The organism is Rhizobium sp. CECT 9324 (genome assembly GCF_918741265.1).
GTDB lineage: Bacteria > Pseudomonadota > Alphaproteobacteria > Rhizobiales > Rhizobiaceae > Allorhizobium.
This window is the reverse complement of sequence record NZ_CAKKMZ010000001.1, coordinates 3,257,467-3,314,439: the sequence shown is the minus strand read 5'-3', so window position 1 is coordinate 3,314,439 and position 56,973 is coordinate 3,257,467. Positions and strand designations below refer to the sequence as shown.

Sequence of the window (56,973 nt, the reverse complement as noted above, 5' to 3'; positions counted from 1 at the left end):
CGGTCTTCACCACAGCCCAGCTTGGCGCAGTGTCTGCCGCCTCCATTGTCGGCCTGAGCCTGGACCAGATTGCCGTCCTCGAGTCCTCCACGATCACCGGTCTCGCAACCACCCAGATCGCAGCGCTCAGCACCGCACAGGTCGACGGCCTGACTTCCGACCAGGTTGCTGCGCTCACATCCACGCAGATCGGCGCCTTCAGCTCGGCAGCCATCGCCGTCCTGTCCACGGACGATATCGCGTCGTTCACAACGGCTGAAGTTGCCGCCATCAGCGTCAAGGGCATCGCCGGTCTCTCGACCGACAACGTCGCCATCCTTTCCACCGACCAGGTTGCAGCCCTCAAGTCAACCCAGGTTGCAGCCCTGAAGTCTGCCCAGATCACTGCCCTGACGACCGATCAGGTCGCCATTCTGTCCTCCGGTCAGATCGGTGCGATGAGCACGAGCCAGATCGCAGGCCTTTCCACCACCCAGGTTGCTGCCCTGACCACAGACCAGGTTGCCGCCCTGAGCACCAAGGCCGCAGGCGCCCTGACCTCGGCTCAGGTTACGGCTCTGAGCACCGACCAGACGGCTGCACTGACGTCGGCACAGATCGGCGCGCTCGGCTCCGCTGCCGTCAGCGCTCTCGGCACCGACGATATCGAACTGTTCAGCACCGCTGAAGTGGCTGCCATCAGCGTCAAGGCACTGACCGGCCTGTCGACCGACAATGTTGCGATCCTGTCCACCGATCAGGTCGCAGCCCTGAAGTCCACCCAGGTTGCCGCCCTGAAGTCCACCCAGATCCAGGCTTTGACGACCGACCAGGTCGTGGTCCTGACCTCCGGCCAGATCGCCGCCTTGAGCACCACGCAGGTTGCCGGTCTTTCGACCGACCAGGTTGCAGCCCTCAGCACCGACCAGGTTGTTGCCCTGACGTCGAAGACTGTCGCCGCACTGACCTCGACGCAGGTTGACGCGCTCAGCACCGACCAGGTTGCCGCTCTTACGTCGACCCAGATCGCCGCCTTCGGTTCCGCAGCCATCGGCGCCCTGAGCACCGACGACGTCGCTCTGTTCGAAACCAACGAAATCGCTGCGATCAGCGTCAAGGCCCTGGCCGGACTGTCCACGGACGCCGTTGCCATCCTCGAAACCGATCAGGTCGCTGCTTTGACGACCACCCAGGTCGCTGCCCTGAAGAGCGCCCAGATCGGCGCCCTGACCACCGACCAGACCGTCGTCCTGACCTCGGCACAGGTCGCGGCCCTGAGCTCCACGCAGGTGGCCAGCCTTTCGACCGACAATGTCGCTGTTCTGACCACCGACCAGGTAACCCAGCTGACATCCAAGGCCGTCGGCGCCCTGACATCTGCCCAGTTGCAGGCGATGAGCTCCGAACAGGTCGAGGCGCTGTCTTCGGCCCAGATCGCCGCCTTCGGCTCCGAGGACCTCGCGGCCCTTTCAACCGATGACATCGTCACCTTCTCGACCGCAGAAATCGCAGCCATCAGCGTCAAGGCGCTGACCGGTCTCTCCACCGATGCCGTCGCAATCCTCGAAACCGATCAGGTTGCAGCGCTGACCACTGCGCAGGTCGCCGGATTGAAGTCCACCCAGATCCAGGCCCTGACCACCGATCAGGTCGTCGTTCTGACCTCGGGTCAGATCGCAGCCCTGAGCTCGACACAGGTTGCCGGCCTTTCGACCGACCAGGTTGCAGCTCTCTCGACAGACCAGGTTGTCGCCCTGACCTCCAAGACCGCTGCGGCCCTGACCTCGGGCCAAATCGATGCCCTGACGTCCGACCAGATTACTGCGCTGACATCCACGCAGATCGGTGCTCTCGGCTCGGCAGCAATCGGCGCCCTGAGCTCCGATGACATCGTCCTCTTCGAGGCCGCTGAAGTTGCTGCCATCAGCGTCAAGGCTCTGGCGGGTCTGACCACCGATGCGGTTGCAGTGCTCGAAACCGACCAGGTTGCTGCGCTGACGACGGGTCAGGTTGCCGCCCTGAAGTCGACCCAGATCGGCGCGCTGACGACCGACCAGGTCGTGGTGCTGACCTCGGGCCAGATCGCTGCGCTGAGCGCAACGCAGGTTGCCGGCCTTACGACCGACAATGTTGCAGTTCTGACCACCGACCAGATCAGCCAGCTGACGTCGAAGACCGTGGCTGCCTTGTCCACCGACCAGATCGCAGCCCTCAGCTCCGAACAGGTCGAAGCCCTGTCGTCGGCTCAGATCGCTGCCCTCGGCTCTGAAGATCTGGCCGTACTGTCCACCGACGAGATTGCCACCTTCTCGACCGACGAGATCGCAGCTATCAGCGTCAAGGCGCTGACCGGTCTGACGACCGATGCTGTTGCGATCCTCGAAACGGATCAGGTTGCAGCGCTGACGACCGCCCAGGTCGCCGTGCTCAAGTCCAGCCAGATCCAGGCTCTGACCACCGACCAGGTCGTCGTTCTGACCACCGGCCAGATTGCAGCCCTGAGCTCGACACAGGTTGCCGGTCTCTCGACCGACCAGGTTGCCGCCTTCACAACGGACCAGGTTGTCGCCCTGACCTCCAAGACCGCTGCAGCCCTGACCTCGTCGCAGATCGATGCCCTGACGTCCGACCAGATTACCGCGCTGACATCCACGCAGATCGGTGCTCTCGGCTCGGCAGCAATCGGTGCCCTGAGCTCCGACGACATCGTCCTCTTCGAGGCCGCTGAAGTTGCTGCCATCAGCGTCAAGGCCCTGGCGGGTCTGACCACCGATGCGGTTGCAGTGCTCGAAACCGACCAGGTTGCGGCCATGACCACGGCCCAGGTAGCAGCCTTGAAGTCGACCCAGATCCAGGCCCTGACCACCGACCAGGTTGTCGTTCTGACTTCGGGTCAGATCGCTGCGCTGAGCTCGACCCAGGTTGCTGGTCTCTCGACCGACCAGGTTGCCGCCTTCACAACGGATCAGGTTGTCGCCCTGACCTCGAAGACGGCCGCCGCCCTGACCTCGAGCCAAGTCGATGCCCTGACATCTGACCAGATCCAGGCCCTGACATCGACCCAGATCGGTGCGCTCGGCTCGGCTGCCATCAGTGTCCTGAGCTCCGACGACATCGTCCTCTTCGAGGCCGCTGAAGTTGCTGCCATCAACGTCAAGGCTCTGGCTTCCCTCTCCACGGATGCCGTCGCTGTACTCGAAACCGACCAGGTTGCCGCTCTGACCACGGCCCAGGTCGTTGCCCTGAGCACAGGCCAGATCGGTGCGCTGACCACCGACCAGGTCGTTGTCCTGACCTCGGGCCAGATCGCCGCTCTCAGCTCGACGCAGGTTGCCGGTCTCTCGACCGACAATGTCGCGGCTCTGACCACCGATCAGGTCACGCAGCTGACAGCCAAGGCGGTTGGTGCCCTGACTTCGGACCAGCTTGAAGCGATGAGCTCCGAGCAGGTCGAGGCACTGTCCGCCACGCAGATAGCAGCATTCGGATCGGAAGACCTGGCGGCCCTGGCGACCGACGACATCGTCACCTTCTCGACAGCCGAGATCGCAGCGATCAATGTCAAGGCTCTGTCGGGTCTCTCGACCGACGCGGTGGCAATCCTCGAAACCGACCAGGTCGCAGCCCTGACAACGGCACAGGTCCTCGGACTGAGCTCCACTCAGCTCGGTGCGCTGACCACCGATCAGGTCGTCGCCTTGACCTCGGCCCAGATCGGCGCGCTCAGCACTTCGCAGGTTGCCGGTCTCTCGACCGACCAGGTTGCGGCGCTGACCACTGACCAGGTCGTGTCACTGACCTCCAAGACGGCCGGTGCCCTGACCTCGACCCAGGTGGATGCACTCAGCACCGACCAGGTTGCGGCTCTGACATCGACCCAGATCGCGGCGCTCGGTTCGGTTGCCATCGGCGCACTCAGCACGGATGACATCGCGCTCTTTGCCACGGACGAGATCGCAGCGATCAACGTCAAGGCTCTGGCGGGTCTGTCGACCGATCTGGTTGCCGCCCTCGATACGGACCAGGTTGTCGCCCTGACAACGACCCAGGTCGTTGCCCTGAGCTCCAGCCAGATCAGCGCGCTCTCGACCGATCAGGTTGCCGTCCTGACCTCTGGCCAGATCGGCGCCCTGAGCACGACACAGATCGCCGGCCTGACCACCGATACGGTTGCGGCCCTGACAACGGACCAGATCGGTTCGCTTGGCACCAAGACTGTCGGTGCCCTGTCTTCCGCTCAGGTCGAAGCCCTGGACTCGGATCAGGTCGCCGCTCTGAACTCGACGCAGATCGCAGCGCTCGGCTCGGCCGCCATCTCGGCCCTGTCGACTGACGAGATCGCAACCTTCTCGACAGACGAGATCGCTGCCATCAACGTCAAGGCTCTGGCCGGTCTGTCGACCGACGACATCGACAGCCTCGCCAGCGATCAGCTGCAGGCCTTCACCACCACGCAGATCCAGGCCTTCAACGATGATCAGATTGCCGCGATCATCTCGGCCTACCAGGATCTCTGATCCTAACCGGCGCGGCTAAAACCGCGCCGAATAGAACTGACGAAACGTAAAACGCCGCCGCTTTACCCAAAGCGGCGGCGTTTTACGTTTGAGGGCAGAGCTGTGCGGCGGTCCGTTGAAGCGCCTTGCGGCATAAAGTCTTTGCTGTCCCAGCGGGGCCTTTCCTGCCTGAGATCCTGTATCCCACTTATGCGTGCTGGGGACTGGAGCCGAGGATTGCTGCGTTTGGCAATTGGTAGACGGCCTCCAAGGCGTCGATCGTGGTGTCGCTGACGTTCAGCGGTGAATGGGAGCCGCCTACGAGAGCGAGACCTATAAGCCTGATTCGATCGAGCGGATTCGGCACGACACTATCGATAGTCATGAGCAGAATTATATTCCGCGCGATTGCACGATATCTATTTTGTTTATTTTCAATGCGTTGATTTGTAAAGCTGTGGCGCACCCGACAGGATTCGAACCTGTGACCTTTGGAATCGGAATCCAACACTCTATCCAGCTGAGCTACGGGTGCTTTCAAGGCGGTAAATAACTGACTCGCCTGATGCTGTGAAGCGGTCATAGCGCAGTCGGTGGCCGGCTTCAATCGCAAAAAGCGAGGCTCGGCATCTTCTCGCCGATCATCGTTCCGGTGTCGACTTGCGGGTTTTGTGACCGGGAAGGCTGCCTATGTCACAATGCCTTCGATTTTGCGTGCAGAGATGACTTAAAACAGGTCAAAAGCGGAACCAGCGGCGCGGCTGAGACTTGTGGCTTGGGTCTAAACCGTTAAGATCGCGCGACTTCTGAAAAAGGCCCGATCAACGGGCCTGGCTGAGGGCAGAGGGAATTGCATAGCATGGCGTCAAAATGCCGGACACGATGACTGATGATCTGGTGCCCAACGAGAATGGGCTCGATTTTTCGATGATGGAGGATGCTGTCGGTTATAGCCTGAGACGGGCGCAGCTTGCAGTGTTCCAGCATTTCAACGAAGCTTTTTCATCCAAGGGTCTGCGGCCGACGGATTTTGCCGTCCTGCTGCTTCTGAAGCGGAACCAGGGATCCAAACAGAGCGAAGTCGCCGAAGCGCTGGGCATCCAGCGGGCGAATTTTGTCGCGATTGTCGACGGCCTGGAAAACAAGGGGTTCGTCGAGCGGCGGAAGTCGGAAACCGATCGGCGCGTACAGTCGCTCTACATGACCCCGGCCGGGGAGGCCTATCTCCAGGAGCTGATGCCGATCTGGCAAGGGCACGAGGAATGGGTTCTGGCCCAGCTTGGCGGCGTCGCCGAGCGCGATTCGATGATCAGCCTGTTGAAGCGCCTTTACGACTGAGAAAGCCGACCGTCTGGTCAGTCAGGGGGCGGCATCCAGCCGCCGCATGGCTTCATCGATCAACAGGTTGGCGATCTTCATCCGTGTATTGGCCGGTTCGCGGAAATCGGGATGCACGGTATCGGGATGATTGTTCTTGGCAAAAAGCCGACGTCTTTCCTGCAGCGTTTCGCGGGGATCGCTGTCCTGGAGACCCAGATCTTCGGCGACTTCCTCGACAGCGAGGCGCTCAAGATGCGGCGGCTTGACCGGTGCTTTTGTTTCAACCGGCGCGTCTTGCGACATCAGGAAAAGATAGGCGTCCTGGCGAAAGTCGGCATTGACGGGGGAGACTTCTATCTTTTCCGTGGCGAAGCCCGCCGACAAACCGTTGACGCGGAAGCTTGGCTCCGGCGGGATGACCGCGTCTTGCGCTTCATCGGCCAGCCGATCGACCACCGACTGGAACAGCGATTTACCAAACAGCATGCGCGCTCTAGCCCTGCGGAGCCCCAGTTCCGCCCTTTCCGGCGACATTCAACCATGGCCAAATGGAGCAAGGCTTGCGGCCCCCGGAATTTCCCGGCGGTTCAGTTCTGTGACTGGCTCTGGCTCTGTTCCCTGGCTTCGACAACCACTTTCACGTTGAGATCCTCGCCGGCCAGCCCGATGCGCATGCCCGAGACGGGGGCGGCGTCGGCGTAGCACAGCCCGGTTGCAATCCGCACATAGCGCTCGTCCGGGCAGACATCGTTGGCCGCATCGAAGCCGACCCAGCCCAGTCCTGGGAGATGGGCTTCAGCCCAGGCATGGGTTGCCGTCTGATCGGTGATACCCTCCATCATCAGGTAGCCGGAAACATAGCGTGCCGGCAGGTTCATCAGGCGGGCCGCCGTGATCAATACATGTGCGTGGTCCTGGCATACGCCGTGTCCAGCCTCGAGAGCCTGTTCGGCGGTGGTCTCCGTGCCGGTCGAGCCTGTCTCATAGACAACTGCTTTGCTCAGCTTGCCCATCAGGTCATGCATCTTGGACAGCTCGGTATCGCCGACCAGACTCTTGACCAGTTCGCGAGTGAGCTTTCCGGGTTTGGTGAGCGGCGTCTCGCGCAGATAGAGCCACAGCGGGCAGTACCCTTGATGCGGCCCATAGACGCCGGCGCGGTCTTCGGTCTCGACCTCGCCGCAGGCGATGATATGCACCGTCTTGCTGTCACCCTCGGTGGAGACGAGATGGGTGTGATTGCCGAACTGATCGTTAAACCCGGCTTCGACCGTTGCGCCGTCGACCTTGATGTTCCACGACAGCACGGTCTGGCCGGGGCCATTGATCGGCGACAGCCGCAACCTTTGCAGCGAGTACTGCACCGGATCGTCATAGCGGTAGACTGTGGTGTGGGTGATCCGCAAGCGCATGCTTCTTGTCCTGATCCGTCAGCTGTAAAAGCGGTAGCCCTCGGTAATTTCCTGACCCAACTGGTTGTTGTGGGAAATGAAATTGTCGAGGAATTCGTGCAGGCCCTGATCCATGATCGTCCCGATCGACGTCTTCTGCAATGTCGAGCGCACCCGTTCGGCGGTCTCGTGGGCGGCCAGCCGCTCACCGTAATCCTGGCCTATATAGCCGAGATTGCTGACGATCTTGTCGTAGCAATAGGCAAGCGAACGGGGCATCTGGCCGTTGAGGATGAGGAAGTCGGCGATGTTGCTCGCCTTGTATTCTCCGTCATAGACCCAGCGATAGGAGCGATGCGCCGAGACCGAGCGCAGAATCGATTCCCACTGCATGTTGTCGAGCGAGGACCCGACATGGGTGATGGCCGGCAGGAGCACGTAATATTTCACGTCAAGGATGCGGCTGGTATTGTCAGCGCGCTCGATGAAGGTGCCGATCCGGGCGAAATTGTAGATTTCGTTGCGCAACATCGATCCGTGGAAGGCGCCACGAATCAGGCCGGCGCGGCGCTTCACCGTGTCGATCACTTCCGGCAGGTCGGCCGACTTGAGCTTGCGGGCAAGCATCTGCTTCATCTCGATCCAGCATTCGTTCATCGCTTCCCACGTTTCGCGGGTCAGCGCTGTGCGCACCATGCGGGCGTTGTTGCGGGCGGCATCGATCGACGACATCACGCTCGAAGGGTTCGACAGATCGCGCAGCAGAAAGTCGATTGCGTCCGAGGCCGTGACCTTGTCATGATGCTTGCCGAATATGTCGCGGACATCGGCGCTGAGCAGGACAGCGCCCCAGTCGTCGTCGCTGGCGCCGGAGCGGGTCAGCGACATCCTGAGGCCGGCATCAACGATACGGGCAATGTTTTCGGCCCGCTCAATGTAACGGAACATCCAGAAGAGTCCGTTGGCAGTTCTTCCGAGCATGACCATGTCAGTCCTCCAATACCCATGTATCCTTGGTGCCGCCGCCCTGGCTGGAATTGACCACGAGCGACCCCTGCTTGAGGGCCACGCGGGTCAAGCCGCCGGGAATGATCTGCACCTTGTCGGACACGAGGACATAGGGACGAAGGTCGACATGGCGCGGCGCAATCCCCTTGTTGACGAGGATCGGCACCGTCGACAGCGACAATGTCGGCTGGGCGATATAGTTGTTCGGGCGGGCTTTCAGTTTCTCGGCGAAGGTCGCACGTTCCTTCTTGGACGCGGTCGGGCCGACCAGCATGCCGTAGCCGCCCGAGCCATGGACCTCCTTGACCACCAGCTCTTCCAGATGCTCCAGCACATATTTCAGGCTGTCGGCCTCCGAACAGCGCCAGGTCGGCACGTTTTCCAGCAGCGCCTTGCGGCCGGTGTAGAATTCGACGATTTCCGGCATGTAGGAATAGATCGCCTTGTCGTCGCAAATGCCGGTACCCGGCGCATTGGCAATGGTGATGTTACCGGCACGGTAGACATCCATGATGCCGGGGATGCCCAGCGCCGAATCCTGCCGGAAGGTCAGCGGATCGAGGTAGTCGTCATCGACGCGGCGATAGAGCACGTCGATCGCCTCGTAGCCGCGAGTCGTGCGCATCTTGACCTTGCCGTCGATGACGCGAAGGTCCGAGCCTTCGACCAGTTCCACGCCCATCATGTCGGCGAGGAAGGAGTGTTCGTAATAGGCGGAATTGTAGATGCCGGGGGTGAGCACGGCCACACGCGGTTTGCCCCTGCAGCCGGGAGGGGCAAGCGAGGACAGCGACTGGCGCAGCAGATGCGGATAGTCCTCGACCCGCTGCACCTTGTTGAGCTGGAACAGTTCGGGGAACATCTGCATCATGGTTTCCCGGTTTTCCAGCATGTAGCTGACACCGGAGGGCGTGCGTGCATTATCCTCGAGCACGAAGAACTGGTCTTCCCCGGTGCGCACGATGTCGGTGCCGACAATATGGGTATAGACGCCGCCGGGCGGACGGAAGCCGATCATTTCCGGCAGGAAAGTGACGTTCTTCTCGATCAGTTCGCGCGGGATGCGGCCAGCGCGAATGATTTCCTGCTTGTGGTAGATATCGTCGAGGAATGCATTGAGCGCCAGCACGCGCTGTTCGATGCCCTGAGCCAGCTTGCGCCATTCGCGGCCGGAGATGATGCGCGGAATGATGTCGAAGGGAATGAGTTTTTCCGAAGAGTCCTCATGGCCGTAAACGGCAAAGGTGATGCCCGTCTTGCGGAAGATGTTTTCAGCGTCTCTGGACTTGGCCAGCAACCTTGCCGGGTCCTGGCTGGAATACCATTCATGATAGTTCTGGTAGGGAACCCGCGGATCGCTATCCGCTTTAATCATTTCATCAAATGCCAATGGCGCATCCCCTTTTTTTGCCATTTGAATACAGACCATTTACCAATGCAAGCAGCGTGCGGGATTCTGACGAAAGAATTTCCACTTGTCGGAAAAGCGCAGAAAATCGGCATTAGTCTATTTTTTGAGCGCAATTTGTACGTGCCGCGGATCGGATTGGGCAGGGCGGCGGCAGAAATGTGTATATGCCCTGCTTTGAACTGTGGATGCGGGATGGTTTTTGCCTAAAAAACAGTCGAACGCTGGTGGGAAATATTTCGTTCCTGAAGGCTTCAGCACAATTCATCGCAGCTTACATCAAAACTGTTTTGACGCGTTGACGATCGGCGTCTAAGCAGCCGGGTCGGGTCATCGGCACCCGGTTGCCCCCAGCGTTCAGGATGTCTGCTGCATGACCCTCCACCGCCTTGCGCCTGTGCTTTTTGTGCTCCTCTGGTCGACCGGCTGGGTGGCTGCCAAATATGCGAGCCTGTTTGCCGATCCGCTGACATTTCTGGTTCTGCGCTACGCCGTGGCAGCGATCCTGTTTTACCTGGTCTGCCGGGTGAGCGGTGTCTGCTGGCCGGCCACTCGCTCGGCGCAGGTGCATGCGGTGGTGTCAGGCATGTTCCTGCACGGGCTTTATCTCGGCATGGTGTGGTGGGCGATCGGCCAAGGCGTGCCGGCATCGCTGTCAGGCATCATTGCCGGCCTTCAACCGCTGATGACCGGCATTGCGGCCGCCTACCTGATCGGTGAGGCCTTGTCCGGCAGCCAGCGTCTCGGCCTGCTTCTCGGCTTTGCCGGCATTGCGATTGCCGTTCTGCCGAACGTGCTGACGCTCGATGCCGTGGCCATTCCCGTCGGTGCGGTCGTCGTCAATGTGCTGGCCATGGCCTGCGTCACCGCCGGCACGATCTATCAGAAGCGCTATCTCCATGAAGGCGACCTTCGCGCGGTGGCCACGTTGCAATATGTCGGCGCCCTGATGGTCACAGTGCCGGCAGCGCTTCTGCTCGAGGACCTGCATGTCGAATGGGGCCTTGGGCTGTTTGCCGTGCTCGGTTGGTCGGTGCTCGGCATTTCAATGGGCGCGATCGCGCTGCTGCTTTACCTGATCCGGCGCGGTGACGTGTCGAAGGCGGCATCGCTGATCTATCTCGTGCCGCCACTTGCTGCCGTTGAGGCAGCGCTGATCTTTGGGGAACGGCTGACGCTATCGATGGTCATTGGCACGGTGATCGTGGTGATGGGTGTCTATCTTACCAATCGCAAGGGAGAGACGGCGCCAGCCTGATATAAGACCATAAAAAATGGCGCGACCGAAGCCGCGCCATGTTCATCAACGAGTAAGTCCGCTGGAAGCTCAGGCTTCGCGACGACGTCCGCCCGGAGCCGTGCCCGAACGGGCCGGGGGCTTGCCCTGGCCGTAGCTCTTGCCGCTGCCATTGCGATTGCCGCCATTGCCGCGCTTGGCGCCCGGACGACCGTCGGACTTGGGGCCGCCACGGTTTTCGCCTTCGGACTTGCCGCGCGCCTGGTGATTGCGGTTGTTGCCGCCGGGTGCACCACCACCGCCAGCACGACGCTGCGGACGGGCAGGACGGCTGAGGTTCGACGGGGCTTCGCCGCTGGCAACCGGAATGTCGATGCCCATCAGACGCTCGATGTCGCGCAGAAGGCGACCTTCATCCGGTGCGCAGAATGCGATGGCGATGCCGTCGCGACCCGCGCGGGCGGTACGACCGATGCGGTGGACGTAAGCGTCCGGTACTTCCGGCAGATCATAGTTGAAGACGTGGCTGACGGCCGGGATGTCGATGCCGCGGGCGGCAACGTCGGTGGCGATCAGCGTGCGGATTTCGCCGTCACGGAAGCCCTTGAGGGCGCGCTCGCGCTGGCCCTGGCTCTTGTTGCCATGGATAGAGGCAACCGAGAAGCCGTTGACTTCGAGGTGCTTCATCAGCTTTTCGGCGCCATGCTTGGTGCGCAGGAAGACGATGGAGCGACCGTCCGGATTGTCGACGAGGATCTTCTTGAGCATTTCGGTCTTGGCGTTCTGGCCGGCGACGAAGTGCACATGCTGCTCAACCTTGTCGGCGGCCTTGCCAGGCGCCGTGACGGCAACCTTGACGGGGTTGTTGAGGAAGGTCGCGGCAAGGTCGGCGATCGAGCTCGGCATGGTTGCCGAAAACAGCAGGGTCTGGCGCTTGGCCGGAACCATCTTGGAGATCTTGCGCAGGTCGTGGATGAAGCCGAGGTCCAGCATCTGGTCGGCTTCGTCGAGGACCAGGAACGTGACGGCGCGCAGCGAGATCGCATTGCGGGCGATCAGGTCGAGCAGGCGGCCAGGGGTGGCGACGAGAATGTCGGTGCCCTTTTCCAGCTGCAGCTGCTGCTTGCCGATCGAGGCGCCACCGACGACCTGGTTGATCTTGAGCGGCAGGCGACGCAGGTAGCTGCGCAGGTTGTCGCCGATCTGGTTTACCAGTTCGCGGGTTGGAGCGAGAATGAGGGTGCGGGTGGTGCGGTTTTCAGGACGCTTTTCGTCCTTCAGCAGCATTTCGATGAGCGGCAGGCCAAAAGCGGCCGTCTTGCCGGTGCCGGTCTGGGCGAGGCCGACGAGATCGCGGCCTTCGAGGACCAGCGGGATTGCCTTTTCCTGGATCGGAGTGGGCGTTTCAAAACCGAGATGCGAAAGAGTCGCGACGAGATTCTTGGACAGGCCAAGATCGTTGAAATTGGTCAAAGTCATACCTTTCGGGGCGCCAAAAGCACACTGACCGAGCCGCATCGTGCGAACCGGTTGGCATTGGCGTCAAGAACCCCGCGTGATTTGGGAACTTGCAAGTTGGAAAAAAGCTTTCCAGCGCATCGGCGGTCGTGCCGCCATTCGTTCTGTGCGCTTTTATCCTTCGTCGCGTCTATATTGTCGCTGGGCACGCTCACGCGGCGGCCGGAAGGTGAAAGCTGAGGTGCAAATGACCCTGTTTGCGTGAAAAGTCAAGGAAATGTTTTGCGCTGCAGCGAAAATGCATGGCTCGGTTAACGGTTGTCAGGCCGGAGACAGCAGTATGAAGGACTGCGTCGCCATGCTCGAACCATTGACCAGGATTTCCAGCCGGTGTTCGCCGGGATGGTAGACGCGGGTGGTGATTGGGCGGAATGTGTGGCGACGGTCCAATGTCAGCGACTGGCCGGCAGCCAGCGTCATGCTCTTGCCCTTGAACACTTTCGGGCTCAGCGTGCCGTCCTTCTTCTGGTGATGAATGGCGTAGTCGAGCATCAGCGACTGTGCCCTTCCGGTTTCATTGGCGAGCGAGACGGAGAAATCCAAAACGCCGGGGAAGGGAAGGTTTTGCGTGGCAAGCCGGAGGTTGACCTTGACGCCATCGATCCGGGCGAAACCAAAATTTGCCAGCGCCGTTGCATGGCCGTTCTTGAGCAGCGTACGCGAGGCGTGTTTGAGCAGCCAGAGCCGCTCCGGAGAGGCGCCCGCGTGGTGGTGGCCGACAAAGTCGGCGACGCGATCGGCATGATCCTTGGCGATGTCGTTGAGGCTATTGGCGACCGAGCGGCGGACATAGTCCTCGGGGTCGTCGATCAGCGCCGTCAGGATCGGCAGAATGGGCGCGGGATCCTTGACCAGAGCCGGAAGGCGCATGGCCCAGGGCAGGCGCGGGCGCGTACCTTCGCTGGCAAGGCGGCGGACGTGGTGGTTCGGATCGGTTGCCCATTGGCCGATGATGGCAAGCGCCCTCGTCTGCTCGCGGTGGATGAAGGGCCTGATGCCGAATTCGGCGGTGAAATGCGGTGTCAGGGCTTTCAGCAGGTCCAGGGATGTTTCCAGGTAGTCCAGGCCGTGGGCGGCGACATACTGGTTGAAGGAGAGCAGCGACCAGCCGGTCAGGCCGGGCTTTTCAGGGGCGGGCAAAGCTGCCGCCAGGATGGGCGCGGCAAGGGCAAAGTCGGCTGGCAGGTGGGCGCGCATCGCGTCGGCTATACATTGTCCCCGCTGCATCAGTTCCAGCGCTTCAAGCCTCGGCAACACGTCTGCCAGAAACGCGTCGTGCGGGAAGTCCGGCCAGGCGCGAGACAGGGCGTCGGCGGTCGCCTGCGCATTGTGCGGGCCGATCAGGTGTTTCAAGGCTTCAGCCATGGATGTTCAGGCGCGCTCCGGTTTGCGTGATCCGCTTGACGTAACATAACTCTCCTGACACCCTTCTGGCCACAGCCTCACTTGGAGCGTTCCCATGCGTCCGGCAGACCGTCTTTTTCGAATCATCCAGCTGATGCGGTCCACGGGACGGGCGATGACGGCGGCCGAAATCGCCGGGAAGATGGAGGTCGCCCAGCGCACCATCTATCGCGACATGGACCACCTGATTGCATCGGGTGCGCCGATCGAAGGCGAGCGCGGTGTCGGATACATGCTGCGCGAGGCCTTCGATGCGCCGCCGCTGACCTTCACCTTCGAGCAGCTGGAGGCGCTCGCCTTCGGCCTTCGCGCCGTCGAGATGCTCGGCGATCCGCGGCTGGGACAGGCGGCGCGGGAAGCCAAGGACAAGATGGTGGCGTTATTACCGAAGGAGCATGCCGAGCGGCTGGTCGGTGCGCCGATCCATGCGTTTCGCGCCTCCGCTCAGCCGGAGCCGCCGGATTGCCTTGGCGATGTGCGCTCTGCCCTGTCGGCCAAACGCAAGGTGTGGATGGCCTATCATTCGCTGGCCGGCGAGCGCACCCAGCGCACGGTCTGGCCGCTGGCGCTCAGCGCCTTCGGGGCGATCTGGGTGATGACGACCTGGTGCGAGACGCGCCAGGATTTCCGCGACTTCCGGCTCGACCGGGTCGAGGGCTGGAAAGTCTTGGCGGAACGGTTCGAGCCCGGGCCGAAGCAGACCTACGAGGCCTATCTGGCCGGGCTTGATGCTGGCTGAGAAAGGCGTGGGCTGATCAGAAATCGGTTGCCACGCCGCCTTCTTCCTTGCGCCTGGCGACGAAAGCGTCGAGTTCTTCCTCGACAGCCGGATCGATCGGCGGGCGCTCGTAGCGGGCCAGCGTTTCCTTGAAGATCCGGTTGGCGTGGTCGTAGGTGGTTGGCCGACCGGCATCGGTCCAGGTCTCGAAATTGCGCCAGTCCGACAGAATCGGCGAATAGAAGGCGTTTTCGTAACGGGCGAGCGTGTGGGCGGTGCCGAAATAGTGGCCGCCGGGGCCGACATCGCGCACGGCATCGAGTGCCAGCGCATCCTGGCTGACATCGAGCGGCGTCAGGAATTCGGCGACCATCTGCAGCATGTCGACATCGAGGATGAACTTCTCGAAGGATGCCGTCAGGCCGCCCTCGCTCCAGCCGGCCGAATGCATGATGAAATTGCCGCCGCCCTGCGTCAGCGCCCAGAGCGAAAGCGCCGATTCGTAAGCCGCCTGGGCGTCGAGCGTGTTCGAGGCATTGGTGTTGGATGTGCGGTAGGGAACACCGTAGCGCCTGGCCAACTGGCCGCCGGCGATGACAGCCTTCATGTATTCCGGGGTGCCGAAGGCGGGTGCGCCGCTCTTCATGTCGACATTCGAGGTGAAGCCGCCATACATCACCGGCGCGCCGCGGCGCACCATCTGGGTGAAAGCGATACCACACAGTGCTTCGGCATTCTGCTGGACCAAGGCGCCGGCAATGGTCACGGGCGCCATGGCACCGGCCAGCGTAAACGGCGTCACGACGACAACCTGATTGCGCGACGACATTTCGATGATGCCCTGGAGCATCGGGCCGTCGAGGCGCAGCGGCGAGGACGAGTTGATGATGGTGAAGATCGACGGCTCGGTTTCGAGCTGCTCCATCGAGACGCCGCGGCCGATGCGGGCGATCTCGATGCCGTCGATGTTGCGCTGCTGGCCGAGCGAGTAGCAGTGGAAGACCTTGTCGGTCAGCTTGACCATGTCGGACAGGCAGTCGAGATGACGGACGGAGGCATGGATATCGACCGGCTCGACCGGGTAGCCGCCTGTGGTGTGGATGATGTCGTAGGACTGGGCGAGCTTGACCAGCTTGCGGAAGTCCTCCTGATTGCCGGCGCGGCGGCCGCCTTCGCGGTCGGCGACAAAGGGGGCAGAGGCGATCTGGGCGAAAACCAGATTGTTGCCGCCGATTGCGACGTTTCTGGCCGGGTTGCGGGCGTGCATGGTGAACTGCGATGGGGCCGAAGCGACCAGGTCCATGATCAGGCCGCGGTCGAAGCGGACGCGCTCGGTGCCCTCGGTGACGGTGGCGCCGGCGGCTTTCATCATGGCGCGCGCTTCCGGCAGCATGATGTCCATCCCGATTTCCTCGAGAATGGTCAGCGATGCCTCATGGATGTCGTCCAGCGTCTGCGGGTCGAGCAGTTCGGTCTTGGCGAGCGGGTTGACGAGGTTGCGGTATTTGGATGTGCCTGACGAACGCGCGCGATCGCCACCGCGGCCGCCGCTGCGCCGGCGCCGTTCGGAACCGCCGGAAGGGGTTTCAGTCTCGGGCAAGACAGAGGGTGTAATGTCGCTCATGGCCAATCCATTGTGTTGATTTCGACATCATTTTTGACAGTTTCCGACCGCGATGCGCATTGCCATTTGCGACCAATCGCTGGCTCTTCTGGAACATCGCTCCGTGAGCCGTGGATGGTTTGGCCGCATGTGCGTATTTTCGAAGCATTTCATGTATGTCGGTTACTTCGCGTTTACCATTCCGCGTCATTGATCAAGGAGTATAGAAGTTGAATCGGGGAGCGGCTTTGCTCAACCTAGTCCGCGAGAAAATTGTCGCGATTGAGCAGCCTTCCTATGTCAAGGATAGCGAGCTTCGCTACGTTGCAGTCAACGCTGCCTATGCTCGCCTGTACGATCTTGCCGAAAGCCGGCTCGTCGGTCGTACCGACCGGGATTTGTTTGGCGTGCTTGCCGACGATATGCGCGACGACCGCGAACGCCGTGTGCTGGTGTTTGGCGAGGACGAAAGCGTCTCACTTCATCCGCAACCGGGCGGCACTCCGCGTGTTCTCCGGATGGAGAGGTTTCTCGACGATGACGATTCCCTCTATGTCTTCGGCTTTGTCGAGCCCGCCGAACAGGTGTCAATGCCGCTATCGGAGACTCTGAAACCGTCCGCTTCCTCCGGGTATCCGGATCCGGGTTTGCCAGTGGAGCGGGGCACCGAATCAGGCGGACGCGGCGTGCCCGGCAGCGCTGAGGCGCTGCACCGTCATCTGGAGAGCCTGATGATGGCCATGCCGGTGGGCATCCTCATCCTCGATGAGACGATGCGGATCGAATATGTCAATGCGGCTGTTTACCGGATGGTCGCGCTGGACGACCTGCTCGATGTCGTCGGCATGTCCTATCGCGACTACATGATGGTCGTTCATACCCGCCACAAGCGGGCAGATGGTCCAGAAGAAATCGCCCGGCTTGTCGATCAGCGTGTTGCTGCCTTGAGCAGCCCGGACGATGCGCCGCTGACCTATGCCAGAACTCCGGAGGGACTGACCGTCGTCGTCAGCAACCGCAAGCTTGCCGATGGCAAGATATTGGTGACCTATACGGACATTACCGAACTTGCCGAACGTGAAGAGGAAAGCGCGCTTTACCGGGCAACGCTGGAGCAGATGCCTGTGCCGGTGTTTATCCGCGATTCGGACCGCAAGCTCATCTATGTGAATTCCGCCTATGAGGCGCTGCATGATCAGCGTCGGGAAGATGTCTACGGCCTCCGGGAGGACGAGATGTTCCCGGAGACGGGCCACATCCTGCGGGAGGAGAATCTGCGCATTCTCCAGCATGACGATGTGATCGAGCGGCCGCGCGATGTGGTGGTTGCCGGTGGTCGTGAAATATCGGTGATCACACGCCTCAACCGGATCACGACGACAGCGAACAAGCATTATCTTGTCGGTTCGGTGACAGACGTTTCCGTGCTCAAGGAGCGCGAGCAGGCGGTGCTTCTTGCTCACCGCCGTTCCGAAGCCCTGTATGCCGATATTGTCAGCATGCTGAGGATGATGCCCGTCGGCGTGGTGATCCTCAATGAAGACCTGATCGTCGAATTCGCCAATGAAAAATGCCGGGAGATCTGGTGCTGGCCGCCGGACATGCCGATCGACGGCCTGTCGTTCCGCAACTATTGCGAGATCAATATCAGCCGTGGCTGGAACTGGCCGGGTCAATCCTTCGAGGAGGGCTATCAGAAACGCGTTGCCCAGTTCAAGGCGCTGCAGGGATCTCAGACGACCGAGCTCGCCTATGAGGACGGGAAATATGTGCTGGCCAGCATTACCCGACTGCACGACCAGAAAATTTTGCTGACCTATTCCGACCTGACCGAGATGCGCAGCCGCGAGCGGGAAATCGGCGAGGCGCGCGCGCAGCTTGAACGGCTCGGGCTGTTCATGCAGGACGCCATGGCGCTGATGTCACAGGGCCTGATCGTCATCGAAAACGATGTGATCACTGATGCCAACCAGTCATTCTCGCGTATCCTCGACCTGCCGGCTGGTTTGGCCGATCAGGGGCAGAAATGGTATAAATGCTTCCAGTACTGCGCCCAGCGCGGCGACTTCGGTGATGAACCGGGAGCGCTGTTGCACCAATGGCAGGAGAAGCTGCGCCTGACGACCGGCTTCAGCACCACATTCCTCGCCAACGGCAAGACCTGGGTGCAGATGGAAGTGACCTTCGGCGGCAGCGGCCATTGGGTTGTCGTGTTGACCGATGTCAGTGACATCAAGGAACGCGAGGCCGAACTTGAGGTCCTGCTGGCGAAAAGCGAAGCGGCAGACAGGGCGAAGTCGGAATTCCTCGCCAATATGAGCCACGAGATCCGCACGCCGATGAACGGCGTTCTCGGCATGGCAGAGCTTCTGTCGAAATCAATCCTGGATACGCGGCAGAAGACCTTCGTCGACATCATCGTCAAATCCGGCAATGCGCTGCTGACGATCATCAACGACATCCTCGATTTCTCGAAGATCGATGCCGGACAGCTCAGGCTGCGCAAGGCGCCATTCGATCCGGTCGAAGCAATTGAGGATGTGGCAACGCTGCTCTCGGCGGCGGCCTCGGAAAAGGATATCGAGCTGCTGGTTTGCGGCGATCAGGCGGTGCGCCACACGGTTCTCGGCGATCCCGGCCGTTTCCGTCAGATCGTCACCAATCTGGTGGGAAATGCGATCAAATTCACCGAAAAGGGTCATGTCCTGATCGATGTTTCGACCCAGCTCATCGGCGCTGGCGACAGTCTGCTGCGGCTCCGCATCGAAGACACCGGCATTGGCATTGCTCCGGACATGCAGAAGCAGATCTTCGATAAATTCTCGCAAGTCGATACGTCATCGACGCGTCGCCACGAGGGCACAGGTCTTGGACTTGCGATCACATCCGGGCTGGTCAATCTGTTCGGCGGTTCGCTCGAACTGGAATCGGAACCCGGTCGCGGTTCGATCTTCACCGTCGAGATCCCGATGCCGATTGTGGCCGACCGCAACCGGCAAAAGACCATCCCGCCAAGCGTCAAGGATGCGCGGGTGCTGGTGGTTGACGACAATGCTGTCAATCGCCGCATCGTTACCGAGCAATTGTCGAACTGGGGCTTCGATGGCCTGGCCGTCGAAGACGGTGAGACGGCGCTGCATATCTTGGCTGAGGCCCACAGAACCGGCCTGCATATCGACGTGGTCATTATCGATTATCACATGCCGGTGATGAACGGCATCGATGTGGCGCGGGCAATCCGCAGCGACGGACGATTCGATGACTTGGCGTTGATCTTCCTGACCTCGATGGACATGGTCGGCGACGATCAGATCTTCCAGAGCCTGAAGGTGCAGGCGCATCTGATGAAACCCGCGCGGGCCAACCTTCTGAAAGGTGCGATCGTCGATGTGGTGCGGGCTGCACGGATCCACGGCGGGCTGCCTCTCTCCTATGCGTCGTCGCCGGCGCCATCACCTTCGGCAGTGCCACCCGTCGCTACGGCCGCCAGCCGATCTTCCACCGCTGATAGAGCGAGCGAGACAGCCTATGCGCCGCAGCGGCAAAGGCCGAAGGTGCTGATTGCGGAAGACAATCCGGTCAATCAGATTGTCTTCCGCCAGATCCTCAACGGCAGCGATGTCGACTACCGCCTTGTGGAAAACGGCCAGCAAGCGCTGGACGCGTTTCGGCAGGAAACGGTTGACCTCATCCTGATGGATGTCTCGATGCCAGTGATGAACGGCCATCAGGCAACCGCGATCATTCGCGCCGAGGAAAGCCGGCGCGGTAAGGGTGAGCATGTGACGATCATCGGCGTCACCGCCCATGCGCTGGACAGTGACCGTGAAGCCTGCCTTGCCTCCGGCATGGATGATTATCTGTCAAAGCCGATCAGCCCGGAATTGCTGCTGCGCAAGATCGAGCAGTGGAGCATGGCCTTCGGGCGCGCTGCTGTCCGGTTCTAGTGCATTTCCGGCGAAAACGGAGCGGCCTTCCATGCTCCATCTCTTTGTTTTTAAGCAATTCCGGACGCAAAGCCGGTCCCCATTTTTGCTGGAATTGCTATAGTTCAAGCCGAACGGATTCCGCACAGCATTTCGCGTTTTCCGGCAAAGCCCGGGCGGCGCTCGAGCGCATAGCCTGCGGCAATCAGATTGCGGCGGACGAAACCGGCGGCCGCGTAAGTCGCAAAACTGCCGCCTGGTGCCGTGTGATCGTAAACGAGCTGCATCAGTTCCGCTGACCACATGTCGCTGTTTTTCGACGGAGCGAAACCATCGAGGAACCAGGCGTCGAAACTGTGCGGACTGGCGCTGAGGTTTGTGAAGGCATCACCGCAGACAACGCTCAAGGTCGTCTGCGCGTCCAGCGCGACGGTCACGATCCCGGACGGGTCTTGCGGCCATTGCGCGACCAGAGCCTTGCGTTCCGCATCGATTTCTGGCCAACGCGACAGCGCCCGATCGATCTCGTTCGCCTGCATCGGATAAAGCTCGAAGGAGATGAAATGCAGACGGCCGCCGGGCTGGCGATGCTCCTTCCACCGCCGCCATGTTTCACACGCATTCAGGCCGGTGCCGAAGCCGAGTTCGCCGATTGTAAAAGGCTCGGCCGACTGCCAGCGGTCCGGCAGGCCATTGCCGGCATGGAAGACATGGCCGCATTCGAGCCGGCCATCGGTCTGGCAATAAAAATGATCGCCAAAGGCGGTCGAATAAGGCATATCGCCGTCGTGCCAGGTCAGTGGCTCAGAGGTTTTGTTGGTTTCCGGCGTTGTGTTTGAATGGGTCATGTCATGTCCGATAAATCGGCTTCGATCTCCGGTCAATTGCAGACGGAGCTGCTGATCATCGGCGGTGGCATCATGGGCTTATGGGCCGCGCTTCTGGCCGAGCGGCGCGGCATCAGGACGATGCTGGTCGATGCCGGTGCGATTGCCGGTGGAGCCAGCGGTGGGCTTCTCGGTGCGCTTATGCCCTACATGCCCGACAAATGGGATGCGAAGAAGCAGTTGCAGTTCGACGCCCTAGTGTCGCTCGAGGCCGAGATCGCCGATCTTGAAGCCGCGACGGGCCTGTCGGCCGGTTACCGGCGCTCCGGCCGGCTGATCCCGCTACCGAAGCCGCATCTGCGTGTCATTGCCGAGCGCCATTCCAAGGACGCGCTGCGCAACTGGCATCAGGGCGATCATCAATTTTTTTGGAACCCACTAGACGGATCGCCATGCGGCGATGGCTGGCCGGCGGACGAGTTCGCCGTGGGCGGCTTGGTGCAGGACACATTTGCCGCGCGCGTTTCACCGCGCGGACTGACTCACATGCTGGCGCGAAGGCTGGAACAGGCCGCGCGCGTTGCCGTGACCGAAGGCCTAGCTATCGAGGCGATCGATGCCGCGACATCGACCGCCGTCTTTCGTGACGGAACGAAGGTGGCGTTTGGCCATCTCGTGGTCGCGACCGGGCATCACTCATTCGACTTGCTGTCTACGATTGGCCCGGCGCTGGCAAAACCTCTCGGTCAGCCGGTCAAGGGGCAGGCGGCACTGTTGAAGGCGGAGATCGCACCGGACCTGCCGCTGCTCTACCTCGACGGGCTCTATATCGTGCCGCACGAAGGCGGACAGGTGGCGATCGGCAGCACCAGCGAGAATCACTTTAATGACGCGACGTCCACGGATGTGTTGCTGGACGATCTGCTTCTTCGCGCATGCAGGCTTGCGCCGGTGCTGGAGGGCGCCGAGATCGTCGAACGGTGGGCAGGACTGCGCCCGAAGGCGATTGACCGCGACCCTATGGTCGGCATCCATCCCGATGCTGAGCGGGTTGTTGCTTTGACCGGTGGGTTCAAGGTCAGCTTCGGACTTGCCCATGTTTTGGCGAATGCGGCACTGGATGCGGTCGAAGGCAAGGCCATGGCGCTTCCGGACAGTTTTTCGCTGGCACATCACATTCGCGTGGCTGTTGATTGAAACCACTGTACGTTCGCCATACGCGCCTGGCGGCATTGGTGCGATCCAGCTTTCCATCGATCAGTTTTGATAAAGGAAATGCTTACATTCTTCGTCATACTGTCACGCAAATCACCTAACCACTTGGTTGAAACGGCACATGCTAATGTGCCTTCAACGAGCCAGGAGGAGGTGCTCGCATGCGGTACGCCATATGTTTCACACCGCCCTCAGGGGACCCGCTGAGCCTCGCCGCGGCCAGCTGGCTTGGGCGTAATGTGTATTCCGGTTATCCTGTCGACCATCCCGGCCTCAAGGGCCTGGGCATTCATGAAATCGCTTTTCACACCGCCATGCCACGCCGTGTCGGCTTCCATGCGACGTTCAAGGCGCCGTTCAGGCTGAGTGAGGGGAGCAGCGAAAGTGCGCTGCTGCGGGAGCTGATGCATTTTGCCGGAAGCATGGAGCCGGTGGTTCTCGACGGTTTGGACGTTGGCCGCATCGGTGACGTCTATGGTCTGGTGCTGGACCGGCCATGCGCGGATATCGACTATCTGGCCGCCTCGGTCGTGCAGGCCTTCGATGGCTTTCGCGCGCCGCTGAGCGAAATGGAAATCGAACGACGCAATCCGGAACGCCTGTCTGCGCCGCAGTTTTCCAACCTGCATCGCTGGGGCCATGCCTATGTGATGGATGAGTTTCGCTTTCACATGACCTTGACGGGACCGCTGCTTGCGCGTGATTTTCCGCGCATCGAACAGGCGATGCGGGCGCATTTCGATCAGGCTTTGAGCGAGCCTGTTGTCGTTTCCAATCTGGCACTGTTCGTCGAGGCTGAGCAGGGCGCGCCTTTCACAGTGCATTCGCTGCATCCGATGGGCAGGGTGTCCAATCGCAGGATTGCCTGAACCACTCGGCTGCTGTGTTGCAGCGAAAAAGCGGCTGTAGCGTCTCGACAGGACATGCCCGTCTGCTTAGCCTCACGGCGACAACAGCAGAGGTGATTTGATGACGCCCGAGACTTATCCCCGTGATCTCGTCGGTTATGGCCGCAATGTTCCCGATCCGAAATGGCCGGGTGGGGCCAAGATCGCGGTCCAGTTCGTGTTGAACTACGAGGAGGGCGGCGAAAGCTGCATTCTCGATGGCGACCCGGCCTCGGAAAACCTGTTGTCGGAGATCGTCGGGGCTGCGGCCTGGCCGGGCCAGCGCAATCTCAACATGGAATCGATTTATGAATACGGTTCACGCGCCGGGTTCTGGCGCCTGCACCGGCTGTTCACCGAGCACAATGTGCCGGTCACCGTCTACGGCGTGACACTCGCCATGGCGCGCAACCCGGATGCGGTTGCCGCGATGAATGAAGCCGGTTGGGAAATCGCCTCGCATGGCTATCGCTGGCACGAATACAAGGACTATCCGGAAGAGAAGGAACGCCAGCACATTCTCGATGCGGTGCGTGTGCACACTGAGGTGGCGGGCGAGCGACCCTACGGCATGTACCAGGGCAAGCCGTCGGACAATACGCTCAGGCTGGTGATGGAAGAGGGCGGGTTCCTCTATTCGTCCGACAACTATTCCGACGACCTGCCGTTCTGGGTGCCGGATCAGAATGGCAAGCCCTTTCTGATCATTCCCTATACGCTCGACACCAATGACATGCGGTTTGCCACGCCGCAGGGTTTCAATTCCGGCGATCAGTTCTTTGCCTATCTGAAAGACGCTTTCGACGAGCTCTACCGCGAAGGTGAGGCAGGGCAGGCCAAGATGATGTCGGTCGGTCTGCACTGCCGCCTCGTCGGTCGCCCTGGCCGCATTGCAGCGCTGCGTCGCTTTGTCGAATATGTACTGTCTCACCAGGATGTCTGGGTGCCGACACGGCTGGAGATCGCCAAACACTGGCATGCACATCACAAGCCTGAATGGTAAGGGGTGCGGCTTTCCCCAGCCGTCGCGGCACTCCGACTGAAATGGCGAAACGTTCCAGCCGTGCGGCGGTCTTGGTTGAGGATTGCGCCCGACGGTCGCACCGCGTTGGGTGCGTGTGCAAGGCACAATGTTCGCCGGTTTGGATGTAAAGTGCTTGTCTTTTTGAGCCTCGACAACGCGGTGACGCTTCGCTAATCCTTAGGCCGATACGGTCCGGACGTGCGCCGCGCGGAGCCGCAATACCTTCCTCGCCCCGGCCATCGGCCTCGGGCAAACCACACCGAGAATCGGGGCTTGATATGGACAGAGCGGAAATCGTTGCGCGCTTCGGCGGCGTTTTCGAGCACTCGCCCTTCATCGCAGAGCGGGCCTTCGACGCCGGCTTCATTGCCGAGCCGCTGACGGCAGCCGATGTGCATGACGGAATGGCCGCGATCTTCCGCACCGCGAGTACCGATGAACGTCTCGGGGTCCTGCGGGCGCATCCCGATCTTGCCGGGAAGTTGGCGATTGCCGGCGATCTGACCGAGGACAGCCGCAAAGAGCAGGCGGGCGCCGGGCTCGATCGGCTGAGCCCGGATGAGCACGAGCGCTTCACCGCGTTCAACACGGCCTATACCGAGAAATTCGGCTTTCCCTTCATCATTGCGGTGAAGGGTCTGACCAAGGACGATATCCTTGCCGCTTTCGAACAGCGGATCGAAAATAGCCGCGAACAGGAACTCGATACCGCCTGCCAGCAGGTCGAGAAGATTGCCCGGCTTCGCCTTGACGGTCTTTTGCCGGAGAATAGCTGACGCGTCTGAAAACTCGACCATCACCGTGCCCGATTTTGCGGCCATCGCCTTCACTCTCGCGTAGGCCACGGTGCCCAAGGGCGAGCCGTCTCCGATCGAAATCTTCGCGCCGCTCAACCGCCGCGTTCGATCCAGACTTCTAAGATGACAATGGCAAAGACATGGACGGCTGGGAAGGTCATCGAATACAAGGCCGTACCCCTGAAACGACAAAGCGGGCGCTCCGGCCCGCTCGTACGCACACATCAAACGCTGCTCTTTACAAGGGCGGCCTTTGGTATCGTATGCCAGTCTTACTGCTTGCGCGTCTCATCAGCCTCGCGGATCGCTTCTTCGTGGTACCAGCTGGCCGCGCCGCTCTCATAGATGACGGGCTTCACCGCTGCACGGTCGCGCATTTCCTTGAGCCTTTGCAGGTTCCGCACTGGGAATTCGTAGATTTTCGCCGATTCCCGAACCATGTTCGTTGTCATGCTACTGCCTCTCGTTTCAACCGAGTGTTGTCTCGATAACTCTAGATATCACAGCCTAAACTGATATGCACATGAAAAGTGCAAAATGCCTAATCTATAGGCAGTATTTCTGCATTTTATTAGGTGGTCGACAAATCATCAGATTAAGCTGTCGCAAGGATGTGTGGTGAAAACACTCAAAGGCAGCGCAAGGTTCCTTCGGGACAAGGGTTTGGCGTTCAATGGCGGCCTGTTTCGGTTGCCGATTTACCGCGCACTTGCGGCAAAATGCATCAGTTGCATGACGGTGGCGTCAAGTTGGCACGCTTCCTGCTTTTATCTTGGGTGACTCGCCGGCCTGCCGGAGAATCACCCCCCTCTGTTGCGCTTCCATGGCGAGCGCTTGACTGAAGAGAGACGATTGATGACCAAGTTCAAGCTCGAGTATATCTGGCTCGACGGCTACAAGCCGGTGCCAAACCTGCGTGGCAAGACGCAGATCAAAGAATTCAACGAATTTCCGACCCTGGACCAGTTGCCGCTGTGGGGCTTCGATGGCTCGTCGACGATGCAGGCCGAAGGCCATAGCTCCGACTGCGTTCTGAAGCCGGTCGCAATCTACCCGGATCCGGCCCGCACCAACGGCGCGCTCGTCATGTGCGAAGTCATGATGCCGGATGGCGTCACGCCGCATGCAACCAACAGCCGCGCGACGATTCTCGACGACGAAGGCACCTGGTTCGGCTTCGAGCAGGAATACTTCCTCTACCAGGACGGTCGCCCGCTCGGCTTCCCGGAAAACGGCTTCCCGGCTCCGCAGGGTCCGTACTACACCGGCGTCGGCTACAAGAATGTTGGCGAAATCGCCCGTGAAATCGTCGAAGAGCATCTCGACCTGTGCCTCGAAGCCGGTATCAACCACGAAGGCATCAATGCCGAAGTGGCCAAGGGCCAGTGGGAATTCCAGGTGTTCGGCAAGGGCTCGAAGCGCGCCGCCGACGAAATCTGGATCGCTCGCTACCTGCTGCTTCGCCTTTGCGAAAAGTACGGCGTTGATGTCGAGTTCCATTGCAAGCCGCTCGGCGATACCGACTGGAACGGCTCTGGCATGCACTGCAACTTCTCGACCAAGTTCATGCGCGAAGTCGGCGGCAAGGACTATTTCGAAGCGCTCATGGCTGCTTTCGCCAAGAACTGGAAAGAGCATATCGACGTTTACGGTCCCGACAACCATCTGCGTCTGACCGGCAAGCACGAGACCGCTCCGTGGAACAAGTTCTCCTACGGCATCGCTGACCGTGGAGCCTCGATCCGCGTTCCGCACTCCTTCGCCAACAACGGCTACAAGGGCTACCTCGAAGACCGTCGTCCGAACAGCCAGGGCTGCCCGTACCAGATCGCTTCGCGCGTTCTGGCCACGATCGCCGAAGTTCCGTTGGCCGACTACGCGAAGTCTGCTGCCTGATCCGTTTTGGACTGATGATTTAGACAGCGCCGGCTACACGCCGGCGCTGTTTTCGTTTGAGGGGACTGACTGCCTTGCCGTGGGCGCTTTCTCGGTACATGGGATTGCTCTATATTGCGGGCAAGGAGAGTGTCGATGCGTCCGTCGGAGGTGCTGGAAAAGAACCGGATAGCGATCCGCGAGGCGACGAGGCGCTTCAATGCGGGAAACCCGCGCGTTTTCGGCTCGGTTGCCCGTGGCGATGACAGGCCGGGCAGTGATCTCGATATTTTGGTGGATGACTTGCCGGGCTCCACTCTTTTGACGCTCGGAGGACTTCAGCATGCGTTGGAGCAGTTGGCTGGCGATACGCCTGTGCATCTGCTGACGCCCGGTGACATACCCGAGGAATTTAGAGCGCGTATTCTGGCCGAGGCGAAACCGGTATGAGCCGCATCGAACGGGTGAAATTGTTGCTGCAACGCATGCGACAAGCTGCTTTGGACGCGCATGAATTTTGCAAAGATATGGACCGCGCCGCATTTGGCGACAATCTGATCGTGCAGCGTGCCGTTGCCATGAGCCTGTTCATGGCTGGCGAGACCGCGGTGCAATTGGAGGATTTTGCTCCGGATTTCGCTGCAGACCATCCAGAGATTCCCTGGCACGCGGTTCGCGGGATGCGGAACCGGATGGCGCATGGATATTTCGATATCAATCAGGAACGAGTTTTTGATACGGCGAAAACCGAAGCGCTGGAGCTTGCGGTAGCCATCGGCGCGATCTTGGACATACATCCGCAAGGGGAGTGACTGCTTGCCCAATATCCTTTCCATCCAGCCGCTGACGGACGAGGCCTTCGCGCCGTTCGGCGATGTCATCGAAGCCAGGCCTTCCGCCATGCGCCTGATCAACGGCGGCACGACCGAGCGATATCACGCGCTGTCTGCGCCCGAAGTAATCGGCGAGGGCGCGCGGGTGATCCTCAATATCTTTCGCGGCCAGCCACGGGCGTTTCCCTATGCGCTCGGCATGATGGAGCGACATCCGCTGGGCAGCCAGAGCTTTACGCCGCTGTCGGGTCGGCCATTCCTGCTTGCGGTGTCGCCGGATGAAGGCGGCGTTCCGGGACGGCCGCTGCTTTTTCATGCGCAAGCGCATCAGGGCGTGAACTACCACCGCAATGTCTGGCACCATCCGTTGATGGCAATTGGTGAAAGCAGCGATTTTCTGGTTGCCGATCGAGACGGGCCGGGAAACAATCTCGAGGAATATTTCTTCGTTCATCCCTTTGTGATTCTGGAGCCCCGCCTATGACCGGCCTGACCACCCATGTGCTCGACACTGCGCTTGGCAAGCCTGCCCAGGGGCTGAAAATCCACCTGATGCGCATGGGCGGCGATGAGGCGGAACTGGTCAAGACAGTCTTCACCAATGACGATGGACGGGTCGATGGCGGGCCTATTCTTTCGGGAGATGAGTTTCAGGCCGGGCAATATGAGCTGCTGTTTCATGCCGGCGATTATTTGAAAGCCCGAGGCTTTGCCCTGGCCGATCCGCTGTTTCTTGATGTGATCCCGATCCGTTTCGGCATATCCGACACCACCGCACACTACCATGTGCCGCTGCTGCTTTCGCCCTATGGCTATTCGACCTACAGGGGTAGCTGATGCGTTTTGCAGCCATTGCCGACATACACAGCAACTGTCTCGCCCTTGACGCTGTTCTTGCCGATATCGCGGCGCAAGGCATCGCGGCGGGCGATGTCGTCAATCTCGGCGACAGCCTGTCGGGACCGCTGGAAGCCGGACGCACCGCTGACCGTCTGGTCGGACTTGGGTTGACGACAGTCTGCGGCAATCACGACCGGTATTTGATCGAACATGCGACCGGCGACATGCATAGTTGGGAAGCGGATGCCTATGCGAAGCTGTCGCCGGATCATCTGGACTGGTTGAAATCGCTGCCGTTTTCGCAGGTCTGGCGTGACGAGGTCTATCTTTGCCACGCGACGCCGACGAGTGACAGTGTCTACTGGCTTGAAGGGGTGAGTGAGCAAGGCCATGTGCATCTGCGCCCGAAAGCCGAGATCGAGGCTTTTGCCGAAAATGTCCGCCAACCGATGATCCTCTGCGGCCATTCCCATATTCCCCGGGCGGTGCGCCTGGCGGATGGCCGGTTGATCGTCAATCCCGGCAGCGTCGGCGGCCCAGGTTATGATGATGATGCGCCGTATTTTCACAAGGTCGAGACGGGCACGCCGCTGGCGTCCTACGCGATCTTGGAGAAGACGCCTGCCGGTTGGTCGGTCACCTTCCGGCTGGTGCCCTATGACAACATGGCGATGTCGCGGCTTGCAGCCGAGAGGGGGCGTGCCGATTGGTCAGCGGCTTTGGCGGGCGGCTGGCTGGATTGATTGTTGATGGCGCCTGAGCGACAGGCGCCGACTTCAGCCCGTCAATACAGGGCCTTCAGAACGGGCTTTCGGCGATGATCGTCCGGTCGATGTCGGCGAGCTGTCGCTTGCCGCACAGTGCCATGGTGACATCCATTTCCTTCTGGATGATCTCCAAGGCCGTGGTGACACCCTGCTTGCCCATGGCGCCGAGGCCGTAGAGGAAGGGGCGGCCGATATAGGTGCCCTTGGCGCCAAGCGCGATCGCTTTCAGCACATCCTGGCCAGAGCGGATGCCGCCATCGAGATGCACTTCGATCTGGTCGCCGACCGCATCGACGATGCGCGGCAGCATGGCGATGGAGGAATGGGCGCCATCGAGCTGGCGGCCACCATGATTGGAGACGATGATCGCATCGGCACCGGTCTTTGCCGCCATCTGGGCGTCCTCGACATCGAGGATGCCCTTGATGATCAGTTTGCCGCCCCAGCGTTCCTTGATCCAGGCGACATCGTCCCAGGAGAGCTTGGGGTCGAACTGCTCGTTCGTCCAGGCGCCGAGGGACGCGAGGTCCGAGACGTTCTTGGCATGGCCATGGATGTTGCGAAAGGTGCGGCGCTGGGTGTGCAGCATGTCCCAGCACCAGCGCGGCCGCATGGCCATCTGGAAGAGGTGCTTCGGCGTCAGCTTCGGTGGTGCCGACAGGCTGTTGCGGATATCCTTGTGGCGCTGGCCAAGGATCTGCAGGTCTGCGGTGAGCACAAGTGCCGAGCATCTGGCGGCACGGGCGCGCTCGATCAGGTTGATGACGAAATCGCGGTCGCGCATGACGTAAAGCTGGAACCAGAAGGGGCGCCTCGTCACCGAGGCGACATCCTCGATCGAGCAGATGCTCATGGTCGAGAGCGTGAACGGCACGCCGAACTCCTCGGCCGCCTGGGCCGCCAGCATTTCGCCGTCGGCATGCTGCATGCCGGTCAGGCCCGTCGGAGACAGGGCTACCGGCATCGTCACCTTTTCGCCGATCATCGTCGTTTCAAGCGAGCGATTGCTCATGTCGACCAGCACGCGCTGGCGCAGCTTGATCCGTGCATAGTCGTTCTCGTTCGCCCGATAGGTCGATTCCGTGTAGGAGCCGCTGTCGGCATAGTCGAAGAACAGTTTTGGCACACGCTTGCGCGCCAGCTTTTTCAGGTCGGCAATTTCGAGGATCGGTGCCATGCTCTGGTTCTCCGGAATGTTCCCGGTTCCGCCATATCATGGTAGCGGGCCGCCTGTGAACTGGAACCGCAAAGAACAGGTAAAATTATTTTACCTGTTCTGGCGCCGCGTCCGACATGGCTTCCGCGATCAGGTGGTTCTGCGACCCTCGCGGTACAACTGGATCATTTGAACGCTCAGCCCGACAACCAGCAAAACAGCAATCGCCGCCTGGGCGCCCAGCAGAATGGGAGACTTGAGGTCCGTGACGATGGGATGGCCATCCGGCACGCGGCGCAGCGTTTCGCTGACCGTCGGGACCATCAGCAGGAATACCGTGAGGCTCAGGAAGATCGTTTCCAGATACCGGGCGGCCCGTCCGAGGGTCGTCACAAGGCCGACCCCGTAACCGGCAAGCAGGAGACCCAGCGTCACCGCGCCGATGATCGGGCTTGCAGCCTGATGTGCCACGAGGAAGACCGTCAGGGAGCCGATCAGCATGGAGACGAAATAAAACGCCCCAGCCGTGCTGCGCGGGGCGATGCGCCCGTAGCGGGCGAGCATGTAGACGGCCAGGGGAATGGCCGGCAGGCTGCCAAGCGTGTGTACCCACCCAAGGGGAGAGATGCCAAACATATCAAGTTCCTTTGTGTTTTGACCGCCGTCTTGTCCCGGGAATGTCGAGACAAGATTTGGGTCATTGAGACTATCTATCAGTTGGTAGGTCCGATGGTTAAATGCGTGTACTTTGCTCGATGGTCAGTTCCTCGTCGCGAGACGGTGGATGATCGTACCTTTCACGGTGGTGAAAATCTGAGGATTGCCATAGGCGCGGGCGGACAGCATGGCGCCATGCACAGTCGCGAGAAAAGCTTCCGCTTCGTCCGCCGGTGTTGCGCTCAGCGAAAGCACGTCCAGCCTGGCGCCACGCTCCATGGCGCCGGTCAACCAGGCCGAAAGGGTCAGAAAGTGCGCTTTCACCTCACGATGGACCTCTTCCGGCAAAAGCTGCGCTTCGCCGGCCAAGAGCGCGCAGACGCAGAAGGGCGCGCTATTGTCCAAAATGCAGGCTTCCCAATAGCCGAGATAGGATCGTAATTGCTCCAACGGATCCGCGATATTGTGCTCCAGTTTCATCAAGCCTGCCTCGGCCTCCTGCCGATAGCGGGCGACAAGCGTGCGGACCAGATCAGCCTTGCTCGGGAAATGATGATGGATGCTGGCATTGCGAATGCCGACGACCTTGGCGATGTCGGCATAACTGAACCCGTTGTAACCGCCAGCGACAATCAGAGTGCGCGCGCAATGCAGAATTTGATCCGAGGTGCTGGAAAGATTGCTCATGGATTTACCTACCAACTAGTAGGTAAATAGTCAAGCTGCGTGCGCCAGCGGTTTGGACGCCTGATGGATCTCTCAGAAATGTTCACCCGAACGAAATGGCCCGACGCGCATGCCGGCTGCGATCAGATAGGCGGTGGACCAGCCGATCAGCAGGAAACCGTTGACGCCTTCAAGCGCCGCAAACATGCGCCATTCCGGATGCGGCACGACATCGCCGAAGCCCACGGTGGAAAATGTGGTGGTGGAGAAATATAGCGCCGTTTCGAAATCATCGACGACGCCGATTACCGTGAAGCCTGCCGCCCAGAGCCAAACCTCGGCGGTCAGGACACAGAAGACACCGATGACCACGGTGTTCATGGCGAGCATGCGGCTGCGATGGCCATGCAGGCGAACACGATCGGTGACAAAGCTCATCAGATGCGTGACGCCGATCAGCCCGATCGTGTGGATGACCACCGTCAGGGAGATCATCAGTGTGCCGAGGGCAAGATTGAGCAGCAGTTGCAGATGCGTCACGGGGACCTTCCGTCAGGCTGCCTCGTCTCCAGCTTTGGGCTTTGCGCATTTGCCGGCGACATAGGTTTCAACGACCGCGCGGTCGTCGCCCAATGTTTGCAGCAGAAACAGTTCCTCGGCAAGGGAGGTTACTGTCTCCATCCTGAGGCGCATGGCCGGTGTGGCGGCGGCGTTGAGCACGACGATGTCGGCGTCGGTGCCGGGCTCCAGCGTGCCGATGCGCTCGCTGAGGTCGAGAGCCACGGCATTGCCGAGCGTCATGTGGTAGAAGCTTTCCAGAGGGTTGAGGCGCTCGCCGAGCAATTGCTGGATCTTGTAGGCCTCGTCCATCGTCTTGAACATCGAATAGCTCGAGCCGCCGCCGATATCGGTGGCGACAGCCACCGTAACCGGCTTGTCGCGGCGCTTCATCGCCTTTAGCGGGAACAGGCCGGAGCCGAGGAAGAGGTTTGACGTCGGGCAGTGGACGGCAACCGCGCCGCTGTCGGCCATGGCGTCGGCCTCGCGCTCGGACAGGTGAATGGCATGGCCGAACAGCGCCTTCTTCCGCAGCAGACCATAGCGGGCATAGATGTCGGTATAGTCGGTCGCGTCCGGATAGAGCGCGCAGGTGAAGTCGATTTCTTCTTTGTTTTCGGAGAGATGCGTCTGGATGTGCAGGTCGGGGAATTCCTCCGCCAGTGTCTGCGTCATCGCCATCTGTTCAGGTGTCGAGGTGATGGCGAAACGGGGGGTGATCGCGACATGATTGCGGCCGCGGCCATGCCACTCTTCGATCACGGCGCGGGTCTCGTCATAACCCAGTTGCGGCGTATCCAGCAGGCCCTGTGGGGCGTTGCGGTCCATCATCACCTTGCCGCCGATCATCAGCGTGCCGCGCTTGAGGCTTTCGGCAAAGAAGGCATCGGCGGATGCCTTGTGCACGGAGCAATAGGCGACGGCCGTGGTCGTGCCCTGGCGTAGGAACTCGTCGAAGAAATGGCTGGCAATGCGCTCGGCATGGGCGGTTTCGACGAAGCGGCATTCCTCGGGGAAGGTATAGGTGTTCAGCCATTCCAGCAGGTTGGCCGCATAGGATGCGATCACTTGCATCTGCGGGAAATGCACATGGCAGTCGATCAGGCCGGGCAGGATCAGGTGCGGGCGGTGGTCGATCTCGATCGTGTCGGCCTGCGCCTTTGCCTTGACGTCGGCATAGGTGCCGGTGGCCTGGATGATGCCATCCGCGATCAGCAGGGCGCCATCGCCTTCATAGAGGAAACTCTGCGTATCGGCGGCGTGTTCGGGCGCGCGGCGAAAGGAGAGCAGGCGGCCGCGGATCAGGGTCTCAGTCATTCTCACTTGCCTTCGACCGCCGTTTCGAACCAGGCGACGAGCAATTGGCGCTCCTCGTTCGAAAGGTCGGTGATGTTGCCAGGCGGCATGGCATGGCTGCGGCCGGCCTGGATGTAGATTTCCCGCGCATGGGCAGCGATCTCGCCGTCCGTCTCGAGTTTGACGCTTTTCGGTGCCCGCACGATGCCTTCCCAGACGGGCTCATTCGCGTGGCACATGGAGCAGCGGCTCTGTACGACATCACGCACGGCGGTGAAATGCACGTTTTCGACAAAACTCTGTTCGCGGGCGGAAAGCGAGACTTCCTTCTCGCCGGTCTGCACCTTCGGCACGGTCGACAGCCAGATGATGACGATGAAGATCAGCACCGTGACCAGCCAGGTCCAGGTTGGTTGTCCCTTGCGGGCATGCGTGGTGTTGAACCAGTGGCGGATGGTGACGCCCATCAGGAAGACGAGTGCTGCGATGATCCAGTTGAACTGGGTGGCAAACGCCAGCGGATAGTGGTTCGACAGCATGAAGAAGATGACGGGGAGCGTGAGGTAGTTGTTATGCAGCGAGCGCTGCTTGGCAATCATGCCGTATTTGGCATCCGGGGTGCGGCCGGCGAGCAGGTCGGCGACGACGATCTTCTGGTTCGGGATGATGATCATGAAGACATTGGCCGACATGATGGTCGCGGTGAAGGCGCCGAGATGCAGGAAGGCGGCGCGGCCGGTGAAGATCTGGGTATAGCCCCAGGCCATGGCGATCAGCACGATATAGAGGAAGACCATCAGGCCCCAGGTGTTGCGGCCGAGTGGCGATTTGCACAGCAGGTCGTAGCAGACCCAGCCGACGCCAAGCGAGGCGAGCGACAGACAGATCGCCTGCCACGGTTCGATGTCGAGCACGGTGCGGTCGATGAGGAAGAGATCGGCGCCGCCATAATAGACAACGGCCAAAAGGGCGAAGCCGGAGAGCCAGGTGGCATAGCTTTCCCATTTGAACCAGGTGAGGTGCTCAGGCATCGACGCCGGCGCGACGAGATATTTCTGCACATGGTAGAAGCCGCCGCCATGCACCTGCCATTCCTCACCATAGGCGCCGACGGGCAGACCTGGGCGTTTCACTAGGCCAAGATCGAGGGCGATGAAATAGAAGGAGGAGCCGATCCAGGCGATGGCGGTGATCACGTGCAGCCATCGCACGGCAAAGGAGAGCCATTCCCAGGCAATGGCGAATTCATACATGCAAGATCCCTTTCGTCCCCGAACGAGATACTTTGCAAAAACTTTGAGATGAAGGAAAGGGCGCAGTGCAGGCCTGTCGCATTTTGTGCAGGACTTTTGTGCGTCGCACAAAATGCCACCCATTATTTCCTGCATTGGTTCGAATATGACGATTCTGTTACATTCGATCTGCAATGCCGCCGGAACGGGTGGTTCGCGTTTTCCGGCGGCTTTTCCCCAATGGAGATCAGCCGATGCGCAGTATCGTGACAGGTTTTCTGCTGGCGTATGCGTCTTGCGTTCATGCCCATGATTCAAAGAGCGGTTGGCGTTACGATGCCTTCTGCTGCAATGGCAACGAGCATACTGGCGATTGCCAGATGATCCCCTCGCAGAGCGTCAAGGTGATCAAGGACGGTTATCAGCTAACGTTGACGCCCGGCGACCACAGGCTGGTCACGCGTCAGCATGTGTTCAATTTCCCGCAGACCACGACACGGCGGTCCGAAGACAGCGAATATCACCTGTGCCTGTTTCCCGACGAGAACACGCCGCGATGCTTCTATGCGCCGGACATGTCGTTCTGAGATTGCGGTATCGGGAGCGTTGAGGCCACCTCGTCGCTGGCCAGGGCCTTGTCGATCCAGGTCTGGAAGGCGCGGATTTTTGGCGCGTTGCGCCGCGCATGCGGGTAGACCAGCCAGATGGGTGCGTGCGCTGCGCAGGCGAGCGGAAAGGGCTGCAGCAGCCGACCCGAGGCCAGTTCGTCGCGGAAGAAGAAGGGGCTGAGGATCGCCACGCCCTGACCGGCGATCGCGGCGCTTGCCTCCAGATCCTGCGCCTCGAACGTGTTGATGCTGTTGCCCTTCAGGGATGGGTTCTGGATGCCGGCTGCGCTGAACCAGTCGTTCCACCAATGATCGTCCGGGCTGATGATCGGCAGTTTCAACAAGTCTGACGGGTGGTGAATGCCGCCGATGCTGTCGGCCAGTTTCGGGCTGAGCATGGGGGTGAAGGTCGCGCGGATCAGCTGGTGACTGACAAGGCCGGGCCAGGGGCCATCGCCCCAGCGGATCGCGACATCGGCGCCGTCGCGGGCAAAATCGGTCACCTTGTTGACCCGCAGCAGGCGCACGGCAATGTTCGAATGGTCGAGTTGAAACGATCCCAGATGTTTCGCCAGCCATTGGGTGGCAAAGGTCGGGATCGAATGGATCTCCAGCGTTTCGCCTGAGCTGTGGCGAGCCGATGCGACCGCATCGACCATCAAGCCAAAGGCTTCGCTGACCTTGGGCAGCAGCCTTGCACCAATGTCGGTCAATTCGATCTGCCGTGGTTTGCGCAGGAACAGCGTCTCGCCGATATTGTCTTCGAGAAGCTTGATCTGGTAGCTGACCGCCGTCTGGGTCATGCCCAGTTCCTCGCCCGCACGGGTAAAGCTGCCCAGACGGCCGACCGCCTCGAAGACGCGCAGGGCATTCAACGGGAACTGTTTCGACAGTTTCATGGATAAGCTCTCTTTATGTATAACCAGCGTAATTGAATTGGCCTTGTTCCACAATCGCCGCCAATCTCCGGTCATGGCTTCGGTCGAAGCGAATGTGCGTGGAGGAAAAGATGGTATCCGCTATCAAGACATTGTGGCTGCTCGAAAGCGCGATCTTTTCAAAGGCCGGTCGCTTCTTCCGCCATGTTCTCGAACCCGATCATCTGGCGATTGACAGCCTGCCTGAAGCATTGAAACGGGATATCGGCCTGGAGGCGGACGCGCCATCACGGGGCCGCAACGAAGGTGCCTGGTCGAGCAGCCGGCGTCTGATCGATACGATCAGACCGGGGCCGCTTTGAGAAAAAAGAAAATGGGATCAAGAGATTGCCTGCCAAAGCTCTGATCTTGAGTCTGCTGCTTGATGTGGTGATTCAGGTGGCGGCAGTGGTACCAGCGCCATCCAATGCCGCCAGCAATTCTGCCGCGACCATGGCGGCAATCACGGCCGGGCGCTTGTCCTTGACTGTGCTGCCGCCGATCGGCAGGGTCAGGCGGTCGAGCGCGGCCCGGCCCAGGCCTTCGCGGTCGAGATGGGAAGCGAAGGTGGCGCGCTTGGTCTTCGAGCCAATCATGCCGACATAGGCGAGGTCGGTGCGGGCAAGCGCTTCCTTTGCGATCAGGAAATCCAATGCATGGTCGTGGGTAAGGATGACGACGGCAGCGCCCGGTTTCAGCCTCGCCACCTCGGCTTCGGGCATTGCGACACGGAGGAAAGTGATGCCCTTGGGCGGTGTACCGTCGATCTCAGGGCGCGAGTCGATCAACGTGACATTGAGGGGCAGGGGTTGAAGCGCGTGGGCCAGCGCCAGCCCGACATGGCCGGCGCCGAAGACCATGACCTCGGGGAATGCCGCGCGTTCGTCAGCGAGCCGTCCCGACAGTTGTGCCATCACGTCCGCATCGACGCTGCGGAAGGACATGAGCGTGCGCCCGCCGCAGCACTGGCCGATCTCCGGGCCGAGCGGCACGTCGAGCACTGGTGCCAGCGTTTCGCCAGCCAGCAACCGGCGCGCATGGGCGATCGCCATGAATTCGAGATAGCCACCGCCGATCGTGCCCCAGAGCCCGTTGTCGGCCACCAGCATGATCGTGCCAGTCTCGCGCGGGGTCGAGCCCCAGGTCTCCGTGACCTCGACAAGAACTGTGGCCGGGTGGGATGCGAGGAAGTCAGGGAGGAAATCGGGGAGGGTGGTCATGGTTTTGCGGCGCGGGCTGACAATCTCCCCCCGTGAGGGGGAGATGTCACGAAGTGACAGAGGGGGGTATTCCGGGGCGAATAGGTTGGAAAATGAGGGAGCCTGTTGCGTGGGCTACCCCCCTCTGGCCTGCCGGCCATCTCCCCCTCACGGGGGGAGATCAGTGTCGGGAAGCCGCCCGACTTCCATTCGACGTCAATACGCGTGGACAGATTAGTCAAATCGGTGCACTCCGGCCACACGGATGATGTGTGTACACACATCATCGAGATGGTTCAGCACATCCTCGTTGGTGAAGCGTGCCACCAACCAGCCTAACTCGGCAAGTACCTGATCACGAACTCGATCGCGCTCGATACTCTGATCGAAGGTGTGGCTCGGGCCATCGATCTCAATGACCAGTTTATGCTCAGGGCAGGCGAAATCGACGATGTATCCGGCGATTGGTACCTGGCGACGAAAGCCCAATCCCATCAGCCGATGCGCTCTAACGGTATTCCAGAAGCGCAATTCTGCCGAGGTCAATGCCTTGCGCATCCGCCGCGCGTTCCTGCGATGGCCTTCCGGAACTGCGTGATGCGTCATTGTAGCATCCATCAAACCCGCTTCAGCCTTTCTACCGCCATCAGTACCCGTTCCGGCGTCGCCGGTGCATCCAGTCTTGGGCAGAGCTTGTAGTCGGCCACCGAGGCGACTGCCATCGAGAGCGCTTCCAGCACCGATATCGCCAGCATGAAAGGCGGTTCGCCGACGGCTTTCGAGCGACCGATGGTGGGTTCGGTGTTTTCCGACCAGGGCACCAGCTTCGTGTTGAAGATCTTCGGCCGGTCGGAGGCGAGGGGGATCTTGTAGGTTGAAGGGGCGTGGGTGCGAAGCCTACCCTTGTCGTCCCACCAGAGTTCTTCGGTGGTCAACCAGCCCATGCCCTGGACGAAGCCGCCTTCGATCTGGCCGATGTCGATCGCCGGATTGAGGGATTTCCCGACATCGTGGAGGATGTCGGTGCGGTCCATCAGGTATTCGCCGGTCAGCGTGTCGATCGAGACTTCGGTGCAGGCGGCGCCATAGGCGTAGTAATAGAAGGGCGTGCCACGACCGGCAGCGCGGTCCCAGTGGATCTTCGGGGTCTTGTAGAAACCGGCGGCCGAGAGCTGGATGCGGGCAAAATAGGCCTGCTTGATGAAGTCGCCGAAGGCAAATTCCTCAGTCCCGACGCGCACGCGGTTCGGCAGGAATTCGACCTCGGACGCAGCGACCTGATATTTTTCGGCGGCAAAGGCGATCAGCCGTTCCTTGATCTGGCGGGCGGCGTCGTAGGCGGCCATGCCGTTCAGGTCCGAACCGGAAGAGGCGGCCGTCGCCGATGTGTTCGGTACCTTTGCCGTCGTCGTCGCCGTGATCTTCACGGTGTCGATGTCGACCTGGAACGTGTCGGCAACGACCTGGGCGACCTTGGTGTAGAGGCCCTGGCCCATTTCGGTGCCGCCATGGTTGAGGTGGATCGAGCCGTCCTGATAGACATGGACCAGCGCGCCTGCCTGGTTGAAGGCGGTCATGGTGAAGGAGATGCCGAACTTGACCGGGGTGAGCGCGATGCCTTTGCGGATGACCGGGCTCGTGCGGTTGAAGTCGATGATCGCCTGGCGGCGGGCCTGATAATCGACCGAGTTTTCCAATTCCTCAACGACCTTGGCGATGATGTTGTCCTCGACCACCTGATGATAGGGGGTGATGTCTCGTCCCGATCCCGTCTCGCCGTAGAAATTGGCCTTGCGGATCTCTAGCGGATCCTTGCCCAGCGCATAGGCGATCTCCTCGATCACCCGCTCGCCGCCGAGCATGCCTTGAGGGCCGCCAAAGCCGCGATAGGCGGTGTTGGAGACCGTGTGTGTCTTCAGCGGCTGTGAGGTCAGCTTCACATGCGGATAGAAATAGCTCGAGTCGGCATGGAAGAGGGCGCGGTCGGTGACCGGGCCTGAGAGATCCGAGGAGTAACCGCAGCGGGCGGCGAAATTGGCCTCGATCGCATGGATCTTTCCGTCACCGTCGAAACCGACGTCGAAATCCATCTTGAAGTCGTGGCGCTTGCCGGTGACACCCATGTCCTCGTCGCGGTCGGGGCGGAATTTCACTGCCCGATTGAGCTTCTTGGCGGCGAGTGCGGCGAGCGCTGCAAACTGGTTGCCCTGGGTCTCCTTACCGCCGAAGCCGCCGCCCATGCGCCGTGTGTTGACGGTGATGGCGTTGGAGGGAATGTCGAGCACATGGCCGACGATATGCTGGATTTCCGAAGGGTGCTGGGTCGACGACCAGACGGTGACCTCGTCGTCCTCGCCGGGGATGGCCAGCGCGATATGGCTTTCGAGATAAAAATGCTCCTGGCCGCCGATGCGCATCGAGCTCTGGATTCGGTGTTGTGCCTTGTCTAGTTCGGTCTCCGGCGTGCCGCGCTTCAGTGTCATGCCGGGGGTGACGAGGGAGGCGCCGTTGTCCAGCGCACCGTCGATATCGGTCCAGAAGGGCAGGTCGGCATATTCGACCTTGGCGAGGCGTGCCGCCTTGCGGGCGTCGTCGCGGGTTTCGGCAATCACGGCGAAGATGGTTTGGCCGTGGAATTCTACCCGGTCGGTTGCGATCAGCGGCTCGTCGTGGCGGCCACCGGAGGAGACATCGTTGACGCCGGTGATGTCTTGCGCCGTGAGCACGCAGATGACGCCGGGATGGGATTTCACCGCCGAGAGATCGATCGACAGGATGTCGGCATGGGCGCGGTCGGCCATGCCGAGCGCGCCGTGGAGGAGGCCTGCGGGTTCGGGAATATCGTCGATATATTCGGCACTTCCGGCGACATGCTTGTGCGCTGAATCATGCCGGAGCGACTGATGCATCGGCCCCTTGATGTATTTGTTGGTTTCGTAGGTCGCCTTATCCATGAAGGCCTCCGTGCCTGAACGTATTGCTGGGCATACCCCTCTCTATCCTGCCGGACATCTCCCCCTCAGGGGGGGAGATCGCCTCGCCGATCGACCGTTGCACTCCATGCAGGTTTTCGGCCTTGGCAAGCGCTGCTCTCAAAAGGGGTAAGCTAAATGGTCTTGCCGATCTCCCCCCTTGTGGGGGAGATGCCCGGCAGGGCAGAGGGGGGTAACGATCGGCACGACGGTCGAATGGAATCCTCATCACGCCTCCTCCGGTTCGAACCGCTGCAATTCCTGCGGCGTGCCCGACACTTCGAGGAAAAACCGCGTCAGCAGGTTCTTTGCCGTCAGCTGGCGATATTCCGCCGTGGCGCGCCAGTCGGTGAGCGGTTGATAATCGCGGTCGAAGGCGTCGCGGGCGGAGTCCACCGCGTCTTGCGTGAAGGACTTGCCGTAAAGCGCTGCCTCGACGGCGCGGGCCCGTTTTGGGGTGCCGGCCATGCCACCGAAGGCGATGCGGATATGGGTGACCACGCTGCTTGCGTCGGTTTCGAGATGGAAGGCGCCGCACAGCGCCGAGATGTCCTCGTCGCGGCGCTTCGAGATCTTGTAGATGGCAAGGGCGCTCTCGGTCTTCGGCCGCGGCACGAAGAGGCGTTCGACGAACTCACCCGGCTGGCGGTCCTGCTTGCCGTAGTCGATGAAGAAATCCTCAAGCGGCAGGGTGCGGATTCCCATTGCCGAGCGCAGGGTGACGGTTGCGCCAAGGGCGATCAGCACGGGCGGTGTGTCGCCGATCGGCGAGCCATTGGCGACATTGCCGCCGATCGTGCCCATGTTGCGCACCTGTTGGCCGCCGATGCGGGTGATGAGCCTGGCGAACGCCGGGATCTCCTGCCGCAGCGTTTCGAATGCGGTGCTGTAGCTGACGCCGGCGCCGAGCGTGATGCCTTCCGGCGTGACGACGATGTCCTGCAACTCGTCCAGATGGTTGATGAAGACAACGGGATCAAGCACGCGCATCTGCTTGGTGACCCAGAGACCGACATCGGTGGCGCCCGCGACGATGGTGGCTTTCGGATGGGCTGTCATTGTTGTGGCAAGGGCTTCGACGCTGCCCGGAACGATCAGCCGGCGGCCATCACCTTCGATGAGGATCGTCTCGCGGGTCGTCAGGTCCTTTAGGCGGGCGATGATGTTGGCGCGCTCGCGTTCCAGCGGATCGAAAAGCGCCGACGGGCGCATGCGGGCGACCAGTTCGGCCGCCTTGACGATCGGCTCGTAGCCGGTGCAGCGACAGAGATTGCCTTGCAGGGCGCGCTCGATTTCGGCGCGACCGGGGGTTTCCGATGTCAGCCATAAACCGTAGAGCGACATGACGAAGCCGGGGGTGCAGAAGCCGCATTGCGAGCCATGACAGTCAACCATGGCCTGCTGCACGGGATGCAGCGTCCCGTCCTTCGCCGCCAGGTGCTCCACAGTCACCACATGGGTGGCATTGAGCGAGCCGACGAAGCGGATGCAGGCATTGACCGTTTCATAAGCGAGCCGGCCTGAGACGATGCGTCCGACCAGGACCGTGCAGGCGCCGCAGTCGCCTTCGGCACAGCCTTCCTTGGATCCGGTCAGCCGGCGCTTCAGGCGCAGGAAATCGAGCAGCGTCTCGGTCGGATCGAGGCTGGAAAGGGCGATGTCCTCGCCGTTCAGGATGAAACGAATGCTGTCTGCCATGTATGGATCGTGTCCCCGTTGATGTCCGGCTGCCGGACCGCGGCTGCGTCGCCCATTTTGGCGATGGTGGGCGGCGCAGCGCAATCTTTCAAGTCTATTGTGCTGTCCAGCCACCATCAATCGATATCGAGGTGCCGGTCACCTGGGCGGCCGCGTCGCTTGCGAGATAGAGCGCGAGGGCTGCGACCTGGTCCACTTCGACAAATTCCTTGGTCGCCTGCAAATGCAGCATGACGTCGTTCTTCACCTGATCCTCCGAGATGCCGCGAGCCTTGGCGGTATCGGGGATCTGCTTTTCGACCAGCGGCGTCAGCACGTAGCCGGGGCAGATGGCGTTCACCGTGATGCCGTCGCGGGCGGTCTCCAGTGCAACCGTCTTCGTCAGGCCGAGAATGCCGTGCTTGGCGGTGACATAGGCGGATTTGAAGGGCGAGGCGACGAGGCCGTGGGCCGAGGCGATGTTGATGATGCGGCCCTTCTTCCTCGCCTTCATGCCGGGAATGGCGGCGCGTATCGTGTGAAAGGCGCTCGACATGTTGATGGCGATGATCAGGTCCCATTTGTCGATCGGGAATTCCTCGACCGGGGCGACGTGCTGAATGCCGGCATTGTTGACGAGCACGTCCACCGCGCCGAATTCGCGCTCGGCCGTGGCGATCAGGTCGGCAATTTCAGCGGCTTTCGACATGTCTGCGCCGTGATAGAGCGCCTTGCCGCCGGCTATTTCCAGCGATTGGCGGATCTTCTCGATTTCGGCCGCATCACCGAAGCCATTGATCACCACGTTGGCGCCGTCGGTGGCGAAGGCGCGGGCAATGCCCAGGCCGATGCCGCTGGTGGAGCCGGTTACGACGACTGTTCTTTTCATCAGATTGATTCCTTTTCGACGAATGCCGATGGATGACGGGCGTTATGTTGCGCCCGCGAAGACAAAGGTTAGTCCCAAAGGAAGTTCCCACGCAACGACGTTTTGCCGCAGCCCGGCAAGGGCAGGATCGCCCAGTACCGGAAATGCGACACAGTGTTCGACGCGGGCCTCTTTGCCGCCGCATCGAAAAATCCTATGTCAGACCAAAGCAAACGTCACCGGAGCATCATCGTGGAACTTGGCCTTTATACATTTGCAGACGTCGATCCGAATGCGGCCAACAAGGGTGCGGAGGCCAAGCGCCGAGTGGATGAATTGCTCGAAGAGATCAAGCTGGCCGATGAGGTCGGCCTTGACGTGTTCGGGCTCGGCGAGCACCACCGCCCGGACTACATGGCGTCGTCTCCGGCAACGATCCTGGCGGCGGCAGCGGTGCTGACCAAGAATATCCGTCTTTCGAGCGCCGTGACTGTCCTGAGTTCGGATGATCCGGTGCGGGTCTTCCAGCAGTTTGCCACTGTCGACCTGCTGTCGAACGGCCGTGTCGAGATGATGGCGGGCCGCGGGTCCTTCATCGAGAGCTTCCCGCTGTTCGGTTATGAACTCGAGGACTACGACCTGCTGTTTGCCGAAAAACTGCAATTGCTGATGGAGATCCGCGAGAACGAAGTGGTCACCTGGGAAGGCGAGACCCGCAAGCCGATCAAGGGGCGCGGCGTCTATCCGCGACCGCTGCAGGATCCGCTGCCGTTGTGGATTGCGATCGGCGGCACCCCGCAGTCAGCCGCACGCGCCGGCTATCTCGGCCTGCCTCTGGCACTTGCGATCATCGGCGGCGAGCCGCACCGTTTTGCACCGCTTTTCGACCTCTATCGCCAGAGTGCCGCCAAGGCGGGCGTCGATGCCGCCACGCTGAAGACGAGCATCAACGTACATGGCTTCGTGCATGACACGACCGAATCGGCCGCCGATATCTTCTATGCGCCGCAGGCCGAGGTGATGAACCGCATCGGCCGCGAGCGCGGCTGGGGGCCGACGAGCCGGGCACAATTCGACGCGTCGCGTGGTCCGCGTGGCGCGCTGTTTGTCGGTGATCCGGAAACCATGGCGGAAAAGATCGTCGCCCAGCATGCGATCTTCAAGAACGATCGGTTCCTGCTGCAGATGGCGATTGGCCCGATGCCGCACAAGGATATCATGCGCGGCATCGAACTCTACGGCACAAAAGTGGCGCCGCTGGTGCGTCAGGCGTTGACGTCGAAGGCTTCGGCTGCGTAATCAGCCGAAACTCGAGATTTGCGTGCCACTGCGGCTGAAAGACCAAGATGATCGTCCAGAACGATGAAGACCTCAACCATCTGAAAGACATCAGCAGGCTCTGTGCCGTTGCCGTGAAGTCGATGGCGGCTGCACTGGAGCCTGGGATCACCACGCGCGAACTGGACCTGATCGGCCGCAAGATCCTCGAGGACAATGGTGCGCGGTCGGCGCCGGAACTTTGCTACGAGTTTCCAGGCGCGACCTGCATCAGTGTCAACGAGGAAGTGGCCCATGGCATTCCCGGGGACCGCGTGATCAAGGCGGGCGATCTGGTCAATATCGATGTCTCTGCCGAGAAGAACGGCTTCTTTGGCGACACCGGCTCGTCTTTCATCGTGCCACCGGGCACGGCGAAGATCGAACGGCTGGTGCGCGACGGCAAGCGGGCGCTGTGGGTCGGCCTGAACCAGATCAAGACCGGTCAGCCGATGGCCAATATCGGCAATGCGATCGGGGCCTTCGCTAAGAAGAACCGCTACACGCTGATCCAGAACCTGGCGAGCCATGGCGTCGGTCGTTCGCTGCATGAAGAGCCGAAGGAACTGTCGACCTGGCCTGATCCGGACGAGACGAGGATCATGGAGGAGGGCCTGGTGTTTACCATCGAGCCCTTCCTGTCGCTCGGCGGCATCTGGGCCGAGGACGGCGAGAAGGATAACTGGACGCTGTTCAGCGAGCCAAGTGCTCCGACAGTGCAGTTCGAGCACACGATTGTCGTCACCCGCAACGGACCGCTGGTGCTGACGCTGGCGGATTGATTGATCCGCCGGCGGTTCGCCCGGCAGCGCGGTTCGTCAGTCTCAGGCCGAGAAGCTGATCGATATGCCCTTCTTGCGGAAGAAGGATTGCATGATCTTGCGGCCCTGGCGGTTGGACTGTGCAAGCTTTGCCGGTTCGAAGACGGCTTCTTTGACACCTTCCTTCGCCATGGCGGCTTTGAGTGCGGCGACGTGGAGATCGAGGTCTTCGTTGTCTTTGTTGATCGACACGTAGATGTTGTCGATGGCCTGCTGCAGGGTCAGATCGCTCATGGCGGTACTCCTTGAATATTTGCCCCTCAACTAGCGAATTCTGCAGCAAGAGCAAGCCGGCGATTGCCAACGGCTGTTTGCCGTGGCGTCGCTGAGGCCTTTTCCACATTCAAGTCTGTGAAGGATGGCATCAGCAATACTTGTTTGTCGCCTGCTTTGTGCGATGCGATAAGCGGCCTCATGAAGGATAAACACCCGAAAGACGTCAATCTCGCAACGACAGCGATCGCGGGAGCACTTGCCATGGCCGCGGCCATGGGTTTCGGACGTTTCGTCTTTACGCCGATTCTGCCTGGCATGATCAGTGGCCTGCCGCTGTCTTCGTCGGATGCCGGGCTGATCGCCGCCGGCAATTTTGTCGGTTACCTGGTCGGTGCGGTGCTTGCCGCCTATGGCTGGGCGGCGGGGCGTGAGCGGGCAATCGGGCTTGCTGCCCTTGCTGCAAGCTCAATGCTGCTGGTGGCCATGGGCCTGACCAGCGATGTCGTTGTTTTCATCCTGATCCGCTTCGCAGCCGGCGTCGCCAGCGCCTTCTCGATGATCTTCATTTCGTCGATCGTGCTGGCGCATGCAGCGGCGCGGGGCAGCGAGCCTGCCCAGGCCGTGCATTTCGGCGGCGTGGGATTTGGCATCGCGCTCTCCTCGCTCGTCGTCTTCATCGCCTCAAGGCTCAACGAGCAGGGATCGGCGCCCTGGCGGCTCGACTGGCTTTATAGCGCGGGCGTGACGCTGGTGCTTCTCGCACTTGTCTGGTGGCTGCTGCCGCACGCGCCCTCGCGGGCAGGCGGGCCTGCCGCGGAGCCGCCGCTCGTCTGGCGCCGGCCGCTCTTCCTGCTGACCCTGTCCTATGGACTTTTCGGCTTCGGCTACGTGGTCACGGCGACCTTCATCGTCACGATGGCGCGCATGTCCAATGCCGGGCCGTACATCGAGTTTCTCACCTGGTTCGTGACGGGACTTGCCGCTGCCGCCTCCCTCTTTCTCTGGCGGCCGGTGATGGCGCGGATCGGCCTGTTTGCCGCCTATGGTGCGGCGCTGCTGATCCAGTCGGTGGGAGTGGCGGCAACCGTTGCCCTGCCTGCGTCGGTGGCACCGCTGGTCGGCGGCCTGCTGCTTGGCCTGACATTCATGACCGTCACCGCCTACGGCCTGCGGCTCGGCCGGGTGCTGGCACCCGACAGCCCGCGCCGGGCTCTGGCGCTGATGACTGCTGCCTTCGGGATCGGCCAAATCGTAGGCCCGGTCGTTGCCGGTACATTGGCCGAGCGCAGTGGAAGCTTCGCCGCGCCGACGCTGCTGGCGGCGGCCGTATTGGCCGTGTCGTTCCTGCTGGTGCTTCCGCTGGTTCTTCGGCGCGCTGAAAAATGAAGGTTTGGTAACTGTGAATAGCTGCGGGTAATTCCGCCACATTTAGGCGATGGCATTGCTGGCGTTGAGGTTCTGCCCTAGGTTCGGCCGACCTCCAAGACTGTCCCGACACCTCACGAAAGCAGCTTTCCGTGTTTCAATCCTTCTTTCCGAAGCCCAAACTGTTCTTCTCATCCTTCGTTGTCTGGACCCTTCTTTCTGTTCTCGTCTGGTATTTCTTCGGCGAACAGATGGGCACAGCCATTGGCCTTCCGCCTCCGCCGGCTGACGCCGAGCCGATCATCAACCTCACCTTCTTCCTGACCAATTCCTACCTGTGGTTCTATATCTATGCCGCAGTCTGGTCGCTCGCCTTCGGTCTGTTCTGGCAGTTCTACGCCAAGGATCATCCGTGGCGGTTCTGGTCGATCTGGGGCACGATGTTCATCATCTTCACCACCTATTTCGACGTGCAGGTCTCGGTTCTATTGAACAACTGGCGCCGGCCCTTCGGCGACTTGCTGCAGAACGCGCTGCAGGGCAAGCCGGGAATCACGACCGGGGATTTCTACAGCCTGATGATCACGTTCTGGAGCATTGCCTTCCTGAACGTCTTCGTCTTTGTCATCGTTCGCTTCTTCGTCAGCCACTACATATTCCGCTGGCGCACCGCGATGAACGAATACTACATGTCGAAGTGGCAAAAGCTGCGCCATATCGAAGGCGCCTCGCAGCGTGTCCAGGAAGATACGATGCGCTTCGCCTCGACATTCGAGGGGCTTGGCGTCAGCCTGATCGATGCGGTGATGAACCTCATCGCATTCCTGCCGATCCTCTTCGTCTTGTCCAGCTATGTGACCGAGCTGCCGATCATCGGGGCCGTGCCGCACAGCCTGTTCTGGCTTGCGCTGATCTGGTCGGTGTTCGGAACCGCACTTCTGGCGCTTGTCGGTATCAAGCTTCCAGGCCTGGAATTCCGCAACCAGCGCGTCGAGGCGGCCTACCGCAAGGAACTCGTCTATGGCGAGGACAATGCCAACCGGGCCCAGCCGCTGACCATTGCGGAGCTGTTCTCCAACGTCCGGAAAAACTATTTCCGGCTCTATTTCCACTACACGTATTTCAACCTGGCGCGTTCGTTTTATGGGCAGGCAGACGCGCTGTTCCTGATCTTCATGCTGGTGCCGACCATCGTTGCCGTGAAGATCACCTATGGTATCTACCAGCAGATCGCCACGGCCTTCGGGCAGGTGTCGAACTCGTTCCAGTATCTGGTCAATGTCTGGCCGACGATTGTCGAGCTGCTGTCGATCCACAAGCGCCTGCGCGCATTCGAAGCGGCAATCGACAACGAGCCGTTGCCGGAAATCGATCAGCGCTATCTGGAGCGCGAAGCGGACGAAGGCGAGATGGGGGCGAACCGTCCCTGATCGGGGGCGAATGCCATCCACCCAATCCGCGTTTTAAAACGACGAAGTGGCCGGGTTCCGGCCACTTTGCTTTTGCAGCAGGTCGAGCGCTTCGGCATAGGTGACGCAGGCGACGTCCGGCTTGTGGCAGACTTCGCCGACCAGCCGCTCCATGGCGGCCCAATAGGCGCCACCATTCATCTCGACAAAATGCAGGCCGATCTGCAGGGGAACGCGGTCTCCCTCATACTGCTTGTCGAAGGCTGCGCGGAAGGCGTCGTAGCTGCGCGCCTCGAACTCGGCCGCCTTGCTCGGATGATCCATGCCGGCGGAGTGGCGGATGAACAGATTATAGTCCATCGCAACGATGCGGCGCTGCTTGGGGCCTTCCGGGATCAGCGGCAAGCCGAAGCGGGTCACAGAGCCCTCCAGAGTGGGCAGAAGCGGATCACGGGTGACGGGGCTGGCGTCATAGCGGAAGCCATGGTCCCGCTCTGCCTCGTAAAGACTTTTGGGCGCCGACAGATAAGGTGCGCGGAAGCCGATTATGTTGTTTCCGACAAAATCCGCCCATTCGGCCGGTTCACGATCGGTGAGGCCATTGTCCTTCCAGGCGTTGGCAAGCACGCGGTCGAATGTTGCCATCTCCGTCAGCCAGTCCTGTCTGGACCAGTCCTTGCCGTCGAAATGGCCACAGGTATGACTGGCGATCTCATGGCCTTCCAGATGGGCGTTCCAGACATTGTCGAGACGTGCCGTCACATCGGCAACCGTGGGTGCAAAGCCGATATTGGAGCGACCGGCCTTCTTGCCGGGTGCTTTGTAACTGCCGGCGCGCTCCCGCGGGATTAGCGTCGTGCAGGAAAGGAAGTAGGTGAAGTGGGCATTGGCGCGCTTTGCGATCGCCCGGCTGCGTTGCCAGAGCCGGTTGTCATGCGCGCCGTCGAAGGAAATCAGCAGCAATTGTTTCGGCTTTTGCGGTCCTGTCGTGACGCCCGGCTTGCCCCCCGATGCCGGGCCGATTGTCGCAGGGCTATGCGGCTCGGCGACGGCGCTGGACGCGGCGAGCGCAAGAGAAATGGCGAAAATCGAACGCAACATGCTTTGGCCTGACAAAAATCAATGCAGGCGTCCTTTCATCCAAATGCGGCGAAGCTTTGAACGCACTGGAATTTCACCGCCCGGACCAGTATGGCTTTGCCATTCTCAATCGAAAGGTTCTTGCAGATGACGCTCCTGATTCTCGGTATCATCCTGTTCATAGGCGTCCATATGATCCGCGTCGTCGTTCCGGGCTTTCGCCAGGCGATGATTGCGAAACTGGGACGCGGCGGATGGGGCGGGCTGCATTCGGTCATGAGCATCGGTTCGCTGGCCGTGCTGGTCTGGGGCTATGCGGCGGCACCGATCGTCAATCTTTGGTTCCCGCCCATGGGCATGAACCACCTGACTGTCACGCTCATGCTGTTTGCCTCGATCTGTCTGGTTGCCGGCCTGATGCCGGCCGGTCAAATCGCCATGAAGACCAAACATCCGATTGTGCTGGCGGTGAAGATCTGGGCGCTGGCGCATCTGCTGTCGAACGGCGATCTTCGCTCGGTCCTGCTGTTTGTCGCGTTTCTCGCCTGGGGCGTGGTGTTGCGGATCAACTACAAGCGCCGTCTTCGGGCCGGCGAGATCACGCCGCAAGCCTTCGTCTCGACCCGGTTCGACATCTATGCCGTGGTCGGCGGTATCGCCTTGTGGGCACTGATCACCTTCTGGCTGCACGAGATCTTGATCGGTGTTGCACCGCTTGCCATGTGAGCCGTTAGCCTTTTGGCGGTTTTCCCCTTACAAGCGGGCAAAAATCGGTTAGAAGGCCGCTCACGCAGTGAAATGCATGGAAAGGCCGGCAGTGTCCGGGAATGAGTATGGTTGACAACAACGACAGCTTTATCCGCGAAGTGAACGAGGAGCTGCGCTCCGATCAGGTGCGCAATGCCTGGAAGCGCTACAGCCGGCTCATTATCGCCGCCGCGGTCCTGATCGTTGTCGGCACGGCCGGGCACCGGCTGTGGAACCATTGGCATTCGACCCAGGCGTCGGATGCCGGCGACAAGTTCCTGGCGGCCCTCAGCCTTGCGGACCAGGGCAAGAATGACGAGGCGGAAGCTGCCTTGAAGGCGCTCGAGCAGGACGGCTACGGCGCTTACGGCGTGCTGTCGCGATTCCGTGCTGCAACGGTTCTCGGCCAGAAGGGCGATCTGCCTGCAGCCGTTGCCTCGTTCCAGGCAATCAGCCAGGATACGGCGGTTCCGGAGATCATCCGCAATACGGCGAAGATCCGCGCAGCCTGGCTGCTGGTCGATGCCGGTACCTATGAGCAGGTGTCCGCCGAAGTCGAAGCCATGGCAACGCCGACCAATGCCATGCGTCATGCTGCGCGCGAAGCGCTTGGTCTTGCCGCCTACAAGGCAGGCGACATGACCCGGGCCCGCGAATGGTTCGAACAGATCACCGAGGATGCCGAGGCGCCGCGCAATGTTGCGAACCGCGCCCAGATGCTTCTCGACAACATCACGGCTTCCGGCAAGGCGCCGTAAGCCAGCTTGGGCGCCTGCGCCCGGAAGGACGAAGTTTCATGAGTTTCACCGTCGCCATCGTCGGGCGCCCAAATGTCGGCAAGTCGACGCTGTTCAACCGTCTGGTTGGCAAGAAGCTGGCGCTTGTCGATGACACGCCAGGGGTCACCCGCGACCGGCGTCCGGGCGATGCCAAGCTCGTGGACCTGCGTTTCACCATCATCGACACCGCCGGTCTGGAAGAGACTGGCCCGGACACGCTCGAAGGCCGCATGCGCGCCCAGACCGAACTGGCGATCGACGACGCGGACCTGACGCTGTTCGTGGTCGATGCCAAATTCGGCCTGACGCCGCTCGACAAGACATTCGGCGAGTTGCTGCGCCGGCGCGGCAAGCCGGTGGTGCTGGTCGCCAACAAGTCGGAAGCCAAGGGCTCCGATGGCGGCTTCTACGATGCTTACACGCTCGGTCTTGGCGAACCGGTTCCGATTTCGGCCGAACACGGCCAGGGCATGATCGATCTGCGCGATGCCATCGTCGAGGCGATCGGCGAGGATGTGGCCTTCCCGGAAGAAATCGATGAGCCGGAAACCGACGTTGACCTGCGCGGTGAAGAGGATTTCGACGACGACTACGAGCCGGAATATGACGACAGCAAGCCGCTGCGCGTGGCCATTATCGGCCGCCCGAATGCCGGCAAGTCGACGCTGATCAATCGTTTTCTCGGCGAAGACCGTCTGCTGACGGGACCGGAAGCCGGCATTACCCGCGACAGCATTTCGGTCGAGTGGGACTGGCGCGGCCGGATGATCAAGATGTTCGACACGGCAGGGATGCGCAAGAAGGCGCGCGTCCAGGAGAAGCTTGAAAAGCTCTCGGTCGCCGATGCGCTGCGCTCGATCCGTTTTGCCGAAACGGTGGTCATCGTGTTCGATTCGACCATTCCGTTCGAGAAGCAGGACCTGCAGTTGGTGGATCTGGTGATCCGCGAAGGCCGTGCTGCGGTTCTGGCATTCAACAAATGGGACCTGGTCGAGGATCCGCAGGCAGTTCTGGCCGAATTGCGCGAGAAGACCGACCGTCTGCTGGCGCAGGCGCGTGGCATTCGTGCTGTCCCGATCTCCGGCCAGACCGGTTACGGCCTCGACAAGCTGATGCAGGCGGTGATCGATACGGACCGCGTGTGGAACCGTCGTATCTCGACCGCCAAGCTCAACCGCTGGCTCGATACGCAGCAGATCCAGCATCCGCCACCGGCGGTATCCGGCCGACGCCTGAAGCTGAAATACATGACGCAGATCAAGGCGCGCCCGCCGGCGTTCATGATTTCCTGCACGCGACCGGAAGCGGTTCCGGAAAGCTATATCCGTTACCTGACGAATGGCCTGCGCAATGATTTCGAGATGCCGGGCGTTCCGATCCGCATCCATTTCAAGGCGAGCGACAACCCGTTCGAAAACCGCAAGCGGAAGCGCTAACCGCGCTTGCTAAATGGCATCGGCATCGGCAGATCTTGTGCTGAGCCGCTGCCGCAGGCCGCGTTTGCGCCTTTGTGTCCTGGCTTCCACGACATTGTCGAAGAACTGTTCCGTGGCCGCTTGCCAGGAAAAGGTTTCAGCCAGCGCCCGCGCGGCCTCGGGTGAACCCTGCAAGGCGCTGAGGCAAGCGACCTGCAGATCCTTGTCCAGGGCTCCAGCGGTCGAGCCCTGGGGAATGATGTCGACCGGGCCTGTCACGGGATAGGCAGCGACCGGAACGCCGGATGCCAACGCTTCGAGGATCGTATTGCCGAATGTGTCGGTCTTCGATGGAAAGACAAAGACGTCGGCCTCGGCATAGGCCCCGGCCAGATCTTCGCCATGCTTGACGCCGGTGAAATGCACATCCGGATAGCGCGCCTGCAGTTCGGCGCGGGCAGGGCCATCGCCGACCACCACTTTCGAGCCCGGCAGATCGAGATCGAGGAAGGCGGAGAGGTTCTTTTCCACCGCGACACGGCCGACCGTCATGAAGATCGGGCGCGGCAGGCCGAATGGCTTTTCGCTTTTCGGGCGCGGGTGGAAATTCTCGGTATCGATACCACGGCTCCACAGGCAGAGGTTCTTCACACCGAGGCCCGAAAGTTCCTGGCGCAGGCTCACTGTTGCCACCATGCAGGCGCCGCTGCGATTGTGGAACCAGCGCACATAGGCATAGAGCCACGATGCGCGAACCGGCAGGCGGGCCGCGACATATTCGGGAAAGCGGGTGTGGTAACTGGTGGAAAACGGCTGCTTGTTGCGGATACACCAATGCCGGGCCATCAAACCGAGCGGGCCTTCGGTGGCGATATGCACATAGTCGGGCTGTTGGCTCTTGATCATCCGGCCCACCTGGCCGGGCATGGCAAGCGATAGACGGATTTCCGGATAGGTCGGCATGGGTATGCTGGAGAACGGCTCCGGCGTGATCATGGAAACCGTGACACCCATCCTGGCGAGTTCGCGATTGGTGTTTTCGATCGAGCGCACCACGCCGTTGACCTGCGGGTGCCAGGCATCGGTGACGATGGTCAGTCTCGGCATGGCGGATCGCGTTTTCCGGAATCGCATCACGGGCTTGGAGCGATTCCTGCAAGTTTTTCCTGCAAACGATATGGCGGTGGAACATTACAGCTTGATGTCAGTCTTCATGTGACACCTCAATTGCCACTCGCGCAGGCGCTGTGCTCACCTATAGTACATGGACTGCGTCCCGCCGCTGATTCCCGCCAAAAGGATTTCTCGATGACCAAGAGCACCACCAAGACTGCCGCCACCGCAAAGACGACAGACTGGTGGCGCGGGGCGGTGATCTATCAGGTCTATCCGCGTTCCTTCCAGGATACCAACGGCGACGGCATAGGCGATATCAAGGGCATTACATATCGGTTGCCCTATATCGCATCGCTGGGTGTCGATGCGATCTGGCTATCGCCTTTCTTCACCTCGCCGATGGCCGACATGGGGTATGACGTGTCCGACTACTGCGATGTCGATCCGATGTTCGGGACACTGGCCGATTTCGACGCGATGATGAACGAGGCGCATCGGCTGGGGCTGAAGGTGATGATCGACCAGGTGATTTCGCACACGTCAGACCAGCATCCGTGGTTCAAGGAAAGCCGGGCGAGCCGCGACAATCCGAAAGCCGATTGGTATGTCTGGGCGGCGGCAAAGCCGGACGGCACGGCGCCGAACAACTGGCTTTCTGTTTTCGGTGGACCGGCCTGGGAATGGGACGGCGTGCGCAAGCAGTATTTCATGCACAACTTCCTCGGTTCGCAGCCTGACCTCAATTTTCACAACAAGGAAGTCCAGCACGCGTTGCTGGAAACGGTGAAGTTCTGGCTGGACCGCGGCGTCGACGGCTTCCGTCTCGATACGGTGAACTATTATTTCCACGACAAGGAGCTGCGCGATAACCCGCCGCATGCGCCCGACAGCGACGATGCCGGCCTCGATGCGCCCGACGTCAATCCTTATGGCATGCAGAGCCATCTCTACGACAAGACGCAGCCGGAGAATATCGAGTTCCTCAAGCGCTTCCGTGCACTTCTCGACCAGTATGAGGGGCGAACGACGGTCGGCGAAGTTGGGGACGGCGCGCGTTCACTAAAGACCGTGGCCGCCTATACGGCTGGCGGCGACAAGCTGCATATGTGCTACACGTTCGACCTGCTCGGACCCGATTTCACCCCGTCGCATATCCGCCATTGCGTCCAGTCGTTCCAGAATCAGGTGGCCGACGGCTGGGTGTGCTGGGCCTTCTCCAACCATGATGTGAACCGCCACGTCAGCCGCTTCATGCAGAATGCCGACGAGCGGGCGGCGGTCGCCAAGCTGGCGATCAGCGTGCTGTCGACGCTGCGCGGTTCTGTGTGCCTGTATCAGGGTGAAGAACTGGGCCTTCAGGAGGCAGAACTGCAGTTCGAGGATCTGCGCGATCCCTACGGCATCCGCTTCTGGCCGGCCTTCAAGGGGCGCGACGGATGCCGCACCCCGATGGTCTGGGACAAAGCCAAGAAGCAGGCCGGTTTCTCCACCGGCAAGCCTTGGCTGCCTGTGCCGGCGGACCATCAGGCCCTGGCCGTCGATGCGCAGGAAAAGGACAAGGGCTCGGTGCTCTGGCACTACCGCGAAGCCTTGGCGTTCCGCAAGGAGCATGCGGCACTGGCAGACGGCGACATGCATTTCCTCGCGACCAACGAGGATGTGCTCGCCTTCACCCGCAGCAAGGGCGAAGAGCGGCTGCTGTTCATCTTCAACCTGCGTCGCGGTCCACAGGAGTTCTCGCTGCCGGACCATCTGAGCGTGAAGCAGGTCCTGCCGTTGCCGGGGCTGCATGCGCATCTCAAGGACGGGGTCGTGCAGCTCGATGCGCTGGACGGTTTCTGCGCCAAGATCTGAAGGTCAGGCTTCGGCCAACTGCTCCGGCTGGCTTTTGAGCCGGCTGACATCGGTGAGAGGCGGCGCGCCAAACTGGCGGCGGTATTCCCGGCTGAACTGCGACGGGCTGTCGTAGCCGACCCGACGCCCGGCGCTTGCTGCATCCAGCGCTTCCGTCAGGATCAGCCGGCGGGCTTCCTGCAGCCGCAGTTGTTTCTGGTATTGCAATGGGCTCATATTGGTCATGGCGCGAAAATGTTCATGCAGCGATGAACTGCTCATGCGCGCCTCCTGCGCCAGCTGGTCGATCGAAAACGGCCGGTGGAAGTTGTTGCGTATCCAGCCGATCGCACGGTTGACGTTCTGCAGACGGTGGTTCGGCGTCAGCATCTGATGCAGCAGGCCGGCGTGTTCGCCGCGCAGCAGAAGGTACAAGAGTTCGCGTTCCACCAGAGGCGCAAGGAAGGGTATATCCTGTGGCCGGTCGAGCAGGGCAACGAGGCGGACCGCTGCATCGTGCAACGCGGCCGGCGTTTCGGCCACGCCCAGGGCCTTGCAGGAGGGGGCGGTCTGGGCGATCGGCGCATTCATCTCGAGCACCAGGGTGCCGAGAAGCGCCAGATCAAGATCGAGCCGCAGGCACAGATATGGCTCTTCGGCACTGGCTTCGCAAACATGGCCGACAACCGGCAAGTCGAGGGATGCCACCAGATGGCTTCCCGCCCCGTATTCCATCAGATTTTCGCAAAGTTTCAATCGTTTGCGACCCTGCGCGATCATGCAGATCGAGGGCTTGTGGACGGCATGCAAGGGCTCTGTGGGCTGGCTTGCCCTGACGAGCGTCAAGCGTGGCACTGCCGTCTCGTGCACCCCTTCATCCTTGGCGTGTCGTGCAATCATGTCCCGCAATGTCGTTCGTGCTGTCATGCTGTCCATGCGTCAAAGCCTTGTATTGCCGTTGGTCTGACATGCTAGTTAGGAACGGTTGGGTTTCTGGCCAATCGGACTATCGTGCAATTCGGAGGATTGTGCAATCCTTTCGGGCGTCTGTTCTACCACTTCGCAGGAAGCGCTTCCCATATGGGGATGGTCTGCCGACGGGCGGCGGACCCGAGACCCAGGAGGATGTTTCCATGGCTGCATTTCAATACCTGCTGGAAAGCCCATTGCGCTGGACACAATCGAGGACACGACGCGTGTTTGCGACGATCCGGCAAACCTGTGTCGCGCGGCGCGACGCGGATGAACGGAGATACGGCCTCAATGGCTGAGTTCACAAACGTCTCATCCGGACTTGTCGCGCTGATCGTTTCACTCTCTTTCATTGCTTTTTTTGTGCTGGTGCCGATCCGAGCGGACAGGCAGCAGTCAGTTCCCACGACCAGTCAGGAGAAAGACATGGCAACTCACCCTTACGTCGGATTGTGGGTGACCGGAGACGGTCACATCCGTCACGAACTTCTGCCGAGCGGCCGTTACATCGAGGGTCGCGGCAGCCGCGAGCGTGCCTATGAAGGACGCTACGAGGTGCGCGGCAGTCAGATCAACTATTGGGATGACAGCGGCTTCATCGCCGATGGCGAGTTCCGCAGCGACATTCTGTATCATGCGGGCATGGTGCTTTACAGGCACTGATTGCCGATCCATGCCGGGCGAGGGTTACATGCCCTCGTCCGGAATGTTCAAGACATTGCCGCAGGCCTTGCAATGGACCGCGTCGGCATCATGGCGCTGCAGCCCGCATTCGGGACAGGGGAACGACACCTTGTAAGGCCGGACGATTGCCTGGGCGAGGCGGACGAAGAGCGAAATTCCGATGATCATGGTGACGATGGAGGTCAGCTTGCCCGTTGTGCCGGGAAGCGTGATATCGCCGAAGCCGGTGGTGGTCACGGTCGCGACAGTGAAATACAGTGCATCGATGAAGCCGGTTCCTGCATCTTCTGCATAAAAGAAGAAAGTGTAGACAAAGCCGGTCACCAGGAAAAGAAAGACC

The 56,973-nt window shown here is 60.9% G+C and carries 52 protein-coding genes and 1 tRNA gene (2 of these 53 cut by a window edge); 26 read left to right on the top strand and 27 right to left on the bottom strand.

Going from position 1 to position 56,973, the window contains the following annotated elements:
* Positions 1-4,496: the 3' portion of a hypothetical protein gene (locus LQ231_RS16120; RefSeq protein WP_230172187.1), read on the top strand. Its footprint begins 160 nt before the window's first position; the window shows 4,496 of its 4,656 coding nt (coding positions 161-4,656); the start codon falls outside the window, past its left edge; its stop codon occupies positions 4,494-4,496.
* 437 nt (positions 4,497-4,933) lie between these two features.
* Here the strand turns inward: LQ231_RS16120 and LQ231_RS16115 are convergent.
* A tRNA-Arg gene (locus LQ231_RS16115) sits at positions 4,934-5,010 on the bottom strand.
* 347 nt (positions 5,011-5,357) lie between these two features.
* Between LQ231_RS16115 and LQ231_RS16110 the strand changes: the two genes are divergently transcribed.
* Positions 5,358-5,813, top strand: a complete 456-nt coding sequence (locus LQ231_RS16110; RefSeq protein ID WP_113142516.1) for a MarR family transcriptional regulator — start codon at positions 5,358-5,360, stop codon at positions 5,811-5,813.
* Between the two features lie 21 nt (positions 5,814-5,834).
* Here LQ231_RS16110 and LQ231_RS16105 read toward each other — a convergent pair whose 3' ends face one another.
* The 4 genes from LQ231_RS16105 to LQ231_RS16090 form a co-directional block, all read right to left on the bottom strand.
* On the bottom strand, positions 5,835-6,281 hold the full coding sequence (locus tag LQ231_RS16105) for a hypothetical protein (RefSeq protein ID WP_230172184.1): 447 nt from the start codon (positions 6,279-6,281) through the stop codon (positions 5,835-5,837).
* A gap of 101 nt (positions 6,282-6,382) precedes the next feature.
* Positions 6,383-7,207 (bottom strand): transglutaminase family protein, encoded by an 825-nt coding sequence (locus LQ231_RS16100; RefSeq protein ID WP_113141972.1) that lies wholly within the window; start codon positions 7,205-7,207, stop codon positions 6,383-6,385.
* A gap of 18 nt (positions 7,208-7,225) precedes the next feature.
* Positions 7,226-8,167, bottom strand: coding sequence for an alpha-E domain-containing protein (locus tag LQ231_RS16095; protein WP_113142515.1), 942 nt, complete (start codon positions 8,165-8,167; stop codon positions 7,226-7,228).
* A 7-nt stretch (positions 8,168-8,174) separates the two neighbouring features.
* Complete coding sequence (locus LQ231_RS16090; RefSeq protein WP_113141971.1) at positions 8,175-9,584, bottom strand: circularly permuted type 2 ATP-grasp protein; 1,410 nt, start codon at positions 9,582-9,584, stop codon at positions 8,175-8,177.
* Between the two features lie 391 nt (positions 9,585-9,975).
* Here LQ231_RS16090 and LQ231_RS16085 point away from each other — a divergent pair, with 391 nt between their 5' ends.
* Entirely contained in the window at positions 9,976-10,860 is an 885-nt protein-coding gene (locus LQ231_RS16085; protein WP_113141970.1) for a DMT family transporter, read from the top strand.
* A 69-nt stretch (positions 10,861-10,929) separates the two neighbouring features.
* Here the strand turns inward: LQ231_RS16085 and LQ231_RS16080 are convergent, their stop codons facing one another.
* Positions 10,930-12,318, bottom strand: coding sequence for a DEAD/DEAH box helicase (locus LQ231_RS16080; protein ID WP_113141969.1), 1,389 nt, complete (start codon positions 12,316-12,318; stop codon positions 10,930-10,932).
* Positions 12,319-12,618: 300 nt separating this feature from the next.
* On the bottom strand, positions 12,619-13,722 hold the full coding sequence (locus tag LQ231_RS16075; protein WP_113141968.1) for a DNA alkylation repair protein: 1,104 nt from the start codon (positions 13,720-13,722) through the stop codon (positions 12,619-12,621).
* A gap of 94 nt (positions 13,723-13,816) precedes the next feature.
* Here LQ231_RS16075 and LQ231_RS16070 point away from each other — a divergent pair, with 94 nt between their 5' ends.
* Complete coding sequence (locus LQ231_RS16070; RefSeq protein WP_113141967.1) at positions 13,817-14,500, top strand: YafY family protein; 684 nt, start codon at positions 13,817-13,819, stop codon at positions 14,498-14,500.
* Between the two features lie 16 nt (positions 14,501-14,516).
* On the opposite strand, the gene LQ231_RS16065 is transcribed toward LQ231_RS16070, so the two are convergent.
* Complete coding sequence (locus tag LQ231_RS16065) at positions 14,517-16,103, bottom strand: trimethylamine methyltransferase family protein (RefSeq protein ID WP_113141966.1); 1,587 nt, start codon at positions 16,101-16,103, stop codon at positions 14,517-14,519.
* Positions 16,104-16,330: 227 nt separating this feature from the next.
* On the opposite strand from LQ231_RS16065, the gene LQ231_RS16060 reads away from it, so the two are divergent.
* Positions 16,331-20,029 (top strand): PAS-domain containing protein, encoded by a 3,699-nt coding sequence (locus LQ231_RS16060; RefSeq protein WP_230172182.1) that lies wholly within the window; start codon positions 16,331-16,333, stop codon positions 20,027-20,029.
* Between the two features lie 104 nt (positions 20,030-20,133).
* On the opposite strand, the gene mnmD is transcribed toward LQ231_RS16060, so the two are convergent.
* Positions 20,134-20,856 (bottom strand): tRNA (5-methylaminomethyl-2-thiouridine)(34)-methyltransferase MnmD, encoded by a 723-nt coding sequence (gene mnmD, locus LQ231_RS16055; protein ID WP_230172181.1) that lies wholly within the window; start codon positions 20,854-20,856, stop codon positions 20,134-20,136.
* A gap of 3 nt (positions 20,857-20,859) precedes the next feature.
* On the opposite strand from mnmD, the gene LQ231_RS16050 reads away from it, so the two are divergent.
* From LQ231_RS16050 to uraD, 4 genes are all read left to right on the top strand, one after another.
* Entirely contained in the window at positions 20,860-22,032 is a 1,173-nt protein-coding gene (locus tag LQ231_RS16050; protein WP_230172180.1) for an FAD-binding oxidoreductase, read from the top strand.
* A 179-nt stretch (positions 22,033-22,211) separates the two neighbouring features.
* Positions 22,212-22,919: a DUF1045 domain-containing protein gene (locus LQ231_RS16045; RefSeq protein WP_230172179.1), complete on the top strand. Its 708-nt coding sequence runs from the start codon at positions 22,212-22,214 to the stop codon at positions 22,917-22,919.
* Between the two features lie 100 nt (positions 22,920-23,019).
* Positions 23,020-23,940, top strand: a complete 921-nt coding sequence (puuE, locus tag LQ231_RS16040; RefSeq protein WP_230172176.1) for an allantoinase PuuE — start codon at positions 23,020-23,022, stop codon at positions 23,938-23,940.
* A 299-nt stretch (positions 23,941-24,239) separates the two neighbouring features.
* Entirely contained in the window at positions 24,240-24,737 is a 498-nt protein-coding gene (gene uraD / locus LQ231_RS16035) for a 2-oxo-4-hydroxy-4-carboxy-5-ureidoimidazoline decarboxylase (protein ID WP_230172171.1), read from the top strand.
* A 293-nt stretch (positions 24,738-25,030) separates the two neighbouring features.
* Here uraD and LQ231_RS16030 read toward each other — a convergent pair whose 3' ends face one another.
* Positions 25,031-25,210, bottom strand: coding sequence for a DUF2735 domain-containing protein (locus tag LQ231_RS16030; RefSeq protein ID WP_230172166.1), 180 nt, complete (start codon positions 25,208-25,210; stop codon positions 25,031-25,033).
* A gap of 403 nt (positions 25,211-25,613) precedes the next feature.
* Between LQ231_RS16030 and LQ231_RS16025 the strand changes: the two genes are divergently transcribed.
* The 6 genes from LQ231_RS16025 (at position 25,614) to LQ231_RS16000 (ending at position 29,049) form a co-directional block, all read left to right on the top strand.
* Positions 25,614-26,654 (top strand): glutamine synthetase beta-grasp domain-containing protein, encoded by a 1,041-nt coding sequence (locus tag LQ231_RS16025; RefSeq protein WP_230172164.1) that lies wholly within the window; start codon positions 25,614-25,616, stop codon positions 26,652-26,654.
* Between the two features lie 135 nt (positions 26,655-26,789).
* A complete protein-coding gene (locus tag LQ231_RS16020) occupies positions 26,790-27,083 on the top strand; it encodes a nucleotidyltransferase family protein (RefSeq protein WP_113141958.1) in 294 nt (97 codons plus the stop codon).
* Positions 27,080-27,445: a HepT-like ribonuclease domain-containing protein gene (locus LQ231_RS16015; RefSeq protein WP_113141957.1), complete on the top strand. Its 366-nt coding sequence runs from the start codon at positions 27,080-27,082 to the stop codon at positions 27,443-27,445. Before LQ231_RS16020 ends, LQ231_RS16015 begins: the two co-directional genes overlap by 4 nt.
* A gap of 4 nt (positions 27,446-27,449) precedes the next feature.
* On the top strand, positions 27,450-27,950 hold the full coding sequence (locus tag LQ231_RS16010; RefSeq protein ID WP_230172162.1) for an ureidoglycolate lyase: 501 nt from the start codon (positions 27,450-27,452) through the stop codon (positions 27,948-27,950).
* The gene (gene uraH, locus LQ231_RS16005; RefSeq protein WP_230172160.1) at positions 27,947-28,303 is read left to right on the top strand and encodes a hydroxyisourate hydrolase; all 357 of its coding nucleotides are present in this window, start codon (positions 27,947-27,949) and stop codon (positions 28,301-28,303) included. Before LQ231_RS16010 ends, uraH begins: the two co-directional genes overlap by 4 nt.
* Positions 28,303-29,049, top strand: a complete 747-nt coding sequence (locus tag LQ231_RS16000) for a metallophosphoesterase family protein (RefSeq protein ID WP_230172158.1) — start codon at positions 28,303-28,305, stop codon at positions 29,047-29,049. Before uraH ends, LQ231_RS16000 begins: the two co-directional genes overlap by 1 nt.
* A 55-nt stretch (positions 29,050-29,104) precedes the next feature.
* Here LQ231_RS16000 and LQ231_RS15995 read toward each other — a convergent pair whose 3' ends face one another.
* The 6 genes from LQ231_RS15995 to puuD form a co-directional block, all read right to left on the bottom strand.
* Positions 29,105-30,250, bottom strand: coding sequence for an alpha-hydroxy acid oxidase (locus tag LQ231_RS15995; RefSeq protein WP_230172156.1), 1,146 nt, complete (start codon positions 30,248-30,250; stop codon positions 29,105-29,107).
* Positions 30,251-30,379: 129 nt separating this feature from the next.
* Positions 30,380-30,865, bottom strand: coding sequence for a hypothetical protein (locus LQ231_RS15990; protein ID WP_230172154.1), 486 nt, complete (start codon positions 30,863-30,865; stop codon positions 30,380-30,382).
* A 123-nt stretch (positions 30,866-30,988) separates the two neighbouring features.
* On the bottom strand, positions 30,989-31,573 hold the full coding sequence (locus LQ231_RS15985) for a TetR/AcrR family transcriptional regulator (RefSeq protein ID WP_230172151.1): 585 nt from the start codon (positions 31,571-31,573) through the stop codon (positions 30,989-30,991).
* Positions 31,574-31,645: 72 nt separating this feature from the next.
* On the bottom strand, positions 31,646-32,092 hold the full coding sequence (locus LQ231_RS15980) for a potassium channel family protein (protein ID WP_230172148.1): 447 nt from the start codon (positions 32,090-32,092) through the stop codon (positions 31,646-31,648).
* Positions 32,093-32,104: 12 nt separating this feature from the next.
* Entirely contained in the window at positions 32,105-33,427 is a 1,323-nt protein-coding gene (gene guaD / locus LQ231_RS15975) for a guanine deaminase (RefSeq protein WP_230172147.1), read from the bottom strand.
* Positions 33,428-33,429: 2 nt separating this feature from the next.
* Positions 33,430-34,659 carry a urate hydroxylase PuuD gene (puuD, locus tag LQ231_RS15970; protein ID WP_230172146.1) on the bottom strand — a complete coding sequence of 410 codons (1,230 nt, stop codon included), beginning with the start codon at positions 34,657-34,659 and terminating at the stop codon, positions 33,430-33,432.
* Positions 34,660-34,892: 233 nt separating this feature from the next.
* Here puuD and LQ231_RS15965 point away from each other — a divergent pair, with 233 nt between their 5' ends.
* On the top strand, positions 34,893-35,225 hold the full coding sequence (locus tag LQ231_RS15965; protein WP_113141946.1) for a hypothetical protein: 333 nt from the start codon (positions 34,893-34,895) through the stop codon (positions 35,223-35,225).
* On the opposite strand, the gene LQ231_RS15960 is transcribed toward LQ231_RS15965, so the two are convergent.
* Entirely contained in the window at positions 35,201-36,145 is a 945-nt protein-coding gene (locus LQ231_RS15960; RefSeq protein ID WP_230172144.1) for a LysR substrate-binding domain-containing protein, read from the bottom strand. The genes LQ231_RS15965 and LQ231_RS15960 overlap by 25 nt on opposite strands.
* Positions 36,146-36,255: 110 nt before the next feature.
* On the opposite strand from LQ231_RS15960, the gene LQ231_RS15955 reads away from it, so the two are divergent.
* On the top strand, positions 36,256-36,486 hold the full coding sequence (locus tag LQ231_RS15955) for a hypothetical protein (RefSeq protein ID WP_230172141.1): 231 nt from the start codon (positions 36,256-36,258) through the stop codon (positions 36,484-36,486).
* Between the two features lie 72 nt (positions 36,487-36,558).
* On the opposite strand, the gene xdhC is transcribed toward LQ231_RS15955, so the two are convergent.
* The 5 genes from xdhC to LQ231_RS15930 all read right to left on the bottom strand — a co-directional run bounded on the left by xdhC (position 36,559) and on the right by LQ231_RS15930 (position 42,900).
* Positions 36,559-37,383: a xanthine dehydrogenase accessory protein XdhC gene (xdhC, locus tag LQ231_RS15950; RefSeq protein WP_230172140.1), complete on the bottom strand. Its 825-nt coding sequence runs from the start codon at positions 37,381-37,383 to the stop codon at positions 36,559-36,561.
* A 213-nt stretch (positions 37,384-37,596) separates the two neighbouring features.
* Complete coding sequence (locus tag LQ231_RS15945) at positions 37,597-37,968, bottom strand: endonuclease domain-containing protein (RefSeq protein WP_230172139.1); 372 nt, start codon at positions 37,966-37,968, stop codon at positions 37,597-37,599.
* Positions 37,969-37,979: 11 nt separating this feature from the next.
* Positions 37,980-40,316, bottom strand: coding sequence for a xanthine dehydrogenase molybdopterin binding subunit (gene xdhB, locus LQ231_RS15940; protein ID WP_230172138.1), 2,337 nt, complete (start codon positions 40,314-40,316; stop codon positions 37,980-37,982).
* A 246-nt stretch (positions 40,317-40,562) separates the two neighbouring features.
* Complete coding sequence (gene xdhA / locus LQ231_RS15935; protein ID WP_230172137.1) at positions 40,563-42,032, bottom strand: xanthine dehydrogenase small subunit; 1,470 nt, start codon at positions 42,030-42,032, stop codon at positions 40,563-40,565.
* Between the two features lie 94 nt (positions 42,033-42,126).
* Positions 42,127-42,900, bottom strand: coding sequence for a 3-hydroxybutyrate dehydrogenase (locus LQ231_RS15930; protein WP_230172136.1), 774 nt, complete (start codon positions 42,898-42,900; stop codon positions 42,127-42,129).
* A 231-nt stretch (positions 42,901-43,131) separates the two neighbouring features.
* On the opposite strand from LQ231_RS15930, the gene LQ231_RS15925 reads away from it, so the two are divergent.
* Together LQ231_RS15925 and map are read left to right on the top strand one after the other, a co-directional pair.
* A complete protein-coding gene (locus LQ231_RS15925) occupies positions 43,132-44,178 on the top strand; it encodes an LLM class flavin-dependent oxidoreductase (RefSeq protein WP_230172132.1) in 1,047 nt (348 codons plus the stop codon).
* A 47-nt stretch (positions 44,179-44,225) separates the two neighbouring features.
* A complete protein-coding gene (gene map / locus LQ231_RS15920; protein ID WP_230172128.1) occupies positions 44,226-44,978 on the top strand; it encodes a type I methionyl aminopeptidase in 753 nt (250 codons plus the stop codon).
* A 42-nt stretch (positions 44,979-45,020) separates the two neighbouring features.
* Here map and LQ231_RS15915 read toward each other — a convergent pair whose 3' ends face one another.
* Positions 45,021-45,251, bottom strand: a complete 231-nt coding sequence (locus LQ231_RS15915) for a hypothetical protein (RefSeq protein WP_113141939.1) — start codon at positions 45,249-45,251, stop codon at positions 45,021-45,023.
* Between the two features lie 180 nt (positions 45,252-45,431).
* On the opposite strand from LQ231_RS15915, the gene LQ231_RS15910 reads away from it, so the two are divergent.
* Both LQ231_RS15910 and sbmA read left to right on the top strand, forming a co-directional pair.
* Entirely contained in the window at positions 45,432-46,619 is a 1,188-nt protein-coding gene (locus LQ231_RS15910) for a YbfB/YjiJ family MFS transporter (RefSeq protein ID WP_230172127.1), read from the top strand.
* A 131-nt stretch (positions 46,620-46,750) separates the two neighbouring features.
* Complete coding sequence (gene sbmA, locus LQ231_RS15905) at positions 46,751-48,028, top strand: peptide antibiotic transporter SbmA (RefSeq protein ID WP_113141937.1); 1,278 nt, start codon at positions 46,751-46,753, stop codon at positions 48,026-48,028.
* A 33-nt stretch (positions 48,029-48,061) separates the two neighbouring features.
* On the opposite strand, the gene LQ231_RS15900 is transcribed toward sbmA, so the two are convergent.
* Positions 48,062-49,108: a polysaccharide deacetylase family protein gene (locus tag LQ231_RS15900; RefSeq protein WP_230172126.1), complete on the bottom strand. Its 1,047-nt coding sequence runs from the start codon at positions 49,106-49,108 to the stop codon at positions 48,062-48,064.
* A gap of 126 nt (positions 49,109-49,234) precedes the next feature.
* Between LQ231_RS15900 and LQ231_RS15895 the strand changes: the two genes are divergently transcribed.
* The 3 genes from LQ231_RS15895 to der all read left to right on the top strand — a co-directional run bounded on the left by LQ231_RS15895 (position 49,235) and on the right by der (position 52,049).
* Positions 49,235-49,813, top strand: coding sequence for an NnrU family protein (locus LQ231_RS15895; protein ID WP_230172120.1), 579 nt, complete (start codon positions 49,235-49,237; stop codon positions 49,811-49,813).
* 107 nt (positions 49,814-49,920) lie between these two features.
* Positions 49,921-50,592 carry a tetratricopeptide repeat protein gene (locus LQ231_RS15890; protein WP_113141935.1) on the top strand — a complete coding sequence of 224 codons (672 nt, stop codon included), beginning with the start codon at positions 49,921-49,923 and terminating at the stop codon, positions 50,590-50,592.
* Positions 50,593-50,630: 38 nt separating this feature from the next.
* Positions 50,631-52,049 carry a ribosome biogenesis GTPase Der gene (gene der / locus LQ231_RS15885; RefSeq protein ID WP_007603341.1) on the top strand — a complete coding sequence of 473 codons (1,419 nt, stop codon included), beginning with the start codon at positions 50,631-50,633 and terminating at the stop codon, positions 52,047-52,049.
* 9 nt (positions 52,050-52,058) lie between these two features.
* Here der and LQ231_RS15880 read toward each other — a convergent pair whose 3' ends face one another.
* Positions 52,059-53,135: a glycosyltransferase family 1 protein gene (locus LQ231_RS15880; protein ID WP_230172117.1), complete on the bottom strand. Its 1,077-nt coding sequence runs from the start codon at positions 53,133-53,135 to the stop codon at positions 52,059-52,061.
* A gap of 201 nt (positions 53,136-53,336) precedes the next feature.
* Between LQ231_RS15880 and LQ231_RS15875 the strand changes: the two genes are divergently transcribed.
* The gene (locus tag LQ231_RS15875) at positions 53,337-54,998 is read left to right on the top strand and encodes an alpha-glucosidase family protein (RefSeq protein WP_230172116.1); all 1,662 of its coding nucleotides are present in this window, start codon (positions 53,337-53,339) and stop codon (positions 54,996-54,998) included.
* 3 nt (positions 54,999-55,001) lie between these two features.
* Here LQ231_RS15875 and LQ231_RS15870 read toward each other — a convergent pair whose 3' ends face one another.
* The gene (locus LQ231_RS15870) at positions 55,002-55,913 is read right to left on the bottom strand and encodes an AraC family transcriptional regulator (RefSeq protein WP_230172115.1); all 912 of its coding nucleotides are present in this window, start codon (positions 55,911-55,913) and stop codon (positions 55,002-55,004) included.
* 327 nt (positions 55,914-56,240) lie between these two features.
* On the opposite strand from LQ231_RS15870, the gene LQ231_RS15865 reads away from it, so the two are divergent.
* Positions 56,241-56,612 carry an Atu4866 domain-containing protein gene (locus LQ231_RS15865; protein WP_230172114.1) on the top strand — a complete coding sequence of 124 codons (372 nt, stop codon included), beginning with the start codon at positions 56,241-56,243 and terminating at the stop codon, positions 56,610-56,612.
* Between the two features lie 24 nt (positions 56,613-56,636).
* On the opposite strand, the gene LQ231_RS15860 is transcribed toward LQ231_RS15865, so the two are convergent.
* On the bottom strand, positions 56,637-56,973 hold the 3' end of the coding sequence (locus tag LQ231_RS15860) for a potassium channel family protein (RefSeq protein WP_230172113.1). 452 nt of this gene lie beyond the right edge of the window; 337 of the gene's 789 nt are visible here — the last part of the coding sequence; the start codon falls outside the window, past its right edge; the stop codon is at positions 56,637-56,639.

Excerpts from the sequence above, each read along its gene's own strand:
- uraH (WP_230172160.1), top strand. The coding sequence starts at position 27,947 with ATGACCGGCCTGACCACCCATGTGCTCGACACTGCGCTTGGCAAGCCT.
- LQ231_RS16030 (WP_230172166.1), bottom strand. The coding sequence starts at position 25,210 with ATGACAACGAACATGGTTCGGGAATCGGCGAAAATCTACGAATTCCCA.
- LQ231_RS15985 (WP_230172151.1), bottom strand. The coding sequence starts at position 31,573 with ATGAGCAATCTTTCCAGCACCTCGGATCAAATTCTGCATTGCGCGCGC.
- LQ231_RS15895 (WP_230172120.1), top strand. The coding sequence starts at position 49,235 with ATGACGCTCCTGATTCTCGGTATCATCCTGTTCATAGGCGTCCATATG.
- LQ231_RS16085 (WP_113141970.1), top strand. The coding sequence starts at position 9,976 with ATGACCCTCCACCGCCTTGCGCCTGTGCTTTTTGTGCTCCTCTGGTCG.
- LQ231_RS15930 (WP_230172136.1), bottom strand. The coding sequence starts at position 42,900 with ATGAAAAGAACAGTCGTCGTAACCGGCTCCACCAGCGGCATCGGCCTG.
- LQ231_RS15900 (WP_230172126.1), bottom strand. The coding sequence starts at position 49,108 with ATGTTGCGTTCGATTTTCGCCATTTCTCTTGCGCTCGCCGCGTCCAGC.
- LQ231_RS16080 (WP_113141969.1), bottom strand. The coding sequence starts at position 12,318 with ATGACTTTGACCAATTTCAACGATCTTGGCCTGTCCAAGAATCTCGTC.
- LQ231_RS15965 (WP_113141946.1), top strand. The coding sequence starts at position 34,893 with ATGCGCAGTATCGTGACAGGTTTTCTGCTGGCGTATGCGTCTTGCGTT.
- LQ231_RS15880 (WP_230172117.1), bottom strand. The coding sequence starts at position 53,135 with ATGCCGAGACTGACCATCGTCACCGATGCCTGGCACCCGCAGGTCAAC.
- xdhC (WP_230172140.1), bottom strand. The coding sequence starts at position 37,383 with ATGACCACCCTCCCCGATTTCCTCCCTGACTTCCTCGCATCCCACCCG.
- map (WP_230172128.1), top strand. The coding sequence starts at position 44,226 with ATGATCGTCCAGAACGATGAAGACCTCAACCATCTGAAAGACATCAGC.
- xdhB (WP_230172138.1), bottom strand. The coding sequence starts at position 40,316 with ATGGATAAGGCGACCTACGAAACCAACAAATACATCAAGGGGCCGATG.
- LQ231_RS15890 (WP_113141935.1), top strand. The coding sequence starts at position 49,921 with ATGGTTGACAACAACGACAGCTTTATCCGCGAAGTGAACGAGGAGCTG.
- LQ231_RS15870 (WP_230172115.1), bottom strand. The coding sequence starts at position 55,913 with ATGGACAGCATGACAGCACGAACGACATTGCGGGACATGATTGCACGA.
- LQ231_RS15865 (WP_230172114.1), top strand. The coding sequence starts at position 56,241 with ATGGCTGAGTTCACAAACGTCTCATCCGGACTTGTCGCGCTGATCGTT.
- LQ231_RS15955 (WP_230172141.1), top strand. The coding sequence starts at position 36,256 with ATGGTATCCGCTATCAAGACATTGTGGCTGCTCGAAAGCGCGATCTTT.
- guaD (WP_230172147.1), bottom strand. The coding sequence starts at position 33,427 with ATGACTGAGACCCTGATCCGCGGCCGCCTGCTCTCCTTTCGCCGCGCG.
- puuD (WP_230172146.1), bottom strand. The coding sequence starts at position 34,659 with ATGTATGAATTCGCCATTGCCTGGGAATGGCTCTCCTTTGCCGTGCGA.
- LQ231_RS16020 (WP_113141958.1), top strand. The coding sequence starts at position 26,790 with ATGCGTCCGTCGGAGGTGCTGGAAAAGAACCGGATAGCGATCCGCGAG.
- LQ231_RS16015 (WP_113141957.1), top strand. The coding sequence starts at position 27,080 with ATGAGCCGCATCGAACGGGTGAAATTGTTGCTGCAACGCATGCGACAA.
- LQ231_RS16065 (WP_113141966.1), bottom strand. The coding sequence starts at position 16,103 with ATGAGCGACATTACACCCTCTGTCTTGCCCGAGACTGAAACCCCTTCC.
- LQ231_RS16025 (WP_230172164.1), top strand. The coding sequence starts at position 25,614 with ATGACCAAGTTCAAGCTCGAGTATATCTGGCTCGACGGCTACAAGCCG.
- der (WP_007603341.1), top strand. The coding sequence starts at position 50,631 with ATGAGTTTCACCGTCGCCATCGTCGGGCGCCCAAATGTCGGCAAGTCG.
- xdhA (WP_230172137.1), bottom strand. The coding sequence starts at position 42,032 with ATGGCAGACAGCATTCGTTTCATCCTGAACGGCGAGGACATCGCCCTT.
- LQ231_RS15990 (WP_230172154.1), bottom strand. The coding sequence starts at position 30,865 with ATGTTTGGCATCTCTCCCCTTGGGTGGGTACACACGCTTGGCAGCCTG.
- LQ231_RS16050 (WP_230172180.1), top strand. The coding sequence starts at position 20,860 with ATGTCCGATAAATCGGCTTCGATCTCCGGTCAATTGCAGACGGAGCTG.
- mnmD (WP_230172181.1), bottom strand. The coding sequence starts at position 20,856 with ATGACCCATTCAAACACAACGCCGGAAACCAACAAAACCTCTGAGCCA.
- uraD (WP_230172171.1), top strand. The coding sequence starts at position 24,240 with ATGGACAGAGCGGAAATCGTTGCGCGCTTCGGCGGCGTTTTCGAGCAC.
- LQ231_RS16110 (WP_113142516.1), top strand. The coding sequence starts at position 5,358 with ATGACTGATGATCTGGTGCCCAACGAGAATGGGCTCGATTTTTCGATG.
- LQ231_RS16045 (WP_230172179.1), top strand. The coding sequence starts at position 22,212 with ATGCGGTACGCCATATGTTTCACACCGCCCTCAGGGGACCCGCTGAGC.
- LQ231_RS15875 (WP_230172116.1), top strand. The coding sequence starts at position 53,337 with ATGACCAAGAGCACCACCAAGACTGCCGCCACCGCAAAGACGACAGAC.
- LQ231_RS16100 (WP_113141972.1), bottom strand. The coding sequence starts at position 7,207 with ATGCGCTTGCGGATCACCCACACCACAGTCTACCGCTATGACGATCCG.
- LQ231_RS16095 (WP_113142515.1), bottom strand. The coding sequence starts at position 8,167 with ATGCTCGGAAGAACTGCCAACGGACTCTTCTGGATGTTCCGTTACATT.
- LQ231_RS15915 (WP_113141939.1), bottom strand. The coding sequence starts at position 45,251 with ATGAGCGATCTGACCCTGCAGCAGGCCATCGACAACATCTACGTGTCG.
- LQ231_RS16075 (WP_113141968.1), bottom strand. The coding sequence starts at position 13,722 with ATGGCTGAAGCCTTGAAACACCTGATCGGCCCGCACAATGCGCAGGCG.
- LQ231_RS15945 (WP_230172139.1), bottom strand. The coding sequence starts at position 37,968 with ATGACGCATCACGCAGTTCCGGAAGGCCATCGCAGGAACGCGCGGCGG.
- puuE (WP_230172176.1), top strand. The coding sequence starts at position 23,020 with ATGACGCCCGAGACTTATCCCCGTGATCTCGTCGGTTATGGCCGCAAT.
- LQ231_RS15960 (WP_230172144.1), bottom strand. The coding sequence starts at position 36,145 with ATGAAACTGTCGAAACAGTTCCCGTTGAATGCCCTGCGCGTCTTCGAG.
- LQ231_RS15995 (WP_230172156.1), bottom strand. The coding sequence starts at position 30,250 with ATGGCACCGATCCTCGAAATTGCCGACCTGAAAAAGCTGGCGCGCAAG.
- LQ231_RS15910 (WP_230172127.1), top strand. The coding sequence starts at position 45,432 with ATGAAGGATAAACACCCGAAAGACGTCAATCTCGCAACGACAGCGATC.
- LQ231_RS16070 (WP_113141967.1), top strand. The coding sequence starts at position 13,817 with ATGCGTCCGGCAGACCGTCTTTTTCGAATCATCCAGCTGATGCGGTCC.
- LQ231_RS16105 (WP_230172184.1), bottom strand. The coding sequence starts at position 6,281 with ATGCTGTTTGGTAAATCGCTGTTCCAGTCGGTGGTCGATCGGCTGGCC.
- LQ231_RS16000 (WP_230172158.1), top strand. The coding sequence starts at position 28,303 with ATGCGTTTTGCAGCCATTGCCGACATACACAGCAACTGTCTCGCCCTT.